39 protein-coding genes (1 of these 39 only partly in view) are annotated in these 57,671 nt (G+C 52.4%); 4 read left to right on the top strand and 35 right to left on the bottom strand.

Annotation, left to right across the window (positions count from 1 at the left end; translation table 11 throughout):
• Nucleotides 1-952, top strand: the 3' portion of a protein-coding gene (locus tag DWZ56_RS19545; protein ID WP_118558282.1) for an aminotransferase class I/II-fold pyridoxal phosphate-dependent enzyme. Its footprint begins 266 nt before the window's first position; 952 of the gene's 1,218 nt are visible here — the last part of the coding sequence; the start codon falls outside the window, past its left edge; it ends in the stop codon at nt 950-952.
• A 272-nt stretch (nt 953-1,224) separates the two neighbouring features.
• Here the strand turns inward: DWZ56_RS19545 and DWZ56_RS19540 are convergent, their stop codons facing one another.
• The 27 genes from DWZ56_RS19540 to DWZ56_RS23375 form a co-directional block, all read right to left on the bottom strand.
• On the bottom strand, nt 1,225-2,496 hold the full coding sequence (locus DWZ56_RS19540; RefSeq protein ID WP_118558281.1) for a hypothetical protein: 1,272 nt from the start codon (nt 2,494-2,496) through the stop codon (nt 1,225-1,227).
• Between the two features lie 26 nt (nt 2,497-2,522).
• Nucleotides 2,523-3,602 (bottom strand): trimethylamine corrinoid protein 2, encoded by a 1,080-nt coding sequence (locus DWZ56_RS19535; protein WP_118558280.1) that lies wholly within the window; start codon nt 3,600-3,602, stop codon nt 2,523-2,525.
• Between the two features lie 29 nt (nt 3,603-3,631).
• The gene (locus DWZ56_RS19530; RefSeq protein WP_118558279.1) at nt 3,632-5,833 is read right to left on the bottom strand and encodes a glycosyl hydrolase family 65 protein; all 2,202 of its coding nucleotides are present in this window, start codon (nt 5,831-5,833) and stop codon (nt 3,632-3,634) included.
• A gap of 49 nt (nt 5,834-5,882) precedes the next feature.
• Nucleotides 5,883-8,039: a beta-galactosidase gene (locus tag DWZ56_RS19525; RefSeq protein ID WP_118558278.1), complete on the bottom strand. Its 2,157-nt coding sequence runs from the start codon at nt 8,037-8,039 to the stop codon at nt 5,883-5,885.
• 28 nt (nt 8,040-8,067) lie between these two features.
• The gene (locus DWZ56_RS19520; protein ID WP_118558277.1) at nt 8,068-10,758 is read right to left on the bottom strand and encodes a sugar-binding domain-containing protein; all 2,691 of its coding nucleotides are present in this window, start codon (nt 10,756-10,758) and stop codon (nt 8,068-8,070) included.
• Between the two features lie 27 nt (nt 10,759-10,785).
• Nucleotides 10,786-11,286, bottom strand: a complete 501-nt coding sequence (locus DWZ56_RS19515; protein ID WP_118558276.1) for an RDD family protein — start codon at nt 11,284-11,286, stop codon at nt 10,786-10,788.
• On the bottom strand, nt 11,276-12,859 hold the full coding sequence (locus tag DWZ56_RS19510; RefSeq protein WP_118558275.1) for a hypothetical protein: 1,584 nt from the start codon (nt 12,857-12,859) through the stop codon (nt 11,276-11,278). Before DWZ56_RS19510 ends, DWZ56_RS19515 begins: the two co-directional genes overlap by 11 nt.
• 83 nt (nt 12,860-12,942) lie before the next feature.
• A complete protein-coding gene (locus DWZ56_RS19505) occupies nt 12,943-14,856 on the bottom strand; it encodes a beta-L-arabinofuranosidase domain-containing protein (RefSeq protein WP_118558274.1) in 1,914 nt (637 codons plus the stop codon).
• Between the two features lie 16 nt (nt 14,857-14,872).
• Complete coding sequence (locus DWZ56_RS19500) at nt 14,873-18,136, bottom strand: right-handed parallel beta-helix repeat-containing protein (protein ID WP_118558273.1); 3,264 nt, start codon at nt 18,134-18,136, stop codon at nt 14,873-14,875.
• 119 nt (nt 18,137-18,255) lie between these two features.
• A complete protein-coding gene (locus DWZ56_RS19495; RefSeq protein WP_118558272.1) occupies nt 18,256-19,872 on the bottom strand; it encodes an extracellular solute-binding protein in 1,617 nt (538 codons plus the stop codon).
• A gap of 54 nt (nt 19,873-19,926) precedes the next feature.
• Nucleotides 19,927-20,838, bottom strand: a complete 912-nt coding sequence (locus DWZ56_RS19490) for a carbohydrate ABC transporter permease (protein ID WP_199679627.1) — start codon at nt 20,836-20,838, stop codon at nt 19,927-19,929.
• A 17-nt stretch (nt 20,839-20,855) separates the two neighbouring features.
• Nucleotides 20,856-21,803, bottom strand: coding sequence for an ABC transporter permease (locus DWZ56_RS19485; protein ID WP_118558271.1), 948 nt, complete (start codon nt 21,801-21,803; stop codon nt 20,856-20,858).
• A 308-nt stretch (nt 21,804-22,111) separates the two neighbouring features.
• Nucleotides 22,112-22,993 (bottom strand): helix-turn-helix transcriptional regulator, encoded by an 882-nt coding sequence (locus tag DWZ56_RS19480; RefSeq protein WP_158584666.1) that lies wholly within the window; start codon nt 22,991-22,993, stop codon nt 22,112-22,114.
• A 7-nt stretch (nt 22,994-23,000) separates the two neighbouring features.
• Nucleotides 23,001-24,125, bottom strand: a complete 1,125-nt coding sequence (locus tag DWZ56_RS19475; protein ID WP_118558269.1) for a glycoside hydrolase family 172 protein — start codon at nt 24,123-24,125, stop codon at nt 23,001-23,003.
• A 646-nt stretch (nt 24,126-24,771) separates the two neighbouring features.
• The gene (locus tag DWZ56_RS19470; RefSeq protein ID WP_118558268.1) at nt 24,772-25,821 is read right to left on the bottom strand and encodes a type IV pilus twitching motility protein PilT; all 1,050 of its coding nucleotides are present in this window, start codon (nt 25,819-25,821) and stop codon (nt 24,772-24,774) included.
• A gap of 51 nt (nt 25,822-25,872) precedes the next feature.
• On the bottom strand, nt 25,873-27,543 hold the full coding sequence (locus DWZ56_RS19465) for a GspE/PulE family protein (protein WP_118558267.1): 1,671 nt from the start codon (nt 27,541-27,543) through the stop codon (nt 25,873-25,875).
• A 25-nt stretch (nt 27,544-27,568) separates the two neighbouring features.
• A complete protein-coding gene (locus DWZ56_RS19460) occupies nt 27,569-28,222 on the bottom strand; it encodes a hypothetical protein (protein ID WP_118558266.1) in 654 nt (217 codons plus the stop codon).
• 8 nt (nt 28,223-28,230) lie between these two features.
• Nucleotides 28,231-29,751 carry a hypothetical protein gene (locus tag DWZ56_RS19455; protein WP_118558265.1) on the bottom strand — a complete coding sequence of 507 codons (1,521 nt, stop codon included), beginning with the start codon at nt 29,749-29,751 and terminating at the stop codon, nt 28,231-28,233.
• A gap of 22 nt (nt 29,752-29,773) precedes the next feature.
• Entirely contained in the window at nt 29,774-31,018 is a 1,245-nt protein-coding gene (locus tag DWZ56_RS19450; RefSeq protein WP_243095380.1) for a type II secretion system F family protein, read from the bottom strand.
• Nucleotides 30,994-31,785 carry a prepilin peptidase gene (locus DWZ56_RS19445; RefSeq protein WP_118558264.1) on the bottom strand — a complete coding sequence of 264 codons (792 nt, stop codon included), beginning with the start codon at nt 31,783-31,785 and terminating at the stop codon, nt 30,994-30,996. The genes DWZ56_RS19450 and DWZ56_RS19445 overlap by 25 nt, the downstream gene beginning before the upstream one ends.
• A gap of 85 nt (nt 31,786-31,870) precedes the next feature.
• Complete coding sequence (locus tag DWZ56_RS19440) at nt 31,871-32,320, bottom strand: prepilin-type N-terminal cleavage/methylation domain-containing protein (RefSeq protein ID WP_118558263.1); 450 nt, start codon at nt 32,318-32,320, stop codon at nt 31,871-31,873.
• Between the two features lie 6 nt (nt 32,321-32,326).
• Entirely contained in the window at nt 32,327-32,779 is a 453-nt protein-coding gene (locus tag DWZ56_RS19435) for a prepilin-type N-terminal cleavage/methylation domain-containing protein (RefSeq protein WP_118558262.1), read from the bottom strand.
• 239 nt (nt 32,780-33,018) lie between these two features.
• Nucleotides 33,019-33,699, bottom strand: a complete 681-nt coding sequence (locus DWZ56_RS19430; protein WP_158584665.1) for a pilus assembly FimT family protein — start codon at nt 33,697-33,699, stop codon at nt 33,019-33,021.
• Nucleotides 33,700-33,801: 102 nt separating this feature from the next.
• Nucleotides 33,802-34,113, bottom strand: coding sequence for a hypothetical protein (locus DWZ56_RS19425; RefSeq protein WP_147369457.1), 312 nt, complete (start codon nt 34,111-34,113; stop codon nt 33,802-33,804).
• A complete protein-coding gene (locus tag DWZ56_RS19420) occupies nt 34,110-34,706 on the bottom strand; it encodes a hypothetical protein (RefSeq protein ID WP_118558259.1) in 597 nt (198 codons plus the stop codon). Before DWZ56_RS19420 ends, DWZ56_RS19425 begins: the two co-directional genes overlap by 4 nt.
• Nucleotides 34,699-43,719: a fibronectin type III domain-containing protein gene (locus tag DWZ56_RS19415; RefSeq protein WP_118558311.1), complete on the bottom strand. Its 9,021-nt coding sequence runs from the start codon at nt 43,717-43,719 to the stop codon at nt 34,699-34,701. Before DWZ56_RS19415 ends, DWZ56_RS19420 begins: the two co-directional genes overlap by 8 nt.
• A gap of 117 nt (nt 43,720-43,836) precedes the next feature.
• A complete protein-coding gene (locus DWZ56_RS23375) occupies nt 43,837-44,640 on the bottom strand; it encodes a prepilin-type N-terminal cleavage/methylation domain-containing protein (RefSeq protein WP_279220319.1) in 804 nt (267 codons plus the stop codon).
• A gap of 159 nt (nt 44,641-44,799) precedes the next feature.
• Between DWZ56_RS23375 and DWZ56_RS19405 the strand changes: the two genes are divergently transcribed.
• Entirely contained in the window at nt 44,800-45,018 is a 219-nt protein-coding gene (locus DWZ56_RS19405; RefSeq protein ID WP_118558310.1) for a hypothetical protein, read from the top strand.
• Between the two features lie 39 nt (nt 45,019-45,057).
• Here the strand turns inward: DWZ56_RS19405 and DWZ56_RS19400 are convergent, their stop codons facing one another.
• On the bottom strand, nt 45,058-45,675 hold the full coding sequence (locus DWZ56_RS19400) for an HAD family hydrolase (RefSeq protein ID WP_118558258.1): 618 nt from the start codon (nt 45,673-45,675) through the stop codon (nt 45,058-45,060).
• Between the two features lie 2 nt (nt 45,676-45,677).
• On the bottom strand, nt 45,678-46,961 hold the full coding sequence (locus DWZ56_RS19395; protein WP_118558257.1) for an adenylosuccinate synthase: 1,284 nt from the start codon (nt 46,959-46,961) through the stop codon (nt 45,678-45,680).
• A gap of 268 nt (nt 46,962-47,229) precedes the next feature.
• Here DWZ56_RS19395 and DWZ56_RS19390 point away from each other — a divergent pair, with 268 nt between their 5' ends.
• Nucleotides 47,230-47,583, top strand: a complete 354-nt coding sequence (locus DWZ56_RS19390) for a helix-turn-helix domain-containing protein (RefSeq protein ID WP_118558256.1) — start codon at nt 47,230-47,232, stop codon at nt 47,581-47,583.
• On the opposite strand, the gene DWZ56_RS19385 is transcribed toward DWZ56_RS19390, so the two are convergent.
• The 5 genes from DWZ56_RS19385 to DWZ56_RS19365 form a co-directional block, all read right to left on the bottom strand.
• Nucleotides 47,580-49,697, bottom strand: coding sequence for an RNA degradosome polyphosphate kinase (locus tag DWZ56_RS19385; RefSeq protein ID WP_118558255.1), 2,118 nt, complete (start codon nt 49,695-49,697; stop codon nt 47,580-47,582). The two genes, DWZ56_RS19390 and DWZ56_RS19385, sit on opposite strands and share 4 nt — an antisense overlap.
• Before the next feature lie 4 nt (nt 49,698-49,701).
• Nucleotides 49,702-51,237, bottom strand: coding sequence for a Ppx/GppA phosphatase family protein (locus DWZ56_RS19380; protein WP_118558254.1), 1,536 nt, complete (start codon nt 51,235-51,237; stop codon nt 49,702-49,704).
• A 345-nt stretch (nt 51,238-51,582) separates the two neighbouring features.
• Nucleotides 51,583-52,866 carry an ATP-binding protein gene (locus DWZ56_RS19375; protein WP_118558253.1) on the bottom strand — a complete coding sequence of 428 codons (1,284 nt, stop codon included), beginning with the start codon at nt 52,864-52,866 and terminating at the stop codon, nt 51,583-51,585.
• A gap of 18 nt (nt 52,867-52,884) precedes the next feature.
• Complete coding sequence (pheA, locus tag DWZ56_RS19370) at nt 52,885-54,027, bottom strand: prephenate dehydratase (RefSeq protein WP_118558252.1); 1,143 nt, start codon at nt 54,025-54,027, stop codon at nt 52,885-52,887.
• Nucleotides 54,028-54,112: 85 nt separating this feature from the next.
• A complete protein-coding gene (locus DWZ56_RS19365) occupies nt 54,113-55,015 on the bottom strand; it encodes a hypothetical protein (protein WP_118558251.1) in 903 nt (300 codons plus the stop codon).
• A gap of 458 nt (nt 55,016-55,473) precedes the next feature.
• Between DWZ56_RS19365 and DWZ56_RS19360 the strand changes: the two genes are divergently transcribed.
• Nucleotides 55,474-55,875, top strand: coding sequence for a putative ABC transporter permease (locus tag DWZ56_RS19360; protein WP_118558250.1), 402 nt, complete (start codon nt 55,474-55,476; stop codon nt 55,873-55,875).
• Nucleotides 55,876-55,897: 22 nt separating this feature from the next.
• On the opposite strand, the gene DWZ56_RS19355 is transcribed toward DWZ56_RS19360, so the two are convergent.
• Complete coding sequence (locus DWZ56_RS19355) at nt 55,898-56,881, bottom strand: AraC family transcriptional regulator (RefSeq protein WP_118558249.1); 984 nt, start codon at nt 56,879-56,881, stop codon at nt 55,898-55,900.
• Between the last annotated feature and the right edge of the window lie 790 nt (nt 56,882-57,671).

Here is a 57,671-nt window from a genome sequence, read left to right as displayed (position 1 = left end):
GATATCCGGATTTACATCTGATGATGTATTTATTGGTAACGGTGTCAGTGAAGTGGCTTCTTTTGCTCTTACGCCGCTCTTAAATGATGGTGACGAAGTGCTGGTCCCTGCACCCGGCTATTCTCTTTGGAGCAATTCGGTTTATCTGGCAGGCGGCCGTCCGGTGTTTTATATATGCGATGAGAAAGCTGATTGGTATCCGGATATTCAGGATATCAGATCAAAGATCAGTCCCAGGACTAAGGCTCTCATCTTAATTAATCCGAATAATCCGACGGGTGTGTTCTATCCGAAAGAGATATTAATACGGATTGCAGAAATTGCAGAAGAACATAATTTATTGATTTTTTCAGATGAAATATATGACCGATTGGTAATGGACGGTTTAAAGCATACATCCATTGCATCACTGGCTCCGGACTTACCGGTCGTAACAATGAACGGACTGTCCAAGTCCCATTGCCTGTGCGGTTACCGCTGCGGCTGGATGGTGATCAGCGGTCCGCATAATCTGACGGAGGAGTATAAACAGGGCATAAGACAGCTGACATCCATGCGGTTGTGTGCAAATACTTTAGCGCAGTTAGTTATTCCGGCCGCGTTAAAGGATACAGAAACTCCAAACTCCATGGTGATGCCAGGCGGCCGTTTATATGAGCAGAGAGAAGCTGCTGTTGCGGAATTGAAAAAAATAGACGGAATTTCTTTTGTTAAAAACAACAGTGCGTTTTATCTGTTTCCAAAACTGGATATCCAACGATTCAACATTACGGATGACAGAAAGTTTGCAAAAGATTTATTGCATGCTGCAAACATTCTGTTAGTGCCTGGAAGCGGTTTCGATTGGCAGATGCCGGATCATTTCCGCATTGTAATGCTCCCTGAAAAGGAAGTTCTCCGCAATGCCGTGAAAAGACTGGGTGTATTTTTGGATCATTATCATCAGACATAATTCATATACCGGCCGTTTTTTCCGATCAGTATAAGCGGACAAAAAAATACTAAAAAATCCGAATGAACTGTATAAACGCCAAAAAACCGGTCATACTATAATTAATCTGTTGAGTGATGACGAACGAAACTTCCCCCCAAAGGTTGTCATTTGGCAGATTGACCACCAAAGACAAAAGAAATACTTATCCTCCCCTTTTTAATACCCCATCTGCCGGTCGAAACGGCAGATGGGGTATTTTTCGTTCAATAGCTCCACTTGCGGGATTCTTTTTACAGTTCTTCTCTGCCAAACGCCTTCTTAGCCAGTTCAATAAATTTGACCAGATTCGCGTTCGTTCCCCCGCATGTCCGGATATCCTTCAGTATGATTTCCACTATACATCCCCGGGTCTGTCCGGCCACCCGGCAGAGCCAGTCATATATTTCCGCCTCGTCAAATCCGGCGCACAGCCTCGCCGGATCCGGTTTCCATGAGAATATCGCCCGGTCCCGGATATTTTCTGCCGCAAGCTCCACATCCGACCAGGGGCTGACGCTTATGCGGCGCAGGTTGGTTATATGGCGGAATACGGCGTCATACTTGCGGTCCATGGGTTCGCAGCAGCCATAGCAGCCGAGGCCGAACCGGTTTAAGCCGATCTTCTGGTTTCGCAGCGCGAATTCCTCGAACATCTCGCCGGATACGCAGGAAAATTCCTGGGCATCCGCAAAGCCCCACATATCCTTAAGCAGTACCTCCTGGGGAGGCTTTCGTTCCACGTTCAGATATCCCAGACCCCCGGAACCGGTATATACATTGGTCCGGTTATCAAACAGGCGGTGCTCCCTTTCCAGGCGGTCCAGCAGATCCGCCTTGCTCTCTGCCATATGGTTCAGCACCTGATGCAGCCGCTCCGGTTCATCATACAGATCAAACAAGAGCTCCTGCAGTCCTCTAAGATGCACCAGTTCAATCAGCAGGCTCTGCACCAGCACGCTGTAGGGCAGATGAAATTCCGCCCGGATTCTGCCGTCCAGCGCCTCATCATACAGCTCCTCAAGCCTTTTTCTCTCGTTCACATCCTCGATAAAATCCACCCGATGCATAAGCAGGCGTTCATAATCCTGATCGGTTTTCAAATAATTGTCCAGATGATAGGCGTTCTTTCCGACTTCCTTCTTGTTGATCGGAATTCCCCACGCGCTTTTCTGGTCTCTGTGGCCGTACAGATATCCGGTATATTCTCCCGGGATATCAAAATAGACAGCCGGCTCGAAGGCGAAGTCATCCTTCAGCCACTCCCCCTGATACAGATACTGCTTCAGCTTTCTTTCCAGCAGTCTAAGATCTTTATCCTCACAGACCAGGCTCTCCTCCGGCACCAGCTCCAGCCATGCGCCGTCCTCGTCCGGACAGACCCAGATGAGCGGAGGCACATCTTTATTTAACTCATTGTGATCCGCCCATCTTTGGCGCTTCACTTCATTTTCCGGCGCGGCTGCCAGCTCAGACAGGCGGTCCGCCAGTTCTCTTAAATACCTGCACTGTTCCCCGAACGTCATACGGTCTCCTTCCCAAGTAACGGCCGCTATTCTCTGGTATGTGTTTCCACATAGCGGACAATCTCTTCCGCCTGCCCGGCATCCTCGGCTTCTGTGTGTATGTAGAGCCCTTTTGAGGAAAGCTCCGACATGAGTATGGGCACATCCGAAGGCGGCGCCATGATGATCAGGCCCTTGCCAGCCTCCTGGATACGTTTTAACACAGGGATATAGTGCCCGGCCGATTTCTGCCCGGCCACATGGGTCCACTGGATAGCCCGCAGCTTTTCTAACGCCAGGATATGCACCAGATGCTTTTCCTGCTCGATGCCGTCAAAATGATAGACCGGATATTCCAGCCACTCCATCTGCTGCTTCAGCTCATCCACCGCAAATTCCTCATACATATCGGCCGAAAACATCACCGACATGTCGCACTGCATATGGGTCAGCCTGCCCGGCGCCAGAAGGTGCATCCACGCATGAGCCCCGCCGCCGTTTAACTCTCTGCTGATCTGATAGAACATCTCATTAGTACTGATCCATCCACGGTTCACTATATCGATGGCGTGTTTCACCTGCTCCGACTCCTCCAGCATATCGATCAGCACATTTTCCGTCCCATAAAGGTGGCCCAGCGCGTCGATGGTGCCGGTGCTGTCCGGCATGCCCACAAAATATTGATCCTTCCCTCTCTCCGTCAGATAGCGGGCGATTTCCAGATGTTCCTTAAGCAAGGTTTCCGTATAGGCATTGTCCGCATCCTCCAGGCTGTCCCAGACCGGATCGAACCAGATCGTGTCGTTGCCGTACACAGGCCTCGCTCCGTAATAATTGCAATGGCCCGAAGTTCCGTAGTTCTGGAAAATGACCGGCAGCACATCGCCGCCCATCCAGGTGCGCTCAAGCCTCGCGATATTCTCCCTGTAGATGGTCTCCGGGTCCGTCCAATACGCCTTAAGGGCCGCCGGATCTTTCCTCAGGTCATGCGGATTCTCAAACATGGAGATGTGGTCTCCCTTTTTCTTCGGCGCCAGTACGCAGACACAGGCCCGGTCCACGATTTCCCGGTTCCAGAACGCGTACAGGCGCTCCCTCACCTTATCGATATCCTCTTTATATTTCATAGCTCCTCCTGATCCGTATGTCCAATACGTTATCCGACGGTTGGCGTTTCGTCTATGCAGACCTTCTCATGGGTGATTTCCACCTGATGCATGCCGCCCTTAAAGCAAACCGGAAATCTCACCGCGCGCCAGGATTTGGGCAGCATCGGCGCAAAGGTCAGCTCATCCGTCTCATAGGCTCTGCTCATGCCGCAGAATCCGAAGATCACAGCCTGCCAGATGCCGCCGCAGTTGGCGATATGGATGCCCTCCGCCGCACCGCCCTTCGTCTCATCCAGATCGATGTCCAGCGCCCTCTCAAAGAATTCGCATGCTTCCTCCGGTTTGCCTCTAAGGCAGCATAAAATGGAATGAATGATGCACGAAAGGGAAGAATCGTGCGTGGTATAGGGCAGATAATACCGGTAATTTTCTTCCAGCGCCTCCCGGTCAAAGGCTTTCGGGAACAGATAAAACAGCATCAGCACGTCTGCCTGCTTCAGCGCCTTAGTCCGGTAATTGCGCTCCTGGGATACAAAACTTCCGAAGGCTTTGGTTTTATCCGGCCACAGGCGGTCAAAATCCGGCTCCTCCAGCTGTTCAAACTCCGCGCACTGCAGGATCACTTTATCATCCCTGCGGCGGATTGTAAGCCGGTCCGCCGCGCTTTGAATCTTTTGAAGAAACGCTTCATCCGCCCCCAGGGCTTTGGCAGCCTCCGGATTTTTCTCCTGAAGCATCTCAACAATCCGGACGGTGTGCAGCAGGGACTGACGCACCATATAGTTTGTATAGGCGTTGTCGCTGCACAGGCAGACATATTCGTCAGGGCCCATGACGCCGTTGATATGAACACAGCCGTCCTCCCCCTCGTAGCTGCGCTCCAGCCAGTATCTGGCCGTTTCCACAAATACCGGCGCTGCCTGTTCCAGAAACTCCTCATCCTTTGTGGCACAGAAATAGTGCCACAGGCCAAAGGCCACATCCGCCGTGATATGCACCTCATGATCCCCGTACTGCCAGTTGGGGCACTGCTCCTCGCCGGTCAGGCCGGATTCCCAGGGGTATCTGGCCCCCGCGTATCCGTACGCTGCGGCATTTTTCTTAGCGCCCTCAAGCGTCCGTATCCGAAACCGTTCCAGCATCTTCGCCGCCTCCGGCCTGGTGTAGAGGAAAAAGGGGAGCAGATAGACTTCCGTATCCCAGAAGTAGTGTCCGAAATAAGCCTCCCCCGCAAAGCCCTTGGCGCAGACAGCGATCCTGTCATCCCGGTCATTGCAGCTGCGAAGCAGATGATATACGGAGAAATTAACGGCAAGCTGCGCCTTTTCATCCCCTTCAATGGTGACCCGGCTCATGTCCCACAGCCGTTTCCAGGCCCGGCAGTGTTCCTCCCACAGCTCCTCCTGCCTGGAAACAGCTGTCTGCAGCCGCTTCCGGATCGCCTCCAGGCTTAACAGCCCTTCCGGGTCTCTGGAGGTGGAAACCATGGACAGGCGGATCACCTCGGCTTCCTGCCCTTTTGCGAGCCTTACTTCGGCGGCGCTCATATCCGCCTCCGGCGTAAATTCGGCCTGGGGCGACACGGTCAGAGCGGCCACGCGAACCTCGTCGCCAGTATCCGTCTTCAGATAGACGCAGACCAGCCCGCCCAGAGCCTGTTTTTCCACATGGGTGAAATGATTGTACCCGTTTGTCTTCACTTTCTCATCCACGGTGCCCTTCATGGACAGAAGCAGGCTGCCGTCCTCCGGACAAAAGCGCATCTTCTGCACGATCAGATTCCGGCAGTCCATGGAGACATAGCGCCGGTAGCTGCAGGACAGTTTGGCGCCGCCTTTTGTCTCCCAGATAAACTCCCTGGAAAGCAGTGCACGGTTCAGATCCAGCTGCCTTACGTAGCCGCTGATCCGGCTTTCATCCATATCGAGGTCCTCGCCGTCAGCCGCCACATAAAAAGCAAGCGGATTGGGCAGGTTTACCAGCTCTTCTCTAAGCAGCGGATGGCTGCCGGTTATGCCGGGCACGTAGGTTCCGCATTTGGAACGCGGGTGGCGGGGCTTTTCAATTGTCACATTGGCTGGCAGCCGCATGTATTCCTCGTTCTGGTCCGCTGCCTTAAGCCCTTCCTCAAAGCTCCCTCTGATATGGAGATACCCCGATCCCTGCGCAAATACACCCTCATAATGCTTTGAGGACTGCATCTGAATCCCTTCTTCCGCAATTACATCGGTCCTGAATAATGATCCCATAGCTTCTTATTATCTCCTCTTAGTACAATTAGTGCCCCATTCCGGTGTTTCAGTGAATGATCCGGAAGGAATGGGGTTCAAGATCCACCGTCTCCGTCTTCTCTCCCCCGGGAGTATCGACCGATACCGTCTCCCGCACCGCCATAGGATGCAGGTTCAGGGCGATGATGCTGCCGTCCTCTTTGGGCAGGATACGCAGCCGTCTGGCCCCGCGGATGCCCGGACGGGCTCCGATGAGCGACAGAAGCTTCACCAGCATATCCGCCATGCCGTAAAACTGCATCTCCAGCGGAAACGGCAGAACCATCACGCTGCCTTTGCCATATTCCCGCCAGAGGGCGCCTGGCCTGCCGCATGCCGACCGGTCATCCGCCGCATCTTCGCCGCCTGCTGCCGTGCACGGTGTTCCTGCGCCGCAGACCGCGGCCTCATCTTTTGCAGCTCCGCTCTCCGATGCCGCCGCGATCTTCCAGCCGCTCTCGCCGGCCGGCGTGACCTGCTGTACCTGTTTTCCTATAAAATACTCCACTCCGTCCAGTATCAGCTTACCCTGTACCTCTTCCCGGATCTGCCCTTCCCCTGCCGTAAGCCCAAATGCGTCGCCAAGCAGCGTACAGGGACTGCCGCAGCATGCCAGATATGGGAAGATCCCGTTTATGATGAGCCGGCCTCCCAGGCGCACATATTCTGCCAAATTTTCCTGTACTTCAGGTTCCATGCATTCATCCGAAACGACAAACAATACGGGGCACTTAAGCAGCTCTTCCGGGCTCATGGCCTCATAATCATAGATCCTTGGGGTAAATCCGGCCGATTTCAGCGCGAAATATGCCTCGTTGGAAGGCTTGGCTACCGCTTTCCAAATCAGTCCCGGCGCATGCCGGACTCCCAGCCCGATATCGTAGTGCATTCCGCAAAGCAGAGCGTCCTGATGTTTTAATATATCGCGGATCGACCGCTCTATGTAAGGATAATTCTCCGCCGCCCGGCCGGAAGCGTCCACCGGGGCCTGCCAGTTGTGTTCCGTCCCGTAAAAGCCCATGCCCGGACGGTTGATGCCGGAAGCGAACAGATACATGTTCATCCCCTGATAGCCCGCCGCCATAGTCCAGATATTAAAGATATACAGCTCCGGCCCGTAGACAGCCGGATAATCCGTCCAATAGCCGCATTCCTGCTCGATCACCCACGGCACATTGTTAAGGAACCGCCTGGCGTACTCGGCGCCGTACTCACAGTAATAGGTGGCCTCCTTCATGCCGATCCTGCCGCTTAGGGAGTAGTAGCAGTCCACGCCCACGTTCAGCCAGGGATTCTGCCGCCGGTTATGGTAATGCAGAGAAATCGCCCTGGGGTTATACGCATTATGGACAAAGGTGATAGGATGCTCTTTTTTCAGGCAGACCATCTCCTTAAGCCTCCGGAAATACTCCGGGAAATAGCGGGTATAATAAAAGTCCAGATGATCCTCAAAATAGAGCTTTCCACTGCAGGCCTCCAGCTGATGCGGCTCCACCAGCTCCAGCATCTGAAAGCTGCTGCCGTAACGCCTGTTCAGATTTTCCACCGATTGGTACTTATCCCTAAGCCAGGAAGGCCAGAGCCCGTTCGGATCCCCTATGCCAAGATTCCTGGGATTCCTGTCATCACAGTCGTCTCCCGGAATCTCGTTGCAAAGCTGGAACAGCGCCACATTGCCCTCGGGATACAGGTACTGCTCCACCTCGCCGCACAGCGCCCGGTACCACTTTCTCACCGCTTCCAGAAATTCCGGATGGTTATGGGAAGCGCCGTTGGCAAATGCGGTATCCACATACCCGCCGTCCTGATAGCCTTTGATGATGGCATCTTTGTATTTGCGCGTAAACCACACCGGCAGACCCAGATCCTTAGTCTCCGCATAAACATATGGGCCCGGACGCAGATAACCGATCAGCCCCCGCTCCATGGTCATGCGGATCCAGGTATGCAGGTCGTTATCCGGGTGAACATCGCCGTGAAAATCAAACTTCCCTTCTTCGTACTCGTGTACAAACCAGGGCACATAATAAGCCACCGCATTGCAGCCGCATTCCGCCAGGCGGTCCAGTGCATTCGCCCAGGATGATTTGGGCATGCGGAAATAGTGGATTTCACCGCAGAGCAGCGGTGTCTTTTTGCCGTTTATATAAAAACTTTCTTCTCTGATTTCAAAAGACTGGGACATATATTCCTCCAAAGTGTTGTATAAAGTCTCAAAAAGCCTGCCCGCCGTTTCTGCCGGTAAGATCCAGTACAGCGCTCATGAGCAGGTGCCGGCCCAATGTGTTGTTTGTGATAAAGAGGGGCTGCTTGCCCATGCCGCCCTCCAGGCGCAGGGTTGTGGCGAGAATGCGGCCGCGGCCCAGGCGAAGCTCGGCCATATAAGCGCTCTTCTTCCATTCCCTGCAGTCATACCGGAGGATCACAGGTTCTGCAGATGTAAAATGGCTGTAATACGGATCGGTAAGATCCAGGGAAGTATCCGTGCCCACGCCGAAAAAGCGCAGGTCATCCATCCAGTTCTCATAGCGGATACCGCCCAGAGCGGGATGGGAACCGTAGCGGACCATCCCCTCTCTCCAGAACGCCACAGGCACTGTGGGCAGGGGACCCGTGCCTCTCTGCACGCAGACAGCCTTTCCGCCCCGCTCCACATAACGAAGCACCGCAGGGGTCAGCCGTGAGGTCAGCACCGCATCTATTTCATCCAAGGCAATCTCCTGCTCATCCGCAATCCGTGTCATACTCTGAAACAGCGGTTCTGTCCGGTCAAATATATGGCAGGGATCGTAAAGTCCCACCCGCACATCCGCACAGGACAGCTCCGGATACAGAAATACCGGCCACCGGTTCTCGCATTCGACGGCGCCGCTGCTAAGTTTCACCTTTAAAACAGCGGTGGAGGGACGGCCCGCCTTGGGCAGCGCAAAGGACAGATATGCACATTCCCTCACTGTCCCGGACAAAACGGTTCTGCCCGTCTCTTTTCCGCCGGCCCATGCATGGCCGTCTGTTTCCAGGCTCCAGGAAAGCACAGGATCCACAAGCGCGCTTCCGGAATAGTTGGACACCAGGATATGCCGTGTAAGGGTGCTGCCGCCGATGAAATTATAGCGCTCTCTTGGGAGCACGCGATCCGCGCCGATCCAGGTCCTGCCAAGATCCCATGCCGGAATCAGCATCACGTCGCTGTTGAAGCTGCAAAAAAGCTTCCTGTCAAACTTCGGTTCCATGAAATCGTCGAATATGCCGCTGGTAGCGATGGGCACGTCACGGATGCTGGTGATATTATAGCCCGAGATCTCTTCAAAAGCCCTGGTCTCCTCCAGCGTCGTCTTTCTGTGCACCATGGAGTGGTTGAAAGACAGCTCCTTTATCAGGGAGAAGTCCGTCCGGATGCCGCTTTCTTTCATGCGCTCCTCGTGGCTTCCCAGGTAGAAATCCGGCTTTAATATGCTGATGGGATTTTCCACAGGGTCCGCCTTTTCCCAGAACAGCTCCTCTTTGCCCATGCGCCCGCGCACCTCTGCCAGATCCCTCATGGTATCGCTGTCGCAGAACTCGCCGTAGATCCAGGGGCGGTTCCGTTTCCAAACCGGGGTGAAATTCTCCATCAGATTTTCCATATTCTGGAGTTCCCCGTAAAAATGATAATCTGAGAAATCCGCATAGTCCACCGCCAGGCCGCCATAGCACTCGCCGGAACCGGAATTATCCCGCACCAGGCAGTTTAACTCACGTTTTGCCAGCCGGTACATCTCCTCCAGCACCGCGCCTCCCACCTTGTCATCCAACTCACAGCCAAGGCTTGCCATCACGACGGATGGATGGCCTTTGATCTGGTTGAGCAGCCTCGGAAATTCCCGCAGGATGCGGGGTTCCAGCTCCTCCGAAACATCCGGAAGCCAGAGCGGAAGTTCGATCCATAAAAGCATGCCGGCCTCGTCCGCCTGTCTTAGGTACTCTTCTCTCGGTATGTAAAGGCAGTGTTTGATCATATTAAAACCGTACTGCCTGCATTTTGCGATTTCATCGCGGATCACACCCGCGCCGGGCCGGGGCGTCAGTCCGCTGTAATACCCCCAGTGCAGGATGCCCCTGGGGTAAACAGGCTCGCCGTTTAAAAGGATCCTGCTGTCGTCCGCCTGTATGCTGCGGCATCCGAAGGCATTCTCAACGCGCTCGGTCTGTCCTCCCGCGGTGATCTCCAGATCGTAGCGGTACATCTGGGGACGGTTCGGGCTCCAGCAGTCCGGCTCGGACAGCTCAAACGGGATTTCCAGGCGGTTTTCCCCCGGACCAGCTTCCCTTTGTGCACAGATTGCAGCGGCTTTTCTGCCGTCCGGCCCGTACACCGCACCGGTGATCTTCACCGGGATCTGATCCGCACAGTTTATATCAACGGTCAGTTTCCCTGCGCCGTCTAAAGAAGCCGAAGCGCAGTGGCGGCCGATGAAATAGGTATCCGCCGACAAAAGATACACATCATCCCAGATGCCGCCGAAGGTGCAGAGCACATCCGGAATAAAACCGGACAGCACCTCCCGCAGGGGAAAACGGTCCTCTTTATGGTAGCCGGGCTTCCAGACCGTAAGCGTCAGCTCGTTTTCACCGTTTTTTAACAGTCCGCTCACGTCCGTGCTGAAATTATCCCACATGCCCTCATGGCTTCCCGCAAGACGTCCGTTTACATAGATATCGCAGTAATAGCTCACGCCGCCAAAATACAGCAGCGCCCGCTTTCCTTCCCCTATCTCTGCGCAAAACGTGCGTGACAGCGTCACGGCATCTGCGATGTCCTTTTCTTTTCTGTATACATCAAAACAGCCCGGCACCATAACTTCCAGGTGCTGTCCATCCGGAAAACTACACTGCCAGGCTCCATTCAACTCTATTCTATTCATAAATACCTCCGGGATTTAATGCTGACCTCATTCAGTAAGAAAAACATAGTCTAACAGGGTTTTATCCTTTCTGGAAAACAGGAACACCACCCCTATCACCACCAGCGGAATCACGGTATAGATGCAGAAAAGCTTTGCAAAGGTCCTGGTGGGTATGATCAGACAGCGCATCAGAAATTCATGCTTTGTCTCCAGATTCAGCTCCATCTTCCTGCCGAATACCCGTCTGCCGGGCGTCTGCTTAAAGAAAATCAGAAACAGGGATTCATACAGGAAATAAGCCATAAAGACCTCCATGATCACCCGTTCCAGCCGGGCGTTGATGTCCTCCATGGCCAGCATATATTTCTCCGGGCTGATGATCACTTTTGCCTCTTCCATCTCCTGAAAGTAGTTAAAGATATGCGGGTACCCAAACAGCAGCCATGTGATGACCAGAACCAGGGACACTGCCAGCGCATCCAGTCCGAATTCCAATATCCGCTCGTTTTTATATCCGATACCCGACATCCCCGCATTATTTTTCATAGGTAACCGCCTCCATCCTCTCCGACGCCTGAAGCTCCATATCCAGATACTGCTCAAGACCCAGCCCGTAAAGCGCGTCTAAGTACTCCTGCCACTGCAGATCATCCGACGGATCTATACTCTGGAATATGAAATTCATGGAGGTCTCCTCCGTAAACGATTCCAGCGCAGTTTTCAGATCAGACCGGCTAAATGCGCCCTCCTCACTGTAGTAGCCCTTAGGCTCCGTAAAGCTCCTGTCCGCTTCATAGCTTCTTAAAAGGATGCACTTACGGCTTTTTTCGGAAGACATATTCAAGTTGACGCTCCGGTCCGTCCTAAGCAGGTCCTGTTTCACATACGGCGCCATGCTGATCCCATAGTATTCGCCGTCTTTTAACAGTTTTGGGCTGTACACTCTAAGGCCGTCCTGCTCCTCATAATGCCGTCCGGGCTCTCCCCAGTTCGTATATTCCATACCTTCATCGGAATACAGATAGTCGATAAAGCGCAGCAGCTTTTCCAGCTTCTCCTCTCCGATATCGCTGTTGATCACAAAGCCGAATTCCAGCACCCTGTCCTTCCGGCCTTTTGCATCATACAAAACCGCCTCTTCACCGGCCATGCTGTACAGGTTGATATACTCCAGAGGCAGCGAATCCCCGTTTTCCGCGGCGTAACCTTCCAGCTTTTCTATCTGGCCGCTGGTGGCCAATACGGCGCTGCTGGTGCTGTTGAGAAGATATTTCTCAAAATTCGTATCGCTGCTGTCATAGATATGGCTGTCCAGCAGCCCTTCCTGATACATGCGTTTCATATCCGTAAGGAAACGGCGGTATTCTTCTGTCGAAGGTCCGTAGATCAGGCCGTCCCTGTCCTGATTCCAGTACAGGCCGACGGATGTTTTGTAGAGAGGAAGAAGATGTTCGATAAATCCGTTATAAGAAGACAGCCCCACGAAGTATTCATCCATGGGAGCCAGTCTTTTTTCTTCAAACAGCAGTTTTTGCTTTAAAAACATCTGTTCCAGCTCGGCAAGGCTCCAGGCGTATACCCCCCCCCAGGTATAACCCGCCTGTTCCTTCCAGTCGCTGCGGACAGCAAGCAGCACATCTTCATAGGCATTCTCCAGTGTGGACGGAAACAAAAGACAATGTCCGTCCACACAGGCATACTGATACAGCAGCGGATTTTCCTCAAACAGGCGCGACAGATTGGGCATCCGATCCAGATACTCACGGTAGTCCAGGATCTGGCCGTTTTCATAGCTGGACCTAAGCTGCCCGGCGTCAAACCGGTAAAATACGGCATCCGTACCCTCCAAATCCCCCATAACCACAGAAAAAGCGCTGTCCAGGTCCCCGCTGGTGCCGGTAAAATACAGCGGCACATCCAGCTTCTCTTCGATCTGCCGGATGACTTCCACATCGTTTAAGGTCTGTTTATGCAGCAGCTCATAGCCGCTGGGATACCAGATACAGATATCCGAAGCCTCCGGTTCCTCCGTCTTTCCGTGATCCATCAAAACAAATACCGCCGCTGCCACAAACAGCACAAGGCAGGCTATGGGTATGATTTTTTTACTGATTTTCATTCTGTCACTTCCTCTGTCCCAAATACCCTGTTTACCGTATCTTCCCACTCACGCCTTACCGCCCTGCTGCTATCCTCCCGCCTCTACAGCCAGGGAAATAACGAAATTCTAAGTTTTGTGCAGGCATAGGGCACCAGCTCCACCGTTTCCGGCGCCGCATCTAAAGCCACCGGCGATTCCGGCAGATCGCCTGCGGAATTGTTTTCCATCTGCCAGCTCTCAACCGGCCGTCCTGCCGCCAGGATCCTGACCGGAGGATTTTCTTTGGAAAAAGGCTGCTCACTTAAGCATTCCGAAAGCACCGCCTCCATGGGCACCGACGTATCCAGCGCATAATTCCATCTGCTCTCCGGATAGATCTCACAGTCCGGGAACTTAGGATGTCCCTGGCCGAGTTTTTCCCATCTTTCCTTTATATTCAGCGCATATACCAGCGGGCCGCGCTCCACACTCATGCCGTTATGATACCACCCGGTCTTTAAGGTGATCTCCATGGGAAAATGAAGGACAATCCTGCTGCCGTTTTCAAACACCCGATGCAGGCTGACATACCCGTCCTCTGCCTCACTGCCGATCACTTCTCCGTTATATTCGATCCTAGCGGACGAACACCAGCCGGGAATCCGGATGCGACAGGTAAATTCCCTGGGCTCATCCATCTCAAAGGCTATTGTAACCGTATCCCTGAACGGATATTCCGTCTCTTCCGTGATCCTTATATCTCCGTCCTCACGCTGCCACAGGGCGCTGACCGGCATATAGGCGCCGAACACCAGCTCCTCCTGCCCGTTCATGAAAAATGCATTTCTTATCAGCTTCGGCCAGCCCTGATGCATGTTGGCCAGGCAGCAGCCGAAATTGGGCTCAAACCCGAACAGGTTCGCCCTGTCGCCGTTGTTATACCAGTTCCTGGACTCCATAGAAACCTTCACCTGGTTCGCCTGCTGATCGTACTGATGTCCGGTGAAGTCCTCGGTGATCGTGCCTGGCAGCGCATTGTAGGCGATCCGCTCCAGAAGGTCCATAAATCTGGCGTCCCCGGTCTGCTGGAATATGGCGTTGAGCGAAAACAGGAACTCCACCACCGAACAGAGCTCCGTACCCTGGGTGGGATTGGGGCCGCTTAAGTGTTCATCCCCTGAGTAAACCCCGGTCACCTGTCCATGGTATTTCATATAGGATTTCATGCCGGCATAAAGAGCATCCAGATACTTCTTCTCGCCCCCCGCCTTATAAGCCATGACCGGCTGCTTTAAGCCCATGGTCACATTGACAATATGGGTGGCATGGTATTTCATGATCGTATACCAGCCGCTGCGGCTGCTCTTGTCCGTCAGCTCTTTCCAGTTATAATAGTATGCCGTAGGATGGGTAAAGGGGCAGTTCTCCAGACACTCGGTCCAATTTAAGGACTGCGAATTGATTTTATCCAGCAGGCCCGTGAGAAATTCTTCATGGGTCTTCTCATACAGCCAGCATACCGACCACGCGAAATCCCCGGCCCTGGCCTCATCCCATCCGCTCATGTGATAGGTGTCCAGCAGTGTATCACAGAAGCGGTAATAGCGGCTCATAAATTCCAGCACCTTCGGGTTGTTTTCCGCCTCATAGTAGCTGACCAGCGCTTTTAACATCACGAATTTGGGCCAGAACAGCGTATCGTCAAACTCCTGTGTCCAGTAATGCGGGCCGAAGTCCCCGTTTTCCCGCTGTGAATTTAATGTCCACTCCATCCAGCTGCGGGCCTTTTCAATTCTCTTTTCATCTCCCAGCAGCCAGGCTAACGGCACGAGGCCGTCCAGCCAGTACGGGGGGCGTTCCCAGCCTATATTCGTGCCCCCCAGCCAGTCGGAAAACCGATTGATGGAGCCCCAATTCTCATCCAGCTCACCGGTAATGCCTTCCATCTGCAGTTTGAGTTCGCGGGCCAGCCAGCCACGTGGTTTCAGACAGCCGATGCCCAAAGATTCCACCAGATAGTTCTGATAAGCCTTCATTTTTATGTCTCCTTCATCACTCAATATATAGAATTCTGCCTGTTCCTTCAAGCGTCACACAGCTGTCTCCCTTGGGAAGGTCTCTTAAGATGAGGCGGTTGCCTTCCTGTACGGCCTGCCTGCCGCCGTACTGTGCCGTCATGCTGCCGCCCTCCGCAAGAACCAGCGTGATCTGCATGTTTTCTTCCGGACAGGTAAGTTCCAGCACGGCGGTGTTGTCCACGGGATACCCATCCCGGCTGAAATAATTGGGATGCATCAGCGTGTCCGCATATCCGGGTATCCTGAATTTCTGGTACAGCTTATCCATTCCCGTCAGGCCGAAGCGGTTTCCGAGTCCCTCGCTCACGCAGGAGCGGTCGTACACCAGCTCGTCGCAGTTTATCCTAAGATAGTTTCTGCCCCATCCGGTACGTCCCTTATCCACAACTTCCAGCTGGTTGATATATCCGTAAGTGGTATCCATTTCCGCGATGCCGTCGCCCACCCACCGGTAATAAGCTCCGTTTTGTATGCCCGCCGCCATATGGGTCTGCCACAGCAGCAGATGGTAGGTCTTCTCTCTCATAAGTTCTATCTGTTTTAAATCCAGGCTGACCTTGCTGCCCGATCTCACCTGATCCGCCGCAATGCTTCCCCTCACCAGAATGCGCGATGCCAGTATATCCTTTTCATTGCTGTCGTAAACCGCGTATTCTAAGCTGCTAAGAGTTGACTCTTTGGGGTTTCTTTCTATGTTCAGCTTCACCACAGCGTCACTCGCACAAACGCTTAAGGGCTGCTTTTCCTGTATGCGCAGGCAGGGCATCTGCCGTTTTTCCTTCAGCACTCTGCACTGATACATAGCGATGCTCTTGCCCGGCATTTTTGTAAATTCCAGTATCAGTTCTTCTGTAACAAGATCCAGATCTTTCCACTCCAGATAAGAGGACTTCACCGGCGTTTCCTGCCGAATCAGGCGGTGTTCTCCGTCATAGAGAGACACGCTCTGCGGCAGCACACATTCCAGCTCATCCCTGTAAAATCTAATGATCATGCCGGATACCGCGCTTGAAGCTGTAAAAGATATTTTGAATTGTTCCCGCTCTCCTGCGGTCCCGCTTTCCCATCTGCGTGTGGCCATGTAGCAGTAGGGATTGCTGCCGAAAATGTCATCATAGCTTTCTGTGCCGCTGCTGGCGGACGTGCATTTCTTCCGGCACTCCACAGGTATCTCATTCATCCGGCAGACATCGTCATACTCCGCAGCCGGCCTGTTCTCAAGCCGCATATCCCCCACAACGAACCTGCCCACGCTGTTCATCGGATACACGAACTCAAGTGAAATCCTCTCCGCCTTCCATGTAAACCCGTCTTCCATTTCCAGAGTATAATCCGGGTTTTCCGTAAGGGGAACAGAAAGCACTTCCCAACTGTATTTCGCTTGATTACATATCTGGCATTTGTCCACAAGCAGATTGCGGACAGGTTTTATGGTCAATCGCTTTCCCTCGCCGTCTGTGAATATAACGGTGGGTACCTGCGCCTCTTTTTCCCAGTCAATATAATCGTTCTGATACTGATAGAGGAACGTCAGATGAGTCTTTCCGGTAAGGTCCAGCCCGCCGCATTCCAGGCTGAAACGGGACTGGCTGCTGCCCTCATTTATGAGCGCTACAGACTCGTCTCTCACTTCTTTTTTAATTCCCTCAATCCGACAGCCTGCAAGCTCTGCCTTCCAGCAGCTGCTATTCTCCGCCTGCAAGATCTTCTCACCGTTTGGCCGCACACAGATATCAGCTGTGCCCACAGCGATGCAGCCGTCCTTATAGGCGTTGACGCTGATGCTGTATCTCCCCGGCTTCGGGAATGCAATTACAGGGCAGCATTCGCGGCAGACATTGCCGTCATTCACGAAATACTCATACCTATCGTACCCCGGCGCTGCGCTGAAACGGCATACATCTCCCGCCGTGACAAACTCTTTCTCGCAGGTAATTTTGAGCTGTTCATAGGCTGTATCAGGCTCATAAAACTGTACCAGAGACACATCCTCATCCCGGAATATATCCTCAGCTCCGTTATCCTCTATGGTATTGCCGATAAAATGTATATTGAAGCAATGCTTCATATAGACGCCGTAACCCTTATACCCTCTCTCATCGTTGCAGTTATGGCATATACTGTTATTTTTAATCACCCAGTTTCTGATCGGATCCGCCATTTTATAACGGATGGCCAATCCGGGACCGCTGTTGTTTTCAATGCGGTTGCCCTCCAGGTAAAATCCGTTGCCGCTGCCGTTTACAACAGAAATGCCGGCATTGCCGAAAGCCTCCGGAGCGTTGTTAAAGGTCGTGCCGTTTCCAACCACTTCATTGCCGATCAGCACAGTGTGATCGCTGCATCCGAGCCAGAATCCGTAGCTGGAATAGTTGACCTTATTTCTGATATAAGTATTATAGGCATCCCAGGCTTCAATGGCATTGTTGTTGGCATAGGAGGTGTCATTCTCCTCAATCAGGTTATGCATTGACATCATGTTGTTCAGGGAGCGGATAAACAGTCCGTCTCCGCCGTAGCGCATGTCATTTTTGCGGAGCACATTATGGCAGGAGCCGGATTCAATCAGCACACAGGAGCTGTCCCTGGCATGAACCTCGTCCGGATTTTTCCTAAGTCCCCAGCTGAAGTTGTTTTCCTCGATCCGGTTGTGGCAGGCCAGCCACATCCGAAGGCCCACATTGGAAGTGTGGGAACAGTTATTGTGATGCACATAGTTCCTGCTGCTCTCTCTTAGTACCAGGGCGGACCACACATCGGTGGCGCGGTTTCTGCCGATCTCATTACCAATGCATTTCTCCAGCACCATGCCGCCCATATCCCTGTGCTCATCCCATCCCCAGTCAGGATTATGATAGTTATAGGAAAAGTCATTATCGGTAATCAGGCAGTTCTCGCATTCCTTCATATGAAGGCCGATCTCAAAGCCTTTTGCCGTAACATTGTGCAAATGCACATTTTTGCAGTTTTCCAAAAGGAATCCCGTGCCGCGATAGCCCAGGCTGTCATCCGCCATATCACCGTATCCGTAAGAGAACTCGCTGCTGTAGGCTTCCTCTTCTTTGTTCCGTTTCTTCTGTCCACCGATAAATACACAGTCGTTTCCGTCAATCTCGATCTGCTCGCCCCGGACGGTGATGCCCTCTTTGCCGAAAAAATTATAAACTCCGGGCTGAAAAATTACAGATTCCTCAATGACCATCCCCGGATAAGGCTTTACTGTTTTTAACTGCCTCATACTTTCCCTCCGTTTTAACAGGAAGAACCAGCCTCCCCTAAGGGAGGCTGGTACGAAATTGCAACTTATCTGATAATACGGTGCAGTCCGTACCTGTTCTTCCGCATGATATTCCTGTCTTACTTAGCGCGCTGTGCAAAACGCTGATATGCTGCGTCGTATACGCTGCAGATCTCATCCACGCGTAATGCTGTCAATGTTTTCTGGAATTCAGCCCATACCGCGTCATCGGCCGGATCAGCTGCACCTGTCATAAATTTCTCTCTGTACTCATCTGCACCTGTTACAAGGTCAGTCTTGATCTGTGAAATTGTGTCATTCTCGTCTGCCGATGTCCATAAGAAGGGCTCCATAGCATTGCTCGGATCCGTATTTGCCCACATAGAGAATGTGGTCTGTCCTCTTTCATCGATCAGAGCGAAGTTGGTCTGTACATCAGTTAAGCCGAAATCAGGCTTTACATATTTTGCAACCGCTGTGCCGGGTACATACTCAGGATCCTTCATGATCTTATCTGTGTAAACTTTCTTGCCGTCCACTACTTCAAAGGTATCCCCTTCGATTCCCCAGCTCATTAAGATCTGTCCTTCTTCAGAGTAAGAGTAGTCAAACAGCTTGCAGATTTCGTCGATCTTTTCTTCACCGGCCTTTGTAATCGCCCATCCGTAAGGCTGTGCGATACGTTTTGCGGTGGAGTTGTATTCCATAATCTTTCCTGCTGCGTTTGCCATATATCCAACGGGAACATATTCGATGTTTTCAGCCTGCTGCTCAACTTCCTGGAATGCGCCGTAGCCATCCACAAAACCGGAAGTCATGTTATTTACGTGATGCTGCATATAAACATCACGGTCCATGGAAAGCACATCGGGATCAAGCAGTCCTTCGGTGGCCAGTTTGTTAAACCATTTCATCGCCTCACGGAATTCCTCTGTGGTGGGGCCGTATACAACCTTGCCGTCTTTCAGCATGAAATCATTGGTTGCGTCAAATCCGTATGCCAGTTTGATCAGCTGCGTGGGGTATCCGCCCAGGCCATAGAATTTCTCGCCTGCGTTGGGAAGCTCGCCTTTATCAAACAGTTCTTTTTCCGCTTTCAGTACCTGATACAGCTCTTCATTGTTAGTCGGAACATCCAGACCGGTTGCTTCCAGCCAATCCTTACGGATCATCAGGCCTTCATAGTAATATTTGTCCAGGGTGATCCAGGGCAGATAGTAGATTGCTCCGTCTTCGCTGGTTACCTGAGCCTTTAAGCGGGGATTCTCATCCAGCAGCTTTTTAAGGTTCGGGATCTTTTCTTCAATGTACTTGGACAGATCGATGATGTTGCCATTGGCGGCATAGTTCATAACATCCTGAGGCGTATACTTATAATACATCGCATCAGGCATGTTCTCGCCAGAAGTCATCAGCATCTGAAACTCTGTTGTGGAATCGGCCGGATTGATCCATTCCGTAGGCACGCCGGTGCGTTTGGAGATTTCCTGAACCGCCATTACGTCCTTGGTGTCCATCTTCATCAGCTCTTCTGTGCCCTTCCATGTCCACATGGTAACAGTCTGTGCCTCAGTACCGGCGCCGGCTGTGGTCTGCTCATCAGCGCCTTTTGTGGTCTCACCGCCAGCGGTGGTACCTGCTGCCTGTGTTTCCTTGTCTCCGCCTTTGGAGCATCCGGCCAGCATAACAACTGCCATGGCCATGATCAGTAACAGTGACAATAATTTTTTCTTCATAGCTTTTCCTCCTGGAAATTTTATAATTTGTGTGGATATCCCCCACGGATTCCCTTATTCTTTGATTGCTCCCATCACGACGCCCTGGGTGAAGTATCTCTGTACAAACGGATATACTACCAGGATCGGCACTGTGGAAACAACCGTCGTCGCCATCTTCAGCGACTTCGCAATCTGGACCGCACCGGCTCCGCCGGCTGCTCCGGACATCTGTGACTGCACGGAATTGACATTGCCCTGAACCAGAACCTCTCTCATATACAGCGCCAGCGGCCACAGATCTCTCTGCTGGGACAGATACAGGTTCGCGCTGAACCATGCGTTCCAGAGTCCCACCGCATAAAACAGGGCGATAACCGCCACCGATGGCAGGGAAAGAGGCAAAATAATCTTTATGAGCACCTTCATGGAGCTGGCCCCATCAATCTGGGCCGATTCCTCCAGTTCCTTCGGAAGGCCCTGGAAATAGGTGCGCATCATCAGCATGTTGTAGGTGGAGATCGCGCCGGGCAGGATCATGACCAGCATGGTTCCGTCTATATCCAAAATCTTGGAAATCAATATGTAACTCGGCATCAGGCCGCCGCTGAAAAACATCGTTACACTGATCAGAAGCATCAATGGTTTCCTGCCCCACAGCTGTGACTTGGACAGCGGATATGCCAGAAGCACCGTAAGCACTACGGACAGTGTTGTTCCCGCCACCACATATATGATGGAGTTGCGGAAGCCGATCCAGATATCACTGCTGGCGATGACCGCCTTATATGCATCCAGGTTGAAGCCCTGGGGCCACAGCATGAAACCTCCGGATTTTGCAATCCCTGCCGGACTGGACAGCGACACCACCACCACGTACCAGAAAGGATATAATGTCGCAACGCAGAGCAGAATCAATATTACGCCTATGGAGCTGTCCAGCACCATATCTTCTGCAGATCTTTTCTTTCTATTTCTGCCAACCATCGTCTTTTACCCCTTTCCTAGAACAGGCTGTTTTCGCCGTCGCTTAGCTTTCTGCTGATGAAGTTTGCCCCCAGCAGGAAGATGAAGTTGATCACCGAGCTGAACAGGCCGACCGCTGTGGAGAAGGAGAACTGCGCCTCCTCGACGCCCTTGCGGTATACGTAATAAACGATATTATCGGAAACTTCGTAAGTAATCGGTCTTGCCAAGTTCATCGTCTTATCCAGGTTGCCCGACATAATGCCGCCCATGGCAAGGATGAACATAATTGTTATCGTGGGCCGGATCGTAGGCAGCGCGATGTGCCACATCTTCTGCAGCCTGCTGGCTCCGTCCAGTTCCGCCGCCTCATACAGGGCCGGCGACACGGCCGTCAGCGCGGACAGGTATATGATGGAACCCCAGCCGATGCCTGCCCATACATCGGACAGCACATAGATAAATCTGTAATACTTTGTTTCATTCAGGAAGTTGATCGGATCTGCCCCGAACATCGCACGCAGGCCGTTGATCGCTCCGTCTGTGGACGCGAAATCAATTACAATACCGCAGATGATGATGATCGATATGAAATGCGGCAGATATGTAATGGTCTGCACCGTCTTCTTGAAATATTTATTCCGCACCTCATTGAGCATCAGCGCCAGTATGATCGGCGCCGGGAAACCTACCACAATGCCCCAGAACGCCAGAACAAACGTGTTGCGGACCAATCTGAAAAAGTAGGGGCTGGCTATAAAATTCTTTATATGCTTCAGTCCCACCCAATCCGCTCCAATGAAGAAATTGTCTCCCGGATGGTAGTTCTGAAAACCGATCACCACTCCGAACATCGGCATATAACAGAACACCACATACCATATAAGCGGAAGGACCAGCATCAGGTAAAGGCCCTTATATCTGTGAATGGAATACCGGAAGCTTAATTTTCCGTTTACGCTTACCGCCGATTTTTTCCCCGCCATTTTCCTATAACCTCGCCTTTCTTGCCGGATTTGCAGCCCGACCCTGTCAGGGCTTTGTGCAATTTATATATCGTTCTCTCTCGACCTGTCATAAGTATATAACAATTCCACAAATAAAAAAATGGCGTTTCCTGATAAAAGGTGGCGTTTCCTGACATCTTTTTTGCTCATTTATGCCGCTTTCAAAAAAATAACAGGCGGTGCATACCTGGCCGCCTGTTTACATATACATTTAAAACAAATAATCCCGCAATATTCCGTCCGTTATCAGGCAGAATTTCCATGCAGTCAACGTAGATACCCAAAAATCATTTGGAATTGTAGTGCAGTTTGGAAAACATCTTTTTATACTGCACAGCGGACATGCCCTCCTGCTTTTTAAACATCTTCATGAAACGCTTTTCATCCTCAAAGCCGATCTGGGGCGCGATCTCCTTGATCTTAAAATTGGTGGTAGTCATCAAAAACTTCGCCCTCTCCATCTGGGTATTGAGGATATACTGTTTTGGCGTAATGCCCATCTCCTGATGGAACAGGCGGACAAAATACTCCGGGCTGTAGCCGAACCGCTCCGCCAGATCGTATACCTGGATATTTTTATACAGGTTTGCCCGTATATAATCCCGAACCTTTTCCATCACATAATTGGGGTCAATCTGCCCGTACCTGCGCATCCTGCGCCGTATGGCTCCGTCCGTCAGCTCATGCAGGATCAGTTCCATTAAAAGATCGCAGTTTTTTCTGCTGCGCACGGCTGTCCTGTCATAGTCCATGAGCTGTTTAAACAGAATCACCAGGCGCTCCAACCCCTCACAGCGAAACTGCTCTTCTAAAAAGATACCGTCAAAAATTCCGCCTTCCATGATATCAATCAGGACGGAACGCACACTGTTTTCGCTGGCGCTGACCACCGCCTTGTCCTGAAACAGAAAATGAAACCAGTAAAAGGAAACCTCTTCCTGTTCGTCCAGGCCGAAGTGCTCCTCTCCCGGCAGCAGAAACAGCGCGTCACCGGCTTTTATCTCAGTCTTTTCTCCGTGTACACTCAAGTGAAATTTTCCCTTGATACACACCATGAGTTCATAGTCATCCAGCACAAACCTGGGATGAGTCCATACTCCGTTCGATACAAACAGCCCGCCGGATACATAGCGGATTCTTCCGTTTTCATTGTTTATGATAAAACGCATCTTTTCATCACTCCGGATTATCTCTTGGCATCCGCTCTGCCGCATCCGCAATCTCACCGAACGGCCGGTGCGGTTCGCTCTGATACCAGTATGCGGTGCTGGAGTAGTCATTGGCCAGCATGTTGCTGTGGCCGTGTTCGATGGTCACGCGGATGGATTTCTGAAAATAAATCGGGTCCTGGATATGCAGGCGATACATACAGTTTTTCCCGCCGTATGGGAAATCATACTTATCCCCGTCAAAATGTGTGATGCCATAGTATGGCGCACAGAACTCCTGTGATGGACCAAAGGCTGTGTTAAAATAGTCCTCGGTTCCGGTGCCGTTTAAGGTGGGCAGTTCATCCCCGTCGATGAAGATCATATCGTCGCCTTCCCCGTACCAGTCGTTGGACTGGCGCTCAAAAACATCGATATTCAGGTTGCAGCCCACATATTTGCCCCTGCCCTCCGCTTCCAGAATCACATAATTGTCCTCTCCGGTCAGATTATTCTTAAGCCAGGCTTTCGGATACCACTTCGGATGTTCGGGCCTTCCGGCCTTCTCACGGTCCAGTATCCCGGGATTTCTCTCCATGGTCGGCTCTGTGCGGCGCACCCTGTGGTACTGGGCATGAAAATAGCCGGTATCCTCTCCCATGCCCGACGGATCGTGCTCTTCATAGTCGATATAGAAATAAAAGTTTACATGGGAATCACAGCCGTTCTCCAGCGTAATCCTGGCCCCTTTGCGAAACGGCATGGGCAGATAGCAGTTCATCCCCCTTCCGTCCTGGGGGCTGAAGGAGAAGGCAGCATTAAAAAAATTCTTCCTCAGCGAACATCCCAGCCCGAAAAAATCCCCCAGGGGCGCCTGGACGCTGGGAGCCTCTTCCCCATCCCAGTACATCCGGATCACCAGCTTGGACAGAGAATACTTCTCCTCTTCCTGGGCTCCCTCATCCTGTGCCAGATGCGTGCACCAGATATGGCGGATCACTCCACATCCCCGAATGTCCGCCAGTGTCTTCGTCTCCCCCGGCTCAAAATCCCACCAGTCATGATTGCCCCCATTCACGTCATAGCTGGAGCATCTCCTGTTCTTATAATCGTTTAATACAAATAATGTGGATAACCCGTTACCTTCATGCATGTGACCGCAAGCCTCCCTTTTCCGGTAGTTATAGACTTCTCATTTACCGACAGGGTATCACACAACCCCACCCCGCGTCAAGAGAAAAGGATGGAAGCGGCGCATCAGTATGGCTGTTTCCGCAAGAGGCAGGCGGGGGGAGGGGCTTATTGGGATCCCTTGAAGCGCGCAGCGGTGCTAACGTCACAAAATACGTGACGTAAGTACCGGCGGGCTTCAAGGGATCCCAATAAGCCCCTCCCCCCGCCTGCCTCTTGCTGCTTTAACGGCTCAATTAACATGTGCGGCTTTCATGGGGGGCTGTAATTTGTAATTTATAATAACCGGGCAGCTCCAGGCATGGTAAGATTTTTCAGATGCGTTATTAGGTAAAATAAAACAGCATCAATAAAGCGGTGGGAGCAGCTAAATTGTCATTCATGGCTAGCGATAACGCAGCGCAAGGCAGGGCAGGGTATGGTCCTCATCGGGATCCCTTGAAGCCCGCTGCAAGGAAGCGCACTGATGTGCGCGCAGGTCATCAACCTAGCGGTTGGTGACAGTCTGCGCGCTTCACGGAGCGAGAGCGCGTCCCGATGAGGATCATACCCTGCCCTGCCTTGCGCGGGAAAATCGGTAACCATGAATAACAACAAGTTACGCCGCTTTAGAGATACTGCTCCAGGTCCCTGCGGTCGTTGGAGTAGCGGAAGGCGTTTTCTCTGGTAATTCTGCCTTTGCGGACCAGCTCGGAGAGATTTCCGTTTAGGGTGTGCATGCCGGAGGCTGCGCCGGACTGCATGGTGGTGTTGAGCTGGTGGCATTTATTTTCCCGTATCAGATTCAGGGCGGCGTCTGTGCCTAAGAGCACCTCGGTGGCGGCGCAGCGGCCGCTCTCATGGGCCAGCGGTATCAGGCACTGGGTGATCACGCCTTTTAAGATGCCGGCTAACTGGGTCCTCACCTGGTTTTGGGCGGCCGGAGGGCAGGCGTCTATGATGCGGTCGATGGTCTGGGCCGCGCCGGTGGTGTGCAGTGTGGACAGCACCAGATGGCCGGTCTCAGCCGCAGTTAAAGCGGCGGAAATCGTTTCATAATCGCGCATCTCCCCCACCAGGATCACGTCAGGGTCCTCCCGCAGGGAGGAACGCAGCGCTTCCGCAAAGTTATGCACATCCTGACCGACCTCGCGCTGGTGGATCAGGGAAAGCTTCGGCCTGTATACATACTCCACCGGGTCTTCGATGGTGATGATGTGCTCAGCCCTGCTGCCATTGATGTAATCGATCATGGCTGCGAGCGTTGTGGACTTTCCGCTTCCTGTGGGCCCGGTCACCAGGATCAGGCCTCTGGGCTGGTCCGCCAGGTTCTTGAGCACCGGGGGCAGATTCAGCTCTTCAAGGGATGGGATATGATCGCTTAACAAACGGATGGTGGCCGCCAGCTTTCCCTGCTGACGGAAGACATTCACACGCTGCCTTCCTCCGTCGGATGCCTGGAGCGCAAAATCCAGATCCGAACCGGCAGACAGCCTCTGCTGCATGGACTCATCCGCCATGGACAAAATCAGCCGCTCGCCCTCCCCTTCTCCGAGGAGAATGCCGCTGTCGGCCAGCCTTCCGTCGATGCGGAATATCACGGACATTCCCGCAGTGATATGGATATCGGAACAGTTCCGATCCCTGGCTGTCAATATAATCTGATCTATCGTATTCATAATTTGCCTTTCTGTCAGGATACAGTTATTGAGCGTTATTGTTCCGAATGATCAGGAATAGAACGCCACCTTGACCAGCTCTTCCACCGTTGTCACTCCCTGGATCAGCAGATCCTCCGCCAGCTCCTTCAGGCTCTTCATTTCCTGAGTCCGCACGGCGTACTCAGTGATTTCCTCCATGGTGGCGCGGCTTGTGATCATTTTCCGGATTTCTTTATCGACGGTCACGATCTCGTGAATGGCAAGACGGCCGCTGTAGCCGGTATTGTTGCAGCGCGGACAGCCTTTGGCACGGTGCACGGTTTTGATATCCAGCCCCAGCATGCGCCTCTCTTCTTCACTTGTTTCCTCCTCCGCACAGCAGTGGGGACATAAGCGGCGCACAAGGCGCTGGGCCACCACACCCACCAGGGAATTGGCGATCAGATAGGGCTCCAGCCCCATATCCACCAGACGGACGATGGAGGACACCGCATTGTTGGTATGAAGGGTGGAAAATACCAGATGGCCGGTGATCGCAGCGCGCACGGAAATGGCGGCTGTCTCCGCATCACGGGTTTCACCCACCATGATGATATCAGGATCCTGGCGCAGCAGGGCGCGCAGTCCGCTGTCAAAGGTCAGCCCGGCAGTGTTGTTTACCTGCATCTGATTCACTCTGGCCAGGTTTTTCTCCACCGGGTCCTCGATGGTGGAGATGTTGACCTGGCGCTTGGCTAAGTGCTCCAGAATCATGTAAAGCGTCGTGGTCTTGCCGGAACCGGTCGGCCCGGTCAGATAGATGATGCCGTTGGGCGAGCGCAGCATTTCCTGGAACCTTCGGTAGGTCTTTATATCCATGCCGTACTGATCGGCATGGGCGATCACCGAGTTGCTGGAGAGAAGCCGGAGCACCGCCTTCTCACCGAATACGGTGGGAATGACAGAAACACGGACGTTTACGTTCTCTCCCTCCAGGCGGATCCGGAAATGGCCGTCCTGAGGGATGCGCTTCTCCGCGATATCTAAATTGGACATGATCTTAATGCGGGCGATCAGAGACGGATGCAGCGAGCGCTGCAGCGTCACATAATCCACGATGGTGCCGTCGATACGCATGCGAACCAGCGTCTTGTCCTCAAAAGGTTCGATATGGATATCGCTGGCATTGGTGTTGTAACCGCGGTCCAACAGGCTGTTTAACAGCTTGATGATCGGCGCGTCGCCGTCGCCTTCCTCCACCTCCAGCGCCAGCTCTTCCACCTCTGACTGGCTGCTCTGGTTGGCGTTTTTAGCTGCTGCCCTGGCGCCCACCTCTGAATAATAATAGTCCATAGCGCGGGTCAGCGGAGCCAGCTCCGATAAAAGCACCTGCAGTTCCATGCCGGTCAGCTGTCGGATATCCTCCAGGCCGTAAAAATTCAGCGGATCATTGGTGGCGACAGTCAGCACCCTGCCCTCTATTCCGATGGCCAGGATATTGTATTTCACAGCCAGCTGCCTTGGTATCTTCTCCACAGCCTCCACATTTACCTGATACTGGGTTAAGTCCACCTGTTTTTGGCCCAGCCTCTGGGCCAGCGCCTCCAGCATCTGTTTTTCCGTGATAAAACCCAGCTCGATCAGGATGCTGCCAAGACGTTTTCCTCTGTTTTCACGCTGGTATTCCAGCGCCTTCTGAAGCTGCGCCTCTGTTATATAACCATATTCTTTTAATACTTCACCTATCGGAATATTTTTCACGGTTAGCCTCGTTTCTATTTTCTGTTTATTTATAACACATATACATCTCCATATTCAGCGTCAGCGTGGAGGCTGTATATGCTTCCTGATCTTCTCCAAGATAGATCTTCTCCCCCTCCGCTATGCTGTAGGCGGTCACCCGCAGCGCCGGGTAGCCGTCGATCACGCTGTCAAGCAGGCGGCGGATATCCTCCGCGCTGCCGATGGCCTTTACCGAAATATCCGCCGTATAGACATCTCCGGCATAGGTCTTTGCTCCTTCTTCTCCTGCAGCCGCGTTTAAGAGCGCCTTGTCCGATGCGAAATACGGCGTTATACCGCGCAGGGACGGCGTGACGGATACGGTAAAGTCCCTTGCCGTCAGACCATAGTCAAATACCATCCCCGTAATCATCTTATCGATCTCCTGGTTTTCGGTCATCGGATAGAAATCCGCCACCAGACCGGCCCGTTCCTCTTCGTAAAGGACTGCGGTCTTTTCATAGGATAGCAGCATGGTAAGTTCCATCTCCATCGCGTCCCTGTCCGCTTCGGCAAATGCGATCGACTCCTCCAGCTCGCTTTTTTTATCCAGCAACGGAAGGATTCCCAGCATAATAAATCCCATCACAATCAGAAATACGGCCAGTATCTTCAGCAGAGCCTTATCCCGGTCTGTCAGTTTTGTTGTTATAGTCATGGTTTCCCTCACTTTCCCGCCGACTCATCCAGATAACAGCTCACGTGGATGCGGTATCCTTCCTCTTCATTCTGATAACCGTATCCCGAATATTCCACATTGGCGAATATGTCCAGCACCCGCAGCTTATCGATGAACTCATTGATGCGGGCCGCATCCGCGGCGTTAGCCATAAACTGGAAGCTGCCGGTCTCCGCCTGATAACTGGTGATGGTAATGCCCACCTGATCTGTGCCGCAGTCCCGGATCGCATTCACCACCTGGCTGTTAGCCCTGGGATAAGACTGAATGGATTCCCAGGCATCCCTGTCTGCCGCAATATAAGCGGCCAGCAGGCTGTTGGTCTGCCTAAGCTCCTGCGCTTTCTCATAGCCGGCCAGATTCTGTGCGTCGTTCAGGTACGCGTTGATCTCATCCAGTTTCTTTCCGAGAGAATAGTTCTGCAGATATAAAAATGCGGTCACACCGCCCAGCACCGCTATGAGTATGAGATACGGCACCGCGGCTATGGCGGCCTTTTTCCTGGATGCCCTGGCCTTCGGGTTTTCCCGGTAACGGCTGTAGAGGTTCATCGCCTTCCGGTCAGACAGCAGGTTTCCGGCCGGATACACAAAATCACAGAGGACCGGCTGTGCCTCGGCCCTGTTCTCGATCCATGCGTTGGAGGCTGAGGGAAGGCTGATGTTATCCGCCTGCGGCAATATCCCGACATTGAGCTTTACCGGAGTAGAACCGGCGCCCTGCAGGTTCAGCACGCGTGCGCTCTCCATACAGATGCTTAGATCCTGTTCGGTAAATCCGCCCATATAGACATCCGTAATCGCGAAGCCGCTCTTTTCAGACAGATTGAACTGTACCATGGCGCTGATATTTCTGGCCGTTTCCATCGCAAATTCCGGACTGCCGTGCTCGCTGAATATACGGGACCTGTTTGAATGCACATAGCTGCCATTCACCATAAGGGTGCTGACCAGGTTATCGCCGTCTAAAAGCTGCACGATACAGGTCCTGCCCTTTATAGCAGGATGAGCCTGCAGCAGACGGATCTGGCTGTAGAGGGCCGGAACTACGGATACGATCTGTATCCCCAGCTGTTCAAACAGCTTTACATAGCCGTCCACAAAGCTCCTCTCGGCCGCTGTTCCCAGCACCTTCATCATCTTGTTTCCGCTGTCTTTTTCCAGCTCCATATAATCGTAGATCAGATCCTGGCGGTCACGCAGATCCGCGAATTCCTTCTGCACCACTTCGCGGGCCTTTTTATCGCCAAGTATGGGGATGGAAAATACCCTGGTCATGAACTGGGTGCTGTCGATCACCAGCGATACCTGTTTTCTGGGCAGATGATGTTCGTCCCAGATCCGGCCGACCGCATCCAAAAGCTCCGGTTCACCGGTAATGACGCCGTTGATCAGGCATCCCTCCCCCAGCTCCCTGCTATAGAGCTTCTTTACAGCAGCTTTGCTGCTGCCGCCCGTTCCGGTCAGGATCTGTATATTATTGTTGGATAGATAGACTGATGTGATCATCGATTGCCTCCCGAATCATAGTTTAGTAGTTCGCGCCGTTCTCTATAGTGGAATATCCGTCGAATACCGGCATCATAACCGCAATAATTACAAAGCCGATAATCACGCCCATCACGATGATCAGGACCGGCTCCAGCATCGCGGTCATCCTGGCGATCGCCATCTCCGAATCGTACTCCAGCGCATCCGCGATGACATTGAGCATTTCATCCAGGCTGCCGGTCTCCTCCCCCACCATGATGGAGGATGCCAGCTTATTCACAAATCCGTCCACCGCCGCCAGCGACTTGGAGAGGGATTCTCCGGTGCGCACGGAGTAAATCACTTCATCAAACTGTGATTCTATGTATTTGTTGCCCACCGTATGCTTTCCGATCTGCAAAGCGGTGACGATCGGGATACCGCTGCTGTAGAGAGAGCTTAAAGTCCGGGCAAACCTGGCTGTATAAACCACTTTTAAAAGCTTGCCGATCACAGGAATCTTCAGCTTCATCCTGTCCTTTTGGAGGGCCACATCCGGTATGCGGAACACCACGGAAAAAAAGACGGCCGCAGCGGCCACCGCCGCCAGGATCACAGGCCAGTGATTCGTCAGCGCATCGCTGATCCCAAGCACAACCACGGTAGGAAGCGGCAGTTCTTCCAGCGAAGCAAATATATCGGCAAACTGCGGGATAATATAAACCACTACAAAGATCAGCACCACAATGATCATACAGATCAGAATTGCCGGATACACCATCGCATTTTTCACCTTGCTGTTGAGACGGTGATCCTTGTCAAAATGCTCCGCCATGCGCTTGGAAGTCTGATCCAGGCTTCCGCTGGCCTCGGCGGAACGGATCATGTTGATCAAAAGCTCCGGAAACGCGCCCTGCTGCTGTTCCATCGCATCGGACAGCGGGATGCCCTGGCGGATCAGCCGCAGCACATCCTCATACACTTTTTTCGGACCAGGCTTCAGGTTCTGATCCTGAGCGATGATATTCAGCGCACGCACGAGGGAAACTCCTGCCCCCAGCAGTGTTCCGAGCTGCCTGCAGAAATCGGACAGCTGCGCCGGCTTCATCTTTCTCACAGACCGGGCGTCCTGTTTCAGCGAACTGGTAATCAAAAACTGGCCCCCTGCCCGAAGCTTCTCATAGAGTTCATTTTCATCGGCGGCTTCCGCCATCCCTCTGACGGATTTCCCGTTTTCTGCCTTTGCCGTATACTTATATAATGCCAAGCCATTCACCTCTTTCAGATAATGAAGCTGAAATACCATTTTAGAATCGCCTGCCCCCAGAAAACGGAAACAGCCATCCCCACACATAGAAAGGGGCCGAAGGCAAAGTGGTCTTTTCTGTCCTTTTTCCTGGCCGCAAGCAGATAGATGCCGTATATGCCTCCGGTCACAATCGCGAGGAAAGCGGCCAGATAGCTTAACTGCCAGCCCAATATAAGACCGCAGGCCGCCATCAGTTTTATATCGCCGCCGCCAAATGCCCCCGGAATAAGCAGGGTCATCACAAGCAGCGGTACGCTAACGGAAAATATTCCGATTATTCTCGAAGTCAATGAGATCTCCGGAAAGAAAGGGATGGATGCAAGCCCGCATACTGCCGCGGCCAGCACCAGGCCGTTAGGGATCTCCATCGTATCCAGATCGATAAAAGCCACCGCCGTTAGAACTGCCAGAAACAAAAAAATCAGAACCGGCTGTACGGAAAAATGAAACACCCCGTCGGTGACATTTCCAAAACAGTACATGCAGAAAACGGCGGATATGCCTCCCAGCAATTCCACCAGAGGGTAGCGCGGTGAAATCTTAGCCCCGCAGTACCTGCATCTGCCGCGCAGGAACAGATAGCTGAATACCGGTACCATATCCCGGCCCTTCAGCGGATTTTTACAGGACGGACAAAAGCTGCGGCCGCCCGCAAAGGATATTTTTTTCGGAACGCGGTAGATCACCACGTTTAAAAATGAAAAAAAACACATTCCGAATATGAAAAGCAGAATCCAGAGTAAAATTACGAGTATTTGAATCATGCATTCTCCCGATGTCCGCACTAAACTGCGCGGGCTCCTTTTGTACCGATGCCGCCGAAGCGATGCATCCGGAGCCCGCTGCCAGTCAGTGTACAATCATATGATTTGTCTTGTATACATTCCAATGCTCCCCGTCCTCATCCAGAGTATATACCGCCACAAAGGATTTCTCCCTGTAAGCCATGCTCCGGATCTCGCCGGCCGCCGGACCGTACTGCAGGAGATAGATTTCTCCCGGACATTCCGCCAGTTCGGCCACCTTTTCCTCCACACCCTTCGCAAATCCATTGGGCATGGACTGATCCTGAAAAGGGCTGCCATTGGCATAGCAGTCCAATGAGGTCACATAAGCCGCCAGCCTGGCGGTCTTGGCTTCCGTCAGAACCGCCCGGGCATCGGCTTTGTTTATGTAATACCACGCAGTGGGCGCAATCACTGCGGTCAGGATCAGAAGGACGAGGCAGGTGAGGAGGAGTTCGATGAGGGTGTAGCCTGCATTATGCTTTAAATGTCTTCGTACTGTACGGGCACACATCGGCTATTAGCGGACAATATCGTATGTCGGAGTTTCAATTGTTACCGAATCAGCCTTCACTACCTCATTCCAAACACCGTTAGTATAAGTCACACCGTAACTGCCATTTTTATAAGCAAAATCTGTAATCTTATTGGATGCATCGAACTTGATACCATATTTTATCACTCCACTGCCTGATACAGTACCGATTTCCGCGAGCTTATCGATCTGAGCAATTGCTGTGGCCTCATCAATCGTTTTGCCATAATACTCCGACAGTGTACTCTGTGCCGCCATCAACGTCATTCTCGCCTCAGCGATCACCTTTTTCTCATTCGCCTTATCGATATACCCTGTCAGTGTAGGGATCAGGATTGCCGCCAGAATCGCCAAAATAACCAGCACGACGATCAGCTCAACAAGTGTAAAACCTTTCTTGTTTTCTTTTGCCTTTTTGATTCTTTCCATTAACTTCATAATAGATTCTCCTTTTCTTTTATCTAATGCGGTCATTGCCGCGTTAGTTCTGATGTGTACTGCCGTTTCGCCATGCTTAGTAAATGCACGGATATCCGGCCATATTTATTATGTCAAAGCAGATACGAAAGCTGCGCCTGCCTATTCTCCCATCTGCCGTTTGACCTCTCTTTCAGCAAGGCCGCCGCCACATCTCTTGCTGACGCACAGCCCGCATGCCGGCGGATGTAAGCCCCATGTTACGGGCTATCCGCTCCGCATTTTATGTCATCCGCGTCCAGGTCGATGCACTCCGCATAGGTTTCCACCTTCTGCGAATACACGCCCTCCGCGGAAAATACCTCCAGATATATTTTTATCAGGCTGGTGTTTTCCACCCGTTCAAAGGCGAGGCTGATCCGGTTCCCTTTATACATCCCGGCGCCCAGATACCATTCGGTCTTAGGGTAAAGGATTTCGGAATCTTCATCATCGCTGCGTATTTCCTGATAAGTGAGCAGCAGACCTCTTTCTTCATCGGCGTTCATCCTGACACGGTTGCCAGTATCGTCACTGTATTCCACGCTGCTATAGACGCCTTCCTGACCGGGAATGGGATCGGATAAAATCAGATCCCCGCCCTCATAGCCCGATGCATAGCTAAGCTCATCCACAACCTTTTCCAGCACCACGCTGCTGATGTCGTGTATGCGGTTCATATTGATGATCCGCAGATATACATTGGTAAACGAAGGCACCAGCGCAAGCGCGGCTGTCATGAATATGGCTGCCAGCGCAAAGGATACGATCAGCTCCACCAGGGTAACTCCCTGTCTGCCGGCCAGGATGTGCCGGTGTGTTCTAAGTCCTCCCCGCGGCCATGACGCGCCGCGGCATTTTCCCAGCATTTCTTCTATTCTCTTTTGCCGGCTGCCGGCCATGCTGCCACCTCCCCTGCTCTGCCGCACCCATACCTTGCTCATGCGGCGGGGCGCTGTTCTATAAATATGCTTTTATACTGCGATGCCGCCCGCCGCAGACGGTCAGGGGCTGAAATAATAAATGATCTTTCCCATGGGACTCTCCCCATTCTGGCAAAGATTACCCTCCATCGTCCATCCGCCCGCCGCATCACTGCCAATCCGGACGGTGACCGGCAGCTTCTTTTCCGGCACGTCTTCCGTATAATAAAGATTGACCGCCTGTAACGTGTCCTCCAATATTTCATCTGTCTTTCGGGACAAATTTAATGAAAGATTTACGGCCTGTGTGAAAATCAGTATCACGATCATCAGCACCGCAAAGGATACAATTACGCTGACCAGCGTTGTGCCGCTGCTGTCCTTTAACATCATTGCTCCCTCCCTGCCCGGTTCCAGCTGCCGTTCCAGACTTTGAAACCGCCGCCTGCCTCATCGTCTTCCAGCGTCGGATCATATCTGGTAGTTATGCTGTATTTCTCGCCGGCTGTTTCGGCCGTGATGACGATGACAAGCTCCCGTTCCTCGTCAGAATCCTCAAGCTCATCCTTGGTCTGCCAGTACATCACCGCCGTCAGTGTCCCGGCCTCTTTTACGGCATTTCCGCCCGAAGACTCCACGGTCACGGGCAGTGTTTTAACAGCTCTTACCTTGTTATGGGACCCTGTGACATCTTCCGAGTCGTAATAAGGCCAGCCCTTCTCCAACTGATCTTTTACATAAATGCAGGCCGTGCTGTCTGCATTTCCCAGTTCCCGTTCTACCTGTTTGCTGAACGATATGGCCAGGATGCGGCTCTGCTCCTGGTAATACCGCTGCCCCGCTTTATTCACAGACTGTGAAGCGGCCAGGATCAGTGAAAGCGCCAGCACCAGAAAGAGGCTCATCAGACAGAGCACCACGATCATGGTATAGCCCTCGCTGCCCTTTAAACAGGCAGAGCCGCGTTTCTTTATTCTGCTATTCATCTTCCGCCCCCTCCCCGCCCTGCTGCGGGACGATCTTTCCAATCTCCGCCGCGCTGGACTGTGCGGCCTTCGTTTCCGCCGCATTGGATGTCTGGGGCTCCTGATATCTGGATTTTTCCGTCTGCGGCTGCGCGGCCTTGGTTTCTGCCGGCGTACCCGCTTCCGTTAAATCCTCATCTGTTCCTGTACCCGTTTCTCCTCCGGATTCCGTCTTTACAGCATCCGCTGTTTCCTCTGTTTCTTCCGTTTTATCCGGCTGCGCGGTACCGGACAGCTCTGTTTCTGCAGGCAGGCCTGCCGATTCTGAAAGCGATGGGCCGCTGTCCGGCATTACCGCAGCCGTGTATGCCGCTGTCCCGAAAAGCTCTTTTACATGTTTCTCCTGGGCTTCCTGCGCCAGACGGCTGATCTCCTCATTCAGAGCGGCCAGGCTGCTGCCTTCAGGCATACCCGGATTCGCCCCGGTATCCGCATTGTCATACTCCGATATATCATATTCCCCGGTGTCTGCATTCCTCTGCCACCGTTTCTCCACGGACGCTTCATAATTGCCGCTGTCCAGCCAGGAGAAAGCCAGCACGGACAGGCGCTGTGTCAGCACATACTCCGTTTCATTCGCGGTGCAGTCCGGCAGTTCCAGCACATACGCCGCGCCCGCATCTCCCACACTGCACTGCAGAACAGGATTCACACGCAGCTTATAGCGAAAGCCGGTATCATCCCCGCCCTCCAGTATGTCGCTGTGAGGGATATAAAAGCGGAATATTCCTGCGTCCGTATCGCTCTCTGTACAGAGAAGCTTTACATAGACGGGTTCCGCCAGGCCGTCGGTGATACTCTGCAGCCCTGTCCGGTATTCTTCATCCAGATCTCCCAACGGCATATATACCTCAAAGGGTTCCTGCGCCAGGCCGGTCTCCCGGACAAACAGCCTGTATTCCTGATAAACCGGCTGTCCTTGTGCATCCGTAATGCCGGAATCCGTTTCCGTCCGGATCAGATAACCGTCCCCATAGGAAACGCTTTCCCAGGCCAGCGTCTTGTGCTCCGCCTGAATCTTTGTTTCTTCTACCGGGCCTCCGTTTTCTATATACTCAGTCCGTATAACCGCTTTGTTATCTCCCTGCCTTAAATCAGGCGCCGCAGCTTTTACCCTGGGCAGCCGGAAGGTATACCAATCCGTCCATACCGAACTCACCTGCACATCGGAATATGCCCGGAATCTCACCTTTAGATACTGCCCCGCAGCATCCGCCGGCAGTCCGATCAGATTATATTCCGCGCTCTGCAGGCCGCCCTGGGTATGGAAACTCTCCAGCATCAGCAGCGCAGATTCCGGGACGCCGTCAGGCGTGTCTGCGATAAATGCCTCGCCCAGATAATTGCCGGTCTCTGCGGACGAAGATACCAGCGTCAGCTTCATTCCCTGATCCCTGAACTCTGCCTCCGTAAGCGCGCTTCCATAGGTCTCATCATATACGCGGTCAAGGGAAACTAAAAATCCTTCCGTCCGGTCAGGAGGAGTCATTCTCGTCTCCAACGCAAAGGTATACGGCACGCTGGGCTGTGAATCACGGTATTTGGTCTGATCCGCAGACAGCGCTGTCACAAGCACCGTGACCTGCTCTCCCGGCGGAAAATCCTCCAGATCGATCTGTGCGGACCAGATGCCCGTTTCGGTTGTTACATCCGTCTGCTGATCCCTGCAGGAGGCCGTCACGCGGTATCCTGCAAAGCTGCCGGCCACCGCCTCATCCGGAGAGGGATTCCACCGGACGGTATAAATAAGGTCATTCTTTGTCTTCAGCGCAGCGCTGACTCCCGTCACGCTCTGCAGTCTGGAAGAAATCGAAAATTCTTTTTCCGAAGAGGATGAAAGCAGCTTTCCGTCTTCGCCGTGTCTGGTTACGGTCAGTTTCACCCTTGTGTACTTCCATCCGCTGCCGTCGACGGTGAGAGACCTGCCGGTCACGTTTCTTTCCGACGCGATGATCTGCCCGCTGCCGCCATCCTCCGTATACCCTGTCAGTACGACATCGTAAATTCCCGATCCGGCGGCCTTCTGATCCCATACAAATGTGTATGTTTCGTCAGTGAGGGACATATCTCCGATCACCGGAGTATCCGCCGCGGGAGGGAGCACGAACGTCATCTCTTCACAGACAGAGGTTCCGTTTTTGGCAAATGCATCCGGATATGCCAGCACTATGCTCTCAAACTGGCTGCCGTCAAGCCGGACTCCGTTGCCTCCGCTCTCTACATTCTGATAATACCTGGCATTCCCAGCCTCCCAGGGATAGTACCGCACGGTCAGCTTTTGGCCCGCCAGCTGCGCAAGCTGCTCATTTGTGAGAGAAGAGAAATTAAGTGCTACGGCTGAAATGGCCAGTTCTTTCTGCAGAGGCGCGCTCGTCTCCGCAATCAGAGTGCCGCCATAGAGCAGCTCCACTCTGTAAAGCATGCTGTAGGAATTATTTTCAGCATTTCGCAAACGGAACTGATAGGTCAGATCCTCCGCAGAAGACCCTGTCAGCGAAGCGCTGCCCGCAATCACCTCCGCGCGCATGGTGTTGGACGGCCCGCGCAGATATGCCATCTCCATGATCTTTGCGGAATCCTGATAAACGCCGTTTTTATCCACAGCCTGGGACACGCAGGTTAGATTGATCTCTTTGCCGAAACCGATTTTCCTCTCCAAATCGTTCCTGTTAAACGTATAGGAAGTTCCGTTGGAGAGTTCAGCCGTCACCTGCCAGTCGGCTCCTGCACAGGCATCCAGTTCATCCGCGTTATCCAGCATGAGCGTGCCGTACACCTCATTCTGGTTCCTGTATCCGATTACATAGCTGACCCTGGGGTTTGGCAGCTGTTCTGCTGTCTGCTGTGTGTCCAATGACGCGATCTGTGAACTGTTTTTTTGCGTCCCGCTGACCGCCTGCAGGGTTACGTCAAATTCCGTACCGGGCGCAAAGTCAATGAGGGTAAAGTTTACACTCTGCCTTGTGGGGGGGACCGTCAAAACCTTGCAGGGCTGTGTGTCCCCTTTTTTCTGTATGGTAACCTCATAATAATAGACACGGTCCGCATTTGCCCCCGATTTCCAGGACAATGTATACATCTCCCCGGTTTTATTCAGTGCAAGCCCGCCGGGAGTTCCCAGTTTCACAGTTCCGTAATACTGCCGGTAATAACTATCCAGCGGCCCGGCATAATTGTCCTTCAGCTTTTTCGCCTGGGTGAGCGTCCCGGCTGTACCTGTATAAATCGGTCCGGGTGTCACAGGGAAAACCAGATCGCAGCCATTTAATGTCCTGTTATTGAAGTTTCTGCTGTCCCATGTTCCGTTCTTTGCCAGCCGGACTGCTTTTCCGATCCCCCGCATATCCCAGTCATTAAAGTACTGGAAATAATAATTCAGGGTATCCGTTGCCAGCCCCTTTTCCGTTATGGCCCTGTTAGTTTTTGCGACGTTAAAATTATGGATCACCGCCGCCGGTTTGTTGGAGCCGTTTCCGTAAATGCCGTTGAATACATCGTTTAAATTCACGCCCGTGCCATAGTTGACGCAGCGAAAGATAGTAACCGCCATATTTCCGCTGCCGCCCACCTGCCCGGCAATTCCCGCACAGGTTCCGCTGTTAGATAACACACCCGCGTTATAGCAGTCGCTGATGTTCAGCTGCGAATCTTTTGCAGCGTTGACATATCCGAAGATACCGCCGGCGCACTTGCCGTAATAATCATTGGTAATAATCTGTCCGTTGTTGCCGCAGTGTTCGATATTCACCTGCATATCCTGCGTGCTGGTCCAAATGTCCGCCGCAATGCCTGCCACTCTTCCGTGATAGGCTCCGCTTTCCTTAGTCAGTATGTTTCCGTTATTATAGCATTCCGACACAGTGCCGCCATAATCTCTCCAAAATCCTATGATACCGCCCGCGCTGTATTTCTGCGTAGTGATATCGCCGTTGTTTGTGCAGCCGGTTATCCTGAATCCCCCCGAAGAGGTATTCATCTGCACCCCGATAATTCCTCCCACATAATACCAGCTGCCGGTCACATCCGCATTGTTGGTCAGGCCTTCCAGATCATACCTGCCCGCGTTATTGCCGATGATTCCGCCGGTGCCGAACTCATGGGCGGCATTTTTATCGTTTTTAACGGTCCAGTCTCCTGTGGAGGAATCGCTGATGCGTCCTGCCGTGTCATTATATCCCACCAGACCGCCCACACAGCTGCTGTTTTTTGCAGAGATTTCTATGCCGGAAGTGTCCTGCATATCATTTCCGCTGATCTCTCCCCTGTTCATGCCCGCCACTCCGCCAAGATAGCTGTAGGCGGCCTCAATCCATGATGAACCCGCCAGTGCGCATCGCGTGATGCGCCCGTTTTCCCGGTTTATGCCGGTGATTCCGCCGGTATTGGACATGGACTCACTGTTATCCGCGGTGCCTCCGCCCTGCACACTGCCCTGAAATGAGCACTGTTCGATCAGAGCCTGCCCGTCTCCGCCGCCGTTGATGCCCGCCACACCGCCGATTCCGTACTCCGCTCCCTGGTTTCCGGACACCCATCCAACAAAAGCACAGTCCTTCAACGTGCCCTGGTTGACTCCGGCGATACCGCCCAGATTGCCGCTGACGCTGGACTCAATATTCAGATTGGCATTCACGTCCCCGCATGAACGGATTGCCGCACTGTTTCCGTTCCATCCGGCTACGCCGCCCAGATTGACACGGGACGCTGCCGCCGTCAGAGAAATGCCTTTACCGTCCTTTCCCACGGAGGCGCTGTCAATGCTGCCGAAATTACCACCGGTGATACCGCCCACATAACTCTCTGTCCCTTCGCGCGGTATATCCTCAATCACCGTCATACCGTAAACTGCGCATTCTCTGATTATGCCATGATTTTCTGCTGCGATGCCGCCAGTATATTCCTGCCCCTTCACACCGCCTTCAGGCATCCGGCATGTAAGGACACTTCCGCGGTTCACAGACGCAATTCCCCCGGCCCCGCCGCCGCTGGCCATGATATCGCCGCCGTTCTCACAGTCTTTTATCTCACCTTCATTGAGTGCGGCAATCCCGGCTGCATTCCCGTTGGAAGAGCGCACTTCTCCCAGGTTTCTGCTCCTAAGAATACTGGCGCCGCTTCCGTTGCAGCCTGCGATGCCGCCCGCACTGCCCTCCAAAGCCGTCACGGTCACACGCGCGCCGGTCTCCACGGATTCCAACGCTGCTTCATTATATCCGATGACTCCGCCTACCCAGTCCGTTCCGCTGACGCTGTATTCCCCGGACAGGCCGATCACAGAGGCGCCGTCTGTGTTCCAGCCGGCAGCTCCGCCCACATCGGTTCCTGTGCCGCCCACCGCGCCGTTTATGACACAGCCATAGATCTGCGCTTTCTCTCCCGCGTTCACCGCGGCGATGCCGCCCAGATAGCTGCCGCTTCCTCTGACAGCCATGCTGATTCCTGCTGCGGGCTCAATGCGGCATTGATTGATCTCCCCCTCATTTCTTGAGACAATTCCGCCCAGATAGGACTGGCCGTAAATCTGTCCCGTAAAGCTGCATTCCTTTATCACTCCGTTTCGCGTATTGAGGCCGGCGATGCCGCCCAGTCCGGATACACCGTCCATCGTGCCGCCCTCCGAGGCCTCAATGATCCCCTCATTGACCTCGGCAAGCCCACCCATATAGGTGCTTAAACTGCGGATCACCCCTTTCTGAGTATTCGCGCATCCGGTGACCGTGATGTTCTCATTCACGATTCCGGTGATCCCTCCCGCATAGGAGAACTCCGCCGACGCGGACAAATCGGCATTCTTTACCGCCAGCTCTGCCGTTACCGGCGATGCATTCGCAATGTTAGATATGGTGAGGTCGGTTCCTGGCGCGCCGTAACCCAGCACACCGCCCGCATACAGCCCCGCCTCAAGCCCGTTAAGCCTCACCTCGCCTTTATCGGCGCCCTCATGTGAGATCAGAAATTCCGTATTGCTGGCCTTGCTCTGTTCTTTAGCAATCCGAACCACTTCCGCCGCCGCTTCCGGCACTAAGCGGCCTTCTACTGCTGCCGCCAGCTTCTCTGCGAGTTTATCCGGGGTATTCTCACTGCCGCCCCCATTGCCAAACAGCTGAACATATCCGAAATAACCTCCTGCAAACGCTCCGTCCGCCCGGACAGTTCCAAGGAAGTTGCTGACCGAGCAGTCAGCCTTAATGCTGCCGCCGTTTGTCTGCAGGATATTGCCTCCAAAAGCCCCGCCTGCAAAATAATTTCCTTCCACCAGATTCGGGTTGGAGACAAACACCGGCTGCTCCTTCTTGTTTTTTGCAAAAAGGTCTGCCGCTGTATTCAGGCCCACATAGCCTCCCACGAAGCAGTTTCCGGACAGATACCCCCCGGTGAGCTCATAATTTTCAATACTTCTTTCATTAGGTGCCTTGCCTTTGTACCTATTGCATCCGGCAATGCCACCCACATAATTTCTGCCGGCAGCCACGGCCACCACATCCGCCGGTGTTTCACTGTATATCACGCCGCAGTTTAATCCCGCAATGCCCCCTATGTAATCGCCTTCACTTCCGGCCTTTTTTACCAGCTCCAACAGTGACATTCCGTCCTTCGATGCAATATTGATCACAGTGGTGCAGTTTTCCAGCCGTCCGGCATTATAGCCCGTGATACCGCCGGCATATTCCACAGTTGCAATGGTCAGCCCCTCATTGGTCCAGCCTGAAACGACCCGGGCAGCGCTGTATGTATCCTCCGCCGTCCCATCCGCTTCCAGATCGGCATTGATCCCTACAATGCCGCCCACATAGGATTCGCCTGCCACATTGGCCTTATTGCTGTATCCGCCTGCTTCCACCGCCCCTGACTGCACATACCCTGCGATGCCTCCCACATATTTACGTCCCGTCACCCAGGCGGCTGTCAGCCGGTTTTCGCTGTCACGGTCCCCCGTGCCGCAGTTTTCCACAATTCCCTCATCCAGAAACCCCACAATGCCGCCCACATAGCTTCCGTACAGATCGGTGAGCCTGCCCTGGCTGTCATATACGGGCTCCGCCAGAGGTGTGCTGATGCTGTCCGCTATGCGGCTTTGGCTGCTGTAACCGGCTATGCCTCCGATGTAACGGCTCTCCTCCCCGCCTTCATCCGCAAGGCCCTGTATGACGCCATAGTTTCTGCAGTCCACCGCTTCAGATTTCTCCTGGCTCCCTATAATGCCGCCCACATGACTGAATCCGGTGACATCCGCCTTATTTACCAGGCCGCTGTCCGTATATAAATAGGTTCCGGCCCCATGCAGACCGGCCGCCTGATCGGTGGCTTTCTCCACGCCGATCACACCGCCCACATAGTGCTGTCCGAATACTGTGCCGCTCACCGTGCCGTCTGTTACATTGCCCTTATTCCACCCGCACAGCGCGCCGACAAAATCCACGCCGTTCACAGAGACACCGCGCAGATCCGCATGATCAATGCTGCCTTCATTCACCGCAAAAAGGCCGAGCGGTTCATTACTATTTTCCTCACGCAGCACCAGCCCGGTTATGGCATAGGAGGTGCCGCCGTTTTTACCCGTATATGCGGAGTATTCTCCGAGACGGTCTATGGCGGGAAATGCCGCCGCATCCGCCCCGGCTTTCAGCTCAACCTTTTCCGTCTTATCATAGACCTTGCCAAATGCGGGCATTCCCTGTTCTCCCTGCCAAGTAATGTCGGAAGCCTGGGTATAGGTGACGGAACGGATATCCGTGCTCTCCCTGGCCGCCTCCGAAAAACGGATGTTGAACAGGTGCCGGGCATTTTTCAATGAATAGCTCACCCCGGTGCCCTGCCATGTTTCCCCGGCAAAATAGCTGTGGGCGATATTGCTCTGTTTCCACGAACTGGTCTTATAATTGGTGCCGGATGCCTGCACCCTTGCATAAATGCTGCCGGGTCCGATCCCCAGCCTGGTGATGCTGTATGTATCCTTACCTGCGGCCGGCATGCCCGCAGCATCTGTCACACCTTTCAGATCCGCAGCCGCCTGCAGGTCCAGGGCATCCAATACCAGATACAGGCTGCCGTTTTCTCCGTAAGCATAAAACGGATACTCCTTCAGAGTAACGGTCTGCGGCGTGCCCCCGTCATCGTATTGATATACGGTAAGATCGCAGAGTATCCGGTTGCCGCGGGAAGCGCCCGCAGCCAGGATCTCATTGTTCTCATCGGTATTTACCTGCATGGAGAGCAGCAGGTTCTTTGTATCCTTATCATATAATTTGATCGCATAGTTCAGGTGCTGGGCCAGCGCGGCAAAGCTCTCCTTTAAAGACCAGCGCAGGTACAGCTCTTCGCCATTGACCAGCTCCACTTCCTTTAAGGAAGGCTTGCCCAGGGAGGCAGGGGACTGGCTGGACAGCTCATCCACGCAGTAATAGCCGACCATGCGCTCCCTGCGCACGGAAAGCTCCCTGCTGCTGATACTGACCGCGCCTGTTTCCCCGCCGCCCTCTGCGGACCCGTAATAAAAGGCGGACGCCATATCGCTGTAGCAGACGGAATAGACCAGCCCTTCAGCCGGGTCAAACTCCACAGTGATAGCGGCGTCCAATATGGATTTATCATAAATATAATCGTCCAGTATGCGATAAAGCATTTCTGTATCAGAAGCGCCCGGAATAAGGGTCAGGTAATAGAGCCTGCCGTCATACGCCTCCGGCAGGCCTTCCACCATACTGCTGTCCACCTTATTCTCTTTTCCTTCCCCTGTGAGCATGTATTCCTTAAGTTCCTGCATCTGCCCGGAGGAGGCATAATGGTTGAGTGATGACTGTGCCGCATAAAATACGGTCTCCGCGTAGCTGTTATTTTTCACAAATCTGGAATGTCTGGTATACGCGGACAGTCCAAGCACCGAAACCGTGACCAATATGGCCAGGATAGCGAGCACTACAATGCACTCCACCAGAGTAAAGCCTTTATCTGATCTTCCGATCCGTTTTCTCATTTTCAGCCCTGGCTTCTCTATGATTTGTTATAATGTTATAATCTTATCACAATCTGTGACGGCCGTAAACCAAATTTGCCAGTTACAGCTGGTATTGTCTGTCATCTTGTTCCGATCTTATTTTACCCCAAAATTGTTGGCACGCAGCCACTCATCCGCAGCATCATAACTGCCGCTGGCATGTATGCCGGCAATTCCCGCGGGCGATGCCGCTCCGCTCCATGATTTCGCCTGGCTCACATAAACCACGCCGTCCGCATAGACCAGATTTGCCTTCCATTGGTTCGTGCCGCTGCCGGAATCTTCCCCGGCATAAAGAATCATCGATCCGTCGCTTAACCAATAGGGACGCCAGTAGAGCTTTTTTCCTTCAAACACTGTGCCGGAAGTGAAAGAAGAAGATACTTCCAGCAGACTGCCCCTCTCATTAAACAAGTCCTTTATAAGGACATCTCTTCCCTGTCCTTTTTTATATTCTCCGGATGCCCACTTATCTCCGTAAATCTTCTCTGCCAGCGACACATACCCCAGCACCGATTCCTTTACACAGGGGCAGGCAAACTCCACTTCCACCTGTCCGGACGCGTTCAGCCGGAAATCCATCTGATATTGCACATGATAGACAGGACAGACCGTTTCTTTCTCTTCGCAGTAGCGCTGCCCGACCATATAGTCCAATACATCCTGTCCCCCCAACACGGCCTTGATCTCCAGCAGATCCTTGGCGCCGCGGATCTCATCCTCAGCTACATACATCGTTTTAAAATAGCGTTCCAGGGATTTTCTCTGCGTCTGGCAGACCGTCTCCCGCGCTTTCTGTATGTAGCCGGTCAGCGTGGGAATCAGGATTGCGGCCAATATAGCCAGGATCACCAGGACTACGATCAGCTCCACCAGCGTAAAACCTTTATTTTTTTTCATGGAAAGCCTCCTCAATATCGGCTGCTACCTCTGTCTCTATTCTACCATTTCGACACTATTTGTCAAACAATTCTGAAAATGTAAAAATGCTTGCTAATTTCCTCCGCCGCATATATAATGAAAATCATAAATCAGAAAAGGAAGGACTTTTCCAATACAATGAAATTAAAAAGAATCCTTGCCGTCATCGGTGTCATACTGCTGGCGGGTCTCTATATTTCCACCCTGGTGTTCGCCATCATCGGAACACCGTTTGCAATCAGCATGCTGAAGGCTTCCGTCTTCGCTACTATCTTTATTCCGATTCTTCTTTATGTATTCAATATGGTCGTCAAACACCTGAAAGGTGATTCCGCAGAAAAAAAGGATGAACCCTGATCTATACGGTTCATCCCTCATCCTCATATACATTCCTGATTATCTAGTCTTAAGTTCAAATCCCAGCATGTTCTTCAATCCCTCAAACAGCGCTTCCCGTCCTGTCACATGTACGGTTTTAAATCCCAGATTTTCGGCAGTCTCTATATTGGGCAGCGTATCGTCCAGAAACAGCGTTTCCTCCGCTTTCAGATGATAGCGGTCTAACAGGCACCGGTAGATTTCGGCGCCTGGCTTTACCAGCTTTTCCTGCCAGGAAACCACGCCGCCGTCCATATGCCGGAAAAACCGGTAGGAAGCATATGCCTTTTCAAACCCCTTCCGATTGTAGTTAGACAGATAATATACACGGTATCCGGCGTTTTTCAGTTCCTGTACCAGATTTTCCGAATAGTCATATTCAATAATCCAGTCCTGGATATGCTCTGCCAGCAGCGTGATTTCCCTCTCATACTGGGGCGCACAGGCGATAAACTGCTGCAGTATTTCTTCTTCGGCAATCACTCCGCGATCCCGCTCCATCCAAAGCGGGCTGCGGAATGTGGCATCCGCAATGATTTCATAAGCCTCTTCAGAGAAATGAAAACTGTCCATATATTCCTGCCAGCCAAACCGCGCCAGGACATTTCCTATATCAAATACCACATTTTTTATCATGCTCACACCTGTTTTCTGACGATGATTTCATCCCGTCCGGGTCCGTTGGATACCATGGTGACCGGCACTCCGATTTCCTGTTCCACCGCATCGATATAATCCCGGCAGTTTTTCGGAAGCTCCTCATAGTTTTTAATGCCGCGGATATCCGTCTTCCAGCCCGGCATCACCCTGTACACCGGTTTCGCTTTATCCAGTTTCACGGTGGTGGGGAAGTCCTTTGTCACCTCGCCGTCAATCTCATATCCCACGCAGATCGGGATCTGATCCAGATAACCCAGCACATCCAGCACCGTCAGAGCCGCCTCGGTAGCTCCCTGTACGCGGCATCCGTAGCGCGTTGCCACAGCATCAAACCAGCCCATGCGCCGCGGGCGTCCCGTTGTTGCTCCGAATTCTCCCGAATCTCCGCCGCGCCTGCGCAGCTCATCGGCTTCCTCCCCAAAGATTTCGCTGACAAACGCTCCCGCGCCCACAGCGCTGGAGTATGCTTTCACCACCGCGGTAATATTTTGGATCTCGTAGGGAGGTATGCCAGCCCCAATGGCACCGTAAGCCGCAAGTGTTGACGAAGAGGTTACCATGGGATAGATTCCGTGATCAGGATCCTTTAAAGACCCCAGCTGCCCCTCCAGCAGGATGTTTTTCCCCTCCTTCAGCGCTTCATGCAGATACAGCGAAACATCGCATACATAGGGCGCCACCATTTCACGGTAGTCCATCAGTTCGCGGAACAGTTCGTCCGGATCCAGCAGAGGTTTATGATAGAAATGCTCCAACAGCACATTTTTCAGCTCGCATACATTTTCCAGTTTGGCCTTTAAAACATCCTCGTCAAACAGCTCACTGACCTGAAAGCCGATCTTAGCGTATTTATCGGAATAAAACGGAGCAATACCTGATTTTGTGGATCCGAAGGATCTGCCCGCAAGGCGCTCTTCCTCATAGGTATCCAGCAGAATATGATAGGGCATCAGAATCTGTGCGCGGTCAGACACAAGTATCCTGGGAGCCGGCACACCCTTTTCTTCCAGAGATTTGATTTCCTGGAACAGATACGGAATGTTCAGTGCCACACCGTTGCCGATCACACTGGTGGTATGGCTGTAAAATACGCCTGACGGCAGCAGATGCAGCGCAAATCTGCCATAATCATTGATGATGGTATGGCCGGCATTGCTGCCGCCCTGAAAGCGGACGATGATATCCGATTCCTTAGCCAGCATATCCGTTATCTTGCCCTTTCCCTCATCACCCCAGTTGGCTCCAACGATCGCTCTAACCATAGTATTTCCTCCTTATACTGTCAACAGCCAAAGGCCGATGACCTGCGCACACTTCAATATGCTTCCTTTTACTATTATGCTTAGCTGCAAAAAATCCTACTACAGTATATATTATGTTTTTTCTAAAATCAATTTTTTTTTTAAATTTTCTTGCATTATATAGCATGCAGCATCACTATGCACGGCTGCCGATCAAGCAGCACATGGCGGGGCAGAGTACGGTAACTGTGAATAGCACCGTGCAGCAGCTGTATGGGAAGGAGTCAGTATGCTCAAAGACCGTTTGAGAGAACTTCGAAAAAACCGCAACATAAGTCAGAGGGAGGCTGCCGGCGCGCTGCATTTGAGCCGGGAAGCCTATACCATGTATGAAAGCGGGCAGCGTCTTCCCGGATGCGATGTGCTGGCGGCGCTGGCCGATTACTATGGAGTAAATGTGGACTATCTGCTCGGGCGCTGCGATTTCCCCTTTCTGCCGGGCGCACCCGGAGACGGAGAAGCGGAGCTGCTGGCCTGCTACCGGCATTTAGACCGAAGAGGGAAACAGAACGTACTGGCCGCCGCAAAACATGAGATATCCCGGCAGGCGGCACTGGCCGCAGTCCAAAAAGAGCCGTTTTAGCTTAATGGGGTAAACTTGCGCGGCATCGGCTCTCTGTGTTTCGGTCTGGCGGCCTGTACGGCCTCCTCACAGAACTGCTGCTGTGAATTTACGAGGGTTTTTCCTCTCTTATCCACCTTTTCATATGTGCCGTCCGGCTGCAGCACATGGGCCTTCACATTATCCTCCAGTTCCGTGGTCAGGATATGGATAACCTGCAATTTTAGGTCCGGATTTTCCACCGGGAAAGTGATTTCCACACGGCGGTCCAGATTTCTCGGCATCCAGTCCGCGCTGCCCATATAGACGTCTTCCTGCCCGTTGTTATAGAAATAGAAGATGCGGCTGTGTTCCAGGAAGTTGCCGACGATGGAGCGCACGGAAATATTGTCGCTGATGCCGGGGATTCCCACCTTAAGCCCGCAGATGCCGCGGATGATCAGTTCGATCTTAACCCCTGCCGCGCTGGCCTCATAAAGCGCAGCGATCATGGTCTGATCGCAAAGGGAGTTCATCTTGGCGATAATATGGGCAGGCCTTCCCTCCAGCGCATTGTCAGTCTCCCGGTGGATCAGCCTTAAGAACTTATTTTTCAGCCAGATCGGAGCCACGGCCAGCTTGTTCCAGGACAGCGGTTCTGAATAGCCGGAGAGCATGTTGAATACGGCGGTGGCGTCTTCGCCGATGCTTTTCTGACAGGTCATCAGGCCGCAGTCGGTATAGAGCTTGGCCGTGGTATCGTTATAATTGCCGGTGCCCAGATGCACATAGCGCCGGATGCCTTCGTCTTCCCTGCGCACCACCAGCGTAATCTTGCAGTGGGTCTTTAAGCCCAGCAGCCCGTAGATGACATGGCAGCCAGCCTTCTCCAGCATCTTCGCCCAGTTGATATTGTTTTCTTCATCAAATCTGGCTTTCAGTTCCACCAGCACGGTAACCTGCTTCCCATTCTCGGCGGCCTGTGCCAGAGAAGCGATGATCGGAGAATTCCCGCTGACGCGGTACAGAGTCTGTTTGATCGCCAGGACGTTGGGGTCCTTGGCGGATCTGCGGATAAAATCCACCACCGGTTCAAATGTCTGGTAGGGATGGTGCAGCAGGATATCCCCTTTCCGTATATTAGCAAAAATATCATCCTCATTCTGCAGGGCCATCACCGGCTGAGGCACATAGCGTTCTGTCTTGAGATGCTCATAGCCTTCCAGGCCGTAAAGCTTGGATAGAAAAGTCAGATCCAACGGTCCGCTTATGGCATAGATATCCTCCTCTTTGATGGAAAACTCCTTTTTCAGAATCTTAAGCAGCCGTTTATCCATGCCCTCTTCCACTTCCAGCTTGATCACTTCACCCCACTGGCGCTGCTTGAGCTGCTTTTCGATGGCTTCCAGCAAATCCTCCGCCTCTTCCTCATCGATGGTCAGATCCGCGTTTCTCATGATCCTGTAGGGGTGGGCGCAAATCACATCGTAATTGAGGAACAGCCGGGCGATGTTGCGCTCGATGACCTCTTCTAAAAGGATCAGGCTGGTGCCGCTCTCTGAAGGCACCCTTAAAAGCCGTGGAAGCACACTGGGTACCTGTACAGTGGCAAACTCCAGTTCCTGGCTGCCCTTTTTCTTCTGCAGGAGAGCCGCAATATTGAGGGTTTTATTGCGGATCAGCGGAAAGGGCCTGGAAGGGTCCACTGCCATGGGAGTCAGCACCGGATAGACCGTCTCATCAAAATAACGGTCCGCAAATTCTCTTTCCTTCTCCGTCATGGCCTCATGCTTCGTAATGATCCGTATTCCCTGTTTTTCCAGAAGGGGCAGCAGCGACCGGTTATAGGTGTTATACTGCATATCCACCAGTCTGTGGCATTCCTCGCCGATTAAGGCCAGCTGTGCGCCTGCCTTCAGCCCGGCGATATCAGGCTTGGTATAATCCGCATGAACCATATCCTTTAATGAGGCTACCCGAACCATCACAAATTCATCCAGATTGGATGCTGTGATGCCTAAAAATTTCACCCGCTCCAGCAGCGGAATCGTCTTGTCCCTGGCCTCGCTTAACACCCGGTAATTGAACGCAAGCCAGCTAAGCTCACGGTTTCTGTAATAATCCGGATTCAGAAAATCCTTTTTCTTCTCTTCCACAGTGTCACACGCCCTTTCTCTGCTTTAAAATCGGCCGAATGCCGTATACTTCCTCGAAGAAGTCCGCCTTCTTCTCAAACAGCGCCTTTTCCAGCGTGATATCCTCCAGTGACTCCGTGGTGATGATCAGCTGCTGATTTTTAAATGTGGTCCTGATATTGTCGAACTTCTGTTTATGGCTGCGGTCCATGGCATTGGCAATCCTTAGGATTGCGGTCAGTTTAGCGATCAGCACATTGGTATACGGGTCGCGGTTGCTCTCCGGATCCTCCTCATAGCTGAAATCCACGGTGTTGTACTTCACCACGTTGGCCACGATTTCACGTTCCTCATGGGAGATTCCTATGATCTCCGTGGACATGATGATATGAAACGCGCAGTCCGCCGGCGTCCTCATGCTGATATACTTGCCGCAGTCATGCAGGATCGCGGATATCTGCAGCAGCAGGCGCTCCCGTTTCCCCAAACCATGATATTTCTTCATGCAGTCAAATATGCTTAACACCGTTTTTTCCAGCATGGCCGTGTGGCGCTTATTGCCCATATAGCGTTTGGCAATATTCCTGGCGGCCACCAGGATGTCCTCACTGAAATCATGGGTGAATTTCATGAGCTTTTTCTGCTCGGCGTATTCCGCCGCGATGCCGTCGCAGAGGTTTACGCCCGGCACCCAAAGCATTTCGGCGCCGGTGATCTCAAACATCTTGCTGTACACAGTCATCGAAGGCAGCATCAGATAGGCGTATTCCAGCGGTATATCGTAGCGCTCTCCGATCTGCTCCGGCGTCATGGTCCGTATGGAGGCATAAAATTCCGTGAATTCCTGGACGTTTATCCGGTCCGAATGACCGGCGGCCGAGGCCCTCCGGTTTAAATACAGCGCGCAGATGCCCGTCGCTATGATGTTGCGGATATCCCTGTCCTTAAGAAACAGCTTCTTAAAGGTCTGGATATCATTGTCCGCCAGCTCCTCGATCAGCTGGTTCATGCTGGTATCGTCCGCATCGGCGCTTCCCAGGGTCTCCCTGATCCGAAGCGCGCCAAGGCGCAGATACTGTGTTGTCACCAGAGCGTCCTTGTCAAACAGAGACAGCTGTACGCTGCCGGAGCCCACGTCCGCAATGGCGGTTCCCTTTTGGATGATTTTCTGAAACTCGTTCTCTTTGGAGGCGATGGCCTTGTAACAGAGAAAACGCTGTTCCGAATTGCTTAATATCTTTACCTCTATGCCGGTTCTGACCCTGATCTGATCCAACACAATTTTATTGTTTCTGGCCTCCCGAAGCGCGCTCGTCGCATACGCCCTGTATGCGCTGATGCGGTAAACCTGCATCACATCCGCGAATCCCTTCAGGATCTGGCACATCTCATCAATCAGGGCATAGCCGATCTTGCCCTGACGGTAGGTATCCTTGCCTGCTGCCGCCGCCTGACGGATATGATCCACAACCTGTATGCCGCATTTTGCGCTCAGCTCATATATGGTGAGCTCAAGGTCATAGGATCCCACGTCAATAGCCGCAAATGTTGTAACTGCCATAGCTGCCGTCCCCTTTATAAGTTTTGTTTCATTCTACCCTTTTTTGCACAAAAAAACAAGGTGCCTGCCCGCTTTTTCGGGTGACACCTCAATATTGATTACAGTTCACGGCTGTCATAAACGTCCCGCGTATAGCGGGGCAGAGTATAGTCCCCATAGGGACACGCTTTCGCTCCGTGAAGCGCGCAGCGGTTCTAACGCTGCAAACCACGCAGCGAAAGAACCGGCGGGCTTCAAGGGATCCCTATGGGGACTATACTCTGCCCCGCTATACGCTGCTTTATCGGCAGCCGTAAACAGTAATCACTATTATAGATTGCTGTAAGCTGCAGTTTACATATCCGTTCATCTGGCGGCGCTGCTCCGCCCTGCCAGATGATGGATGAACTGGGTCGCGGTCCGGCCGGACAGGCCGCCGTGGGAAAGCTCCCACCGGTTGGCCTCAAGCAGCAGTTCTTCCTCCGGCATATCGATTCCGTAACGGTCCGCCAGCACCCGAACAATTTCCTGGAATTCTTTCTTTTCCGGAGCCCCATAATAGATCTGTACACCGAAACGAGATACCAGGGACAGCTTCTCCTGAACCGTATCATTCTCATGCAGATCATCGGACAGTTCCCGTTTGTCGCTGAATTTCTCACGGATCAGATGGCGGCGGTTGGAGGTGGCATAGATCAGCACATTGTCAGGCTTCTTTTCAAGGCCGCCTTCGATGACCGCTTTCAGATATTTATACTCTATCTCAAAATCCTCAAAGGATAAATCGTCCATCAGGATTATGAACCTGTAATTTCTGTCCTTGATCTCTGAAATTACCGCCGGAAGCTGATGGAACTGATGCTTATACACCTCGATCATCCGCAGGCCTCTGTCATAATATTCATTGAGCAGCGCCTTTATGCTGGAGGACTTGCCCGTGCCGCTGTCGCCGAAGAGCAGGCAGTTATTGGCCTTTCTGCCTTCCACAAACGCCTCCGTGTTGGCGATCAGCTTCTTTTTCTGCATCTCATAGCCCACCAGATCCTTCAGATAGATGTGCTCAATATTGGTAATCGGCTGTACAATGCCGGTTTCATCCTCCCGCCCGATGCGAAAAGCCTTATGAAGACCGAGCTTTCCCACACCGCATTCCCGGTAGAATTCCGTCACGGTGGAGAGACTCTGCTCCACATCCCGGGCCTGCGCCAGCTCTTCTCCGAGGCGGCAGATGCTCTGCCGTATCCTTTTGTTGAAGATGCGGCTGTTCTGTCCGCTGTCTTTGTAGTCCGCGAGACCTGCAAACAGGTTTGTACGGTATTTGCTGTCCAGGGAAGCGATATCATAATGAAACAGCTCCAGAAACAGTTCCAGATCATGTCTGGCAAACAGGTTGATGCTTCCTTCCACCCTGCCACGGATCTCGCAGGTCTTGCTGAAGGTATTCTCATGGTTAGCCAGCACATAGGCCAGATAGCAGTGCCAGAGATTTCCGTAAAATCCGTGGGAAACCGCCAGTTCCAGCAGATCTCCGGCCGTCCTGCAGGCGAGATGGGAGGAAGCCTCTTCCGGTCCTTCCATCAGCGCAACCATATTTTTCATGATGCCCAGCATCCTGGCATCGCGGTATAACAGTAATTCTTCTGTGTTCATAGCTACTAGCAGCTCCTTTTAGTAATTGCCCAATATCTTCAGACTGGCCGCCTCTTCGGAAATGCCCATGATGGCATTCTGTACACCGGGATCGCTTAAATTCCCCTCAAAATCCACAAAGAACCGATATTCCCAGGTTCTTCCGGGCATCGGCCTGGATTCGATTTTGGTCATATTGAGATTATTATAGATAAAATGTGACAGCATGTTATAGAGCGCGCCGCTCTCATGAGCGGTCTCAAAACAGATGCTCACCTTGCCCGCATCCTCCCGGTAAATCTTCTGGCTGGAGAGGATGACAAAGCGGGTGGTGTTGGCCGCGTTAAAATTAATCGGGGCCTTAAGCACCTTAAGCCCATAGAGCTTTCCCGCCCTTTCGCTGGCAATGGCCGCCTGGGAGATATCCTGGTCCTCCAGCACCTTCTTTGCGCTGCCGGCCGTATTATCCGTGCTGATTTTCTCCCAGTCTTTGTGCTCGCTTAAAAATTTGGAGCACTGCATGAGTCCCTGCGGATGGGAATATACCACGCGGATATCCTCCATGCCGGATTCGGGGAGCCCAAGCAGAGCATGCTCCACCTTTACCTCTGTCTCTCCCACGATATAATTGTCGTATTTTACCAGCAGGTCATATACATCTCCCACCATACCCGCTGAGCTGTTCTCGATAGGAAGCACCGCATAATCCGCTCTGCCGCCGCTCAAGGCGTTCATCGCATCCTCCCAGGTTTTCACATTGGCAAAATCCGCATCTTCACCGAAGAACTGAATCGCTGCCGCCTGGCTGTAAGCGCCTTCCACGCCCTGATACAGTATCCGCGCATTCTCGGTTACAAGCTTTTTTACCGGCATGAACGGAAGGCGGCGGATGACGCCGTGTTTTGTCATCATGCCGTACTGCAGCTTTCTGCTCATCGCCATGATCTGTATGAACAGCTCTTCCACTCCGCGTTTATTAAAATCGCCTTCGGCCATTTCCTTTAAGGTCTCCAGCTTGCTCTTTTCCCTCTCAAGATCCCGCACCGGACGGTTTGAGGATATCTTGGTCTTTGCCACCTGGCCGCAGAGTTTCATTCTCTCCTGAAACAGCTCCACCATGCTGCGGTCGATGTGGTCCAGCTCCTTCCTAATTTCTCCCAGATCTCTTGCCTGATTGTCCATATCTTCCTCTCTCTTAACGGCCTGTATTATTTATGTACCACGAATATGACTTTCTGTCCTGTTCACCTGCCTGCATGCTGCCGCATCATTGCGCAGTTACATCAGCGGTAAGGGTACGTACCTCCTCCAGACCGCATCTGATCGCATTTTCTGAAATATCAAAACCCCAGTCACCTAAAAGCTCTGCCGTTTCCACGGCAACCGCCGCATTTTCCGCCTGCCATTGCTCATCAGGCCATACCTTCAGGTTCTTATGATATTTATATTCAAAAAGGTTCGGCTGCTGTGTGTCATCCACCATCACGATCCTGTCCAGGGAAACATTGCGCAGGTTGGAATTATTATGGTCAGCCTCCTCTGCGAGCACACGCATGACACTCTCCGGCTGGCGGCCCGTCACAATGGGCACGCCGGGCCTTATGGCAGCCGCCGCCCGGACGGCCGGCTCCTCCCGATCAGTGGCTCCGGCATGTTCCTCCTCCGGCAGGATGGGAACAAAAACACTGCAAACCGCATTTATCATGACAGCAAGCACCTCGGAGACAGGATCGTCGAATGCTTCCACAACAGTGATCTCACAGCGTTCCCTGTCCAGACACAGGAATATGACTGCCGCCTCCAGCTGTGCTTCTGTGGGCCGGTCATATCCTTCCTGTTCCAGTTTGTCCGATGCCTGACGGATCCGCTCCACCGCTTCCGCATACCGTTTACAGGAAATATGCTCTCCATCCGCGCAAACAGCCATTTCAGGCTGCTCTGTAAGAGGCAGGCGCACTGTTCCCGTGCAGTATCCTGCCTGCCCAAGAATTGCGCTGATAAAGCGCTGCACGGCCCTTCTCCCCCGACTCCCCGCTATATAAACAAAACGCAGGCGTTCCTCAGGGCTGCCCAGAGCGAACAACAGCTTTTTTAAATTTCTGTGTTCCAGAAAATCGGGCTGCTCTTTGCCGGCAGCCTTTATGTATTCTCTGGCTTCCTCATATGTCATGGTATCTCCTCATTTCTGCGATTGTTTTTATAGACAAACTATGTAATACTATATATAAAATTTTCTTCTGATCTTTCTCATTTCTCCCCATACATTATCCCCATAATTGCTCACCAAAACAGAAATCATGCCATTGTTGGGATTATATAATGTCTGTCGACATTATACCATGTCAGCAAGCTGACATGCCCCTCCGGGGGATGCGCATGATTTCCTGTGGAAATTGCCTGCTTCGCAGACGGAAATCAGCGCGGTATAATGTCTGTCGACATTATACCATGTCAGCAAGCTGACATGCCCCTCCGGGGGGATGCGCATGATTTCCTAAGGAAATTGTCTGCTTCGCAGACGGAAATCAGCGCGGTATAATGTCTGTCGACATTATACCATCTTTTCCCACAAAATCAAGTTTGCGGGGTGGGCGAATAATTTCTGACGTACCTGCCACAATATAGACCATGAATCAAAACTTTTTTAAATGCGGAATGATTGGCTGGACTATGGAATTGGCCTTTAGCAGTATTCACGATCTGACTACCAAGCACGATAAACGTATGATCGGCAGGACTTCCCTCCTGATGTTTCCGATCTACGGCATGGGGGCGGTTTTCTGCCCTCTCGCCAAAAAGCTTCGTGGGATGAATACATTTATAAGGGGAGGTGTCTATACCGTTCTAATCTTTTTGACCGAATACGCTACAGGCTGGTTATTACGCCGCTTTTCCATGTGTCCCTGGGATTACAGTGACGCCAAATATAACATCGACGGTCTCGTCCGTCTGGACTTCGCCCCGGCCTGGTTTATACTGGGACTGGTGTTTGAAAAATGCACCTGCGAAAAGGAGTGTCAGGATGACTGATGCTCCTTTACATATCCCCTGTTCAGAGGCGGATCAGCTGTTCACCGCGGTGGAGCAGGCGGTAATCCCTTGGGGTCATGCCGTACCGTTCCTTAAATTTGCGGTAAAAATAGCTGTTATTTTCGTATCCCACAGCGTTTATAATATCGTCCACCGGCAGCGCTGTGTCACAGAGCAGCTCAACCGCTTTGTTCATGCGCTTGCGCTGAAGCAGCTCTTTGAAATTAAAACCGGTGCCGCTCTTGATCAGGCGGCTTAAGCTGTAGATGGATTGGTTTAAATTGTCACAGAGCTCTGTCAGGCTGGCTGTGGTGTAATTTTGCTCGATGTAGCGCAGCGTGGACATCAGGATCATGTTCTCATACTGGTTGGGCATGCTTTCTTCGATATGCCTGGTCTCATTCAGCAGATGCAGAAACAGAAGGCCCATGGTGGTCTGGTTGATTCGCCCTTCATTCCCCTGCCGGTGGATCAGGGAATGGATCATATTTTCCATCAGGTTTTGGATCTGAAGGCTGTCGGACACCTTAAAATGCAGGTACTGCCCCTGGCTGCTGTCATGCTTTAACATGCCTACCAGGAAATTCGCCAGCACATTATCCCGCCCGACCATGGAAAAAGTCACGTCAAAAAATTCCGGCAGGATGATGAAATTAATCCCGATATCATCAATTCCGGCAGGCAGAATTTCATGGGTGGTGTGCTGGTTCAAAAACAGCAGCTCGCCCTTATCCACCACCACCTTTTTCCCTTCGATAATGTGGGTGATGGAGCCTTTGCAGACATACATCAGCTCCACATAGTTATGGGTGTGGAGCGGAAAACGGATGAACCGGGTATGAGTCCTAAGAGCGATCACGTTGCCGCTCTCGAGCATCTTCCGGCTGTCTATGGTAAAACCGCTGCCGGTGGTGTAAATTGCCTTTTTCACTTCCCTGCTGCCATTTAGTATCTCCTGTTCTTCTTCAGTTATTTGCTCCAGCGTATGCAGCAGATTCTGTTCCACTCCTTCACCTCCTCTTATATAAATGTTATATTTTCTACAGTTTAATCCCGGTGTAAAGAGCTGTCAAGTAAAACTCTGTTGAAACAGCGGTGAGGAAGTTACTGTTCATGGCTGCTGTAAATTTTCCGCACATGTCGGGGCAGTATCGGCAGCCGTGAATAGTAATGTGATTAATAACTGCTTGCCATTTGGATCAATGTGTGGTATTGTTAATTCACATTTCTTATCAGGAGTTTTCTCCTGAACCGTGCGGCAGTTTCAGCCGCTTGATTCCCATTGAACTTGCAATACTGACAGGGGGGATTTCTCTGACCTTATTTAGCCTTCTGCCTTGTATTGCGGCACTCAGAATACACGTATACCGGATATCATCCGGTAAGCTGGGGGTGATCGTGATTCATCCATGAATCCTTATGTTGTTACAGTTCAAACAGCGCATCTTTAAAAGCCGTTCAAGAAGCAGTCCATGCGATGTGGACAAATGGCGCAGAAGCGGACTTTCTTATAAGCAAGCTTAACGCCTGCTTTTGCATCAACCTTTCCACAATCTGTACTGTTACTTACATTTTAATTTTTAGCAGTTTAATCAGCTGCACCCTTGCTTCATGCCCACATTTCAGGTAAAATAAAGGAGAGACTACAGATGATCAAAGTGAACAAAAAGTATAAAGATCGGTTATTCCGCATGGTGTTTCACGAAAAGGAGGCGCTGCTTGCGCTTTATAACGCTGTTTCCGGCAGTTCCTTCACGGATCCGGACGAGGTTGAAATCGTCACATTGGACGATGTG

This window comes from Lachnotalea sp. AF33-28 (genome assembly GCF_003477885.1).
In the GTDB taxonomy this organism is placed as follows: domain Bacteria; phylum Bacillota; class Clostridia; order Lachnospirales; family Lachnospiraceae; genus AF33-28.
Note: the sequence above shows the minus strand (reverse complement) of the source record. Positions and strands in the feature narration are given on the sequence as shown.

Excerpts from the sequence above, each read along its gene's own strand:
- DWZ56_RS19540 (WP_118558281.1), bottom strand. The coding sequence starts at position 2,496 with ATGACGTTCGGGGAACAGTGCAGGTATTTAAGAGAACTGGCGGACCGC.
- DWZ56_RS19535 (WP_118558280.1), bottom strand. The coding sequence starts at position 3,602 with ATGAAATATAAAGAGGATATCGATAAGGTGAGGGAGCGCCTGTACGCG.
- DWZ56_RS19530 (WP_118558279.1), bottom strand. The coding sequence starts at position 5,833 with ATGGGATCATTATTCAGGACCGATGTAATTGCGGAAGAAGGGATTCAG.
- DWZ56_RS19525 (WP_118558278.1), bottom strand. The coding sequence starts at position 8,039 with ATGTCCCAGTCTTTTGAAATCAGAGAAGAAAGTTTTTATATAAACGGC.
- DWZ56_RS19520 (WP_118558277.1), bottom strand. The coding sequence starts at position 10,758 with ATGAATAGAATAGAGTTGAATGGAGCCTGGCAGTGTAGTTTTCCGGAT.
- DWZ56_RS19515 (WP_118558276.1), bottom strand. The coding sequence starts at position 11,286 with ATGAAAAATAATGCGGGGATGTCGGGTATCGGATATAAAAACGAGCGG.
- DWZ56_RS19510 (WP_118558275.1), bottom strand. The coding sequence starts at position 12,859 with ATGAAAATCAGTAAAAAAATCATACCCATAGCCTGCCTTGTGCTGTTT.
- DWZ56_RS19505 (WP_118558274.1), bottom strand. The coding sequence starts at position 14,856 with ATGAAGGCTTATCAGAACTATCTGGTGGAATCTTTGGGCATCGGCTGT.
- DWZ56_RS19500 (WP_118558273.1), bottom strand. The coding sequence starts at position 18,136 with ATGAGGCAGTTAAAAACAGTAAAGCCTTATCCGGGGATGGTCATTGAG.
- DWZ56_RS19495 (WP_118558272.1), bottom strand. The coding sequence starts at position 19,872 with ATGAAGAAAAAATTATTGTCACTGTTACTGATCATGGCCATGGCAGTT.
- DWZ56_RS19490 (WP_199679627.1), bottom strand. The coding sequence starts at position 20,838 with ATGGTTGGCAGAAATAGAAAGAAAAGATCTGCAGAAGATATGGTGCTG.
- DWZ56_RS19485 (WP_118558271.1), bottom strand. The coding sequence starts at position 21,803 with ATGGCGGGGAAAAAATCGGCGGTAAGCGTAAACGGAAAATTAAGCTTC.
- DWZ56_RS19480 (WP_158584666.1), bottom strand. The coding sequence starts at position 22,993 with ATGCGTTTTATCATAAACAATGAAAACGGAAGAATCCGCTATGTATCC.
- DWZ56_RS19475 (WP_118558269.1), bottom strand. The coding sequence starts at position 24,125 with ATGCATGAAGGTAACGGGTTATCCACATTATTTGTATTAAACGATTAT.
- DWZ56_RS19470 (WP_118558268.1), bottom strand. The coding sequence starts at position 25,821 with ATGAATACGATAGATCAGATTATATTGACAGCCAGGGATCGGAACTGT.
- DWZ56_RS19460 (WP_118558266.1), bottom strand. The coding sequence starts at position 28,222 with ATGACTATAACAACAAAACTGACAGACCGGGATAAGGCTCTGCTGAAG.
- DWZ56_RS19455 (WP_118558265.1), bottom strand. The coding sequence starts at position 29,751 with ATGATCACATCAGTCTATCTATCCAACAATAATATACAGATCCTGACC.
- DWZ56_RS19450 (WP_243095380.1), bottom strand. The coding sequence starts at position 31,018 with ATGGTATTTCAGCTTCATTATCTGAAAGAGGTGAATGGCTTGGCATTA.
- DWZ56_RS19445 (WP_118558264.1), bottom strand. The coding sequence starts at position 31,785 with ATGATTCAAATACTCGTAATTTTACTCTGGATTCTGCTTTTCATATTC.
- DWZ56_RS19440 (WP_118558263.1), bottom strand. The coding sequence starts at position 32,320 with ATGTGTGCCCGTACAGTACGAAGACATTTAAAGCATAATGCAGGCTAC.
- DWZ56_RS19435 (WP_118558262.1), bottom strand. The coding sequence starts at position 32,779 with ATGAAGTTAATGGAAAGAATCAAAAAGGCAAAAGAAAACAAGAAAGGT.
- DWZ56_RS19430 (WP_158584665.1), bottom strand. The coding sequence starts at position 33,699 with ATGGCCGGCAGCCGGCAAAAGAGAATAGAAGAAATGCTGGGAAAATGC.
- DWZ56_RS19425 (WP_147369457.1), bottom strand. The coding sequence starts at position 34,113 with ATGATGTTAAAGGACAGCAGCGGCACAACGCTGGTCAGCGTAATTGTA.
- DWZ56_RS19420 (WP_118558259.1), bottom strand. The coding sequence starts at position 34,706 with ATGAATAGCAGAATAAAGAAACGCGGCTCTGCCTGTTTAAAGGGCAGC.
- DWZ56_RS19415 (WP_118558311.1), bottom strand. The coding sequence starts at position 43,719 with ATGAGAAAACGGATCGGAAGATCAGATAAAGGCTTTACTCTGGTGGAG.
- DWZ56_RS23375 (WP_279220319.1), bottom strand. The coding sequence starts at position 44,640 with ATGAAAAAAAATAAAGGTTTTACGCTGGTGGAGCTGATCGTAGTCCTG.
- DWZ56_RS19405 (WP_118558310.1), top strand. The coding sequence starts at position 44,800 with ATGAAATTAAAAAGAATCCTTGCCGTCATCGGTGTCATACTGCTGGCG.
- DWZ56_RS19400 (WP_118558258.1), bottom strand. The coding sequence starts at position 45,675 with ATGATAAAAAATGTGGTATTTGATATAGGAAATGTCCTGGCGCGGTTT.
- DWZ56_RS19395 (WP_118558257.1), bottom strand. The coding sequence starts at position 46,961 with ATGGTTAGAGCGATCGTTGGAGCCAACTGGGGTGATGAGGGAAAGGGC.
- DWZ56_RS19390 (WP_118558256.1), top strand. The coding sequence starts at position 47,230 with ATGCTCAAAGACCGTTTGAGAGAACTTCGAAAAAACCGCAACATAAGT.
- DWZ56_RS19380 (WP_118558254.1), bottom strand. The coding sequence starts at position 51,237 with ATGGCAGTTACAACATTTGCGGCTATTGACGTGGGATCCTATGACCTT.
- DWZ56_RS19375 (WP_118558253.1), bottom strand. The coding sequence starts at position 52,866 with ATGAACACAGAAGAATTACTGTTATACCGCGATGCCAGGATGCTGGGC.
- pheA (WP_118558252.1), bottom strand. The coding sequence starts at position 54,027 with ATGGACAATCAGGCAAGAGATCTGGGAGAAATTAGGAAGGAGCTGGAC.
- DWZ56_RS19365 (WP_118558251.1), bottom strand. The coding sequence starts at position 55,015 with ATGACATATGAGGAAGCCAGAGAATACATAAAGGCTGCCGGCAAAGAG.
- DWZ56_RS19360 (WP_118558250.1), top strand. The coding sequence starts at position 55,474 with ATGAATCAAAACTTTTTTAAATGCGGAATGATTGGCTGGACTATGGAA.